General features: G+C 49.9%; 43 protein-coding genes and 3 tRNA genes. 31 read left to right on the top strand and 15 right to left on the bottom strand.

The annotated features are described in order from the left end of the window. Positions 1 to 233, top strand: a 233-nt coding sequence (locus BM159_RS09290; protein ID WP_177205971.1) for a transposase, incomplete at its 5' end; no start/stop codon positions are given. Positions 234 to 372: 139 nt separating this feature from the next. Here BM159_RS09290 and BM159_RS09285 read toward each other — a convergent pair. Further along, positions 373 to 1,395 carry a sirohydrochlorin cobaltochelatase gene (locus BM159_RS09285; RefSeq protein WP_093913968.1) on the bottom strand — a complete coding sequence of 341 codons (1,023 nt, stop codon included), beginning with the start codon at positions 1,393 to 1,395 and terminating at the stop codon, positions 373 to 375. Positions 1,396 to 1,668: 273 nt separating this feature from the next. After that, on the bottom strand, positions 1,669 to 2,061 hold the full coding sequence (locus BM159_RS09280; protein WP_093913967.1) for a metal-dependent transcriptional regulator: 393 nt from the start codon (positions 2,059 to 2,061) through the stop codon (positions 1,669 to 1,671). 191 nt (positions 2,062 to 2,252) lie between these two features. Here BM159_RS09280 and BM159_RS09275 point away from each other — a divergent pair, with 191 nt between their 5' ends. The 6 genes from BM159_RS09275 to BM159_RS09250 all read left to right on the top strand — a co-directional run bounded on the left by BM159_RS09275 (position 2,253) and on the right by BM159_RS09250 (position 9,853). Continuing rightward, entirely contained in the window at positions 2,253 to 3,353 is a 1,101-nt protein-coding gene (locus BM159_RS09275; RefSeq protein ID WP_093913966.1) for an FkbM family methyltransferase, read from the top strand. Positions 3,354 to 3,613: 260 nt separating this feature from the next. Further along, positions 3,614 to 4,666, top strand: coding sequence for an ABC transporter substrate-binding protein (locus tag BM159_RS09270; RefSeq protein WP_093913965.1), 1,053 nt, complete (start codon positions 3,614 to 3,616; stop codon positions 4,664 to 4,666). A 203-nt stretch (positions 4,667 to 4,869) separates the two neighbouring features. After that, on the top strand, positions 4,870 to 6,549 hold the full coding sequence (locus BM159_RS09265; protein WP_245763698.1) for an ABC transporter permease: 1,680 nt from the start codon (positions 4,870 to 4,872) through the stop codon (positions 6,547 to 6,549). 113 nt (positions 6,550 to 6,662) lie between these two features. After that, positions 6,663 to 7,715 (top strand): ABC transporter ATP-binding protein, encoded by a 1,053-nt coding sequence (locus BM159_RS09260; RefSeq protein ID WP_093913964.1) that lies wholly within the window; start codon positions 6,663 to 6,665, stop codon positions 7,713 to 7,715. 233 nt (positions 7,716 to 7,948) lie between these two features. Then, positions 7,949 to 8,944 carry an extracellular solute-binding protein gene (locus tag BM159_RS09255; RefSeq protein ID WP_093913963.1) on the top strand — a complete coding sequence of 332 codons (996 nt, stop codon included), beginning with the start codon at positions 7,949 to 7,951 and terminating at the stop codon, positions 8,942 to 8,944. Between the two features lie 123 nt (positions 8,945 to 9,067). Next, on the top strand, positions 9,068 to 9,853 hold the full coding sequence (locus BM159_RS09250; protein WP_177205992.1) for an HAD-IIA family hydrolase: 786 nt from the start codon (positions 9,068 to 9,070) through the stop codon (positions 9,851 to 9,853). Positions 9,854 to 10,066: 213 nt separating this feature from the next. Here the strand turns inward: BM159_RS09250 and BM159_RS09245 are convergent, their stop codons facing one another. Together BM159_RS09245 and murQ are read right to left on the bottom strand one after the other, a co-directional pair. Next, entirely contained in the window at positions 10,067 to 11,281 is a 1,215-nt protein-coding gene (locus BM159_RS09245) for a MupG family TIM beta-alpha barrel fold protein (RefSeq protein WP_093913961.1), read from the bottom strand. A 151-nt stretch (positions 11,282 to 11,432) separates the two neighbouring features. Then, a complete protein-coding gene (gene murQ / locus BM159_RS09240) occupies positions 11,433 to 12,326 on the bottom strand; it encodes an N-acetylmuramic acid 6-phosphate etherase (RefSeq protein ID WP_093913960.1) in 894 nt (297 codons plus the stop codon). Positions 12,327 to 12,625: 299 nt separating this feature from the next. Between murQ and BM159_RS09235 the strand changes: the two genes are divergently transcribed. Further along, complete coding sequence (locus BM159_RS09235) at positions 12,626 to 13,900, top strand: diaminopimelate decarboxylase (protein ID WP_093913959.1); 1,275 nt, start codon at positions 12,626 to 12,628, stop codon at positions 13,898 to 13,900. Between the two features lie 123 nt (positions 13,901 to 14,023). Here BM159_RS09235 and BM159_RS09230 read toward each other — a convergent pair whose 3' ends face one another. Continuing rightward, positions 14,024 to 15,646: a ClC family H(+)/Cl(-) exchange transporter gene (locus BM159_RS09230; protein WP_093913958.1), complete on the bottom strand. Its 1,623-nt coding sequence runs from the start codon at positions 15,644 to 15,646 to the stop codon at positions 14,024 to 14,026. A gap of 191 nt (positions 15,647 to 15,837) precedes the next feature. Between BM159_RS09230 and BM159_RS09225 the strand changes: the two genes are divergently transcribed. After that, on the top strand, positions 15,838 to 16,458 hold the full coding sequence (locus BM159_RS09225) for a YigZ family protein (protein WP_093913957.1): 621 nt from the start codon (positions 15,838 to 15,840) through the stop codon (positions 16,456 to 16,458). Between the two features lie 29 nt (positions 16,459 to 16,487). Continuing rightward, positions 16,488 to 17,306: a PHP domain-containing protein gene (locus BM159_RS09220; RefSeq protein WP_093913969.1), complete on the top strand. Its 819-nt coding sequence runs from the start codon at positions 16,488 to 16,490 to the stop codon at positions 17,304 to 17,306. A gap of 117 nt (positions 17,307 to 17,423) precedes the next feature. On the opposite strand, the gene BM159_RS09215 is transcribed toward BM159_RS09220, so the two are convergent. Continuing rightward, positions 17,424 to 17,720, bottom strand: a complete 297-nt coding sequence (locus BM159_RS09215) for a hypothetical protein (protein WP_093913956.1) — start codon at positions 17,718 to 17,720, stop codon at positions 17,424 to 17,426. 245 nt (positions 17,721 to 17,965) lie between these two features. Here BM159_RS09215 and BM159_RS09210 point away from each other — a divergent pair, with 245 nt between their 5' ends. The 11 genes from BM159_RS09210 to BM159_RS09160 all read left to right on the top strand — a co-directional run bounded on the left by BM159_RS09210 (position 17,966) and on the right by BM159_RS09160 (position 33,313). After that, complete coding sequence (locus BM159_RS09210) at positions 17,966 to 19,120, top strand: CaiB/BaiF CoA transferase family protein (RefSeq protein WP_093913955.1); 1,155 nt, start codon at positions 17,966 to 17,968, stop codon at positions 19,118 to 19,120. A 105-nt stretch (positions 19,121 to 19,225) separates the two neighbouring features. Further along, complete coding sequence (locus BM159_RS09205; RefSeq protein WP_177205991.1) at positions 19,226 to 20,311, top strand: M48 family metallopeptidase; 1,086 nt, start codon at positions 19,226 to 19,228, stop codon at positions 20,309 to 20,311. A gap of 98 nt (positions 20,312 to 20,409) precedes the next feature. Further along, entirely contained in the window at positions 20,410 to 21,522 is a 1,113-nt protein-coding gene (locus BM159_RS09200) for a M48 family metallopeptidase (protein ID WP_093913953.1), read from the top strand. Positions 21,523 to 21,557: 35 nt separating this feature from the next. Next, complete coding sequence (locus tag BM159_RS09195; protein ID WP_093913952.1) at positions 21,558 to 22,325, top strand: cyclase family protein; 768 nt, start codon at positions 21,558 to 21,560, stop codon at positions 22,323 to 22,325. A gap of 56 nt (positions 22,326 to 22,381) precedes the next feature. Next, a complete protein-coding gene (locus tag BM159_RS09190; protein ID WP_093913951.1) occupies positions 22,382 to 24,004 on the top strand; it encodes a bifunctional metallophosphatase/5'-nucleotidase in 1,623 nt (540 codons plus the stop codon). 242 nt (positions 24,005 to 24,246) lie between these two features. Continuing rightward, a complete protein-coding gene (locus tag BM159_RS09185; protein WP_093913950.1) occupies positions 24,247 to 25,716 on the top strand; it encodes an SPFH domain-containing protein in 1,470 nt (489 codons plus the stop codon). A gap of 397 nt (positions 25,717 to 26,113) precedes the next feature. Then, the gene (gene ppdK, locus BM159_RS09180; RefSeq protein WP_093913949.1) at positions 26,114 to 28,750 is read left to right on the top strand and encodes a pyruvate, phosphate dikinase; all 2,637 of its coding nucleotides are present in this window, start codon (positions 26,114 to 26,116) and stop codon (positions 28,748 to 28,750) included. 285 nt (positions 28,751 to 29,035) lie between these two features. Beyond that, on the top strand, positions 29,036 to 29,959 hold the full coding sequence (gene argC, locus BM159_RS09175; protein WP_093913948.1) for an N-acetyl-gamma-glutamyl-phosphate reductase: 924 nt from the start codon (positions 29,036 to 29,038) through the stop codon (positions 29,957 to 29,959). 91 nt (positions 29,960 to 30,050) lie between these two features. Continuing rightward, the gene (argJ, locus tag BM159_RS09170; RefSeq protein WP_093913947.1) at positions 30,051 to 31,268 is read left to right on the top strand and encodes a bifunctional ornithine acetyltransferase/N-acetylglutamate synthase; all 1,218 of its coding nucleotides are present in this window, start codon (positions 30,051 to 30,053) and stop codon (positions 31,266 to 31,268) included. 10 nt (positions 31,269 to 31,278) lie between these two features. Next, positions 31,279 to 32,142 (top strand): acetylglutamate kinase, encoded by an 864-nt coding sequence (gene argB, locus BM159_RS09165; RefSeq protein WP_093913946.1) that lies wholly within the window; start codon positions 31,279 to 31,281, stop codon positions 32,140 to 32,142. Between the two features lie 4 nt (positions 32,143 to 32,146). After that, entirely contained in the window at positions 32,147 to 33,313 is a 1,167-nt protein-coding gene (locus tag BM159_RS09160) for an acetylornithine/succinylornithine family transaminase (protein WP_093913945.1), read from the top strand. A gap of 73 nt (positions 33,314 to 33,386) precedes the next feature. Here BM159_RS09160 and BM159_RS09155 read toward each other — a convergent pair whose 3' ends face one another. After that, positions 33,387 to 33,755 carry a YegP family protein gene (locus tag BM159_RS09155; protein ID WP_093913944.1) on the bottom strand — a complete coding sequence of 123 codons (369 nt, stop codon included), beginning with the start codon at positions 33,753 to 33,755 and terminating at the stop codon, positions 33,387 to 33,389. Between the two features lie 83 nt (positions 33,756 to 33,838). Continuing rightward, a complete protein-coding gene (locus tag BM159_RS09150) occupies positions 33,839 to 34,819 on the bottom strand; it encodes a diaminopimelate dehydrogenase (RefSeq protein ID WP_093913943.1) in 981 nt (326 codons plus the stop codon). 264 nt (positions 34,820 to 35,083) lie between these two features. Here BM159_RS09150 and BM159_RS09145 point away from each other — a divergent pair, with 264 nt between their 5' ends. Further along, complete coding sequence (locus tag BM159_RS09145) at positions 35,084 to 36,094, top strand: DUF6765 family protein (RefSeq protein ID WP_093913942.1); 1,011 nt, start codon at positions 35,084 to 35,086, stop codon at positions 36,092 to 36,094. 57 nt (positions 36,095 to 36,151) lie between these two features. Here the strand turns inward: BM159_RS09145 and BM159_RS09140 are convergent, their stop codons facing one another. Next, the gene (locus BM159_RS09140; protein WP_177205990.1) at positions 36,152 to 37,030 is read right to left on the bottom strand and encodes a DMT family transporter; all 879 of its coding nucleotides are present in this window, start codon (positions 37,028 to 37,030) and stop codon (positions 36,152 to 36,154) included. A gap of 30 nt (positions 37,031 to 37,060) precedes the next feature. Continuing rightward, positions 37,061 to 37,966, bottom strand: coding sequence for a tRNA 2-thiocytidine biosynthesis TtcA family protein (locus BM159_RS09135; protein ID WP_093913940.1), 906 nt, complete (start codon positions 37,964 to 37,966; stop codon positions 37,061 to 37,063). Positions 37,967 to 38,283: 317 nt separating this feature from the next. On the opposite strand from BM159_RS09135, the gene alr reads away from it, so the two are divergent. After that, positions 38,284 to 39,405 carry an alanine racemase gene (gene alr / locus BM159_RS09130; protein WP_093913939.1) on the top strand — a complete coding sequence of 374 codons (1,122 nt, stop codon included), beginning with the start codon at positions 38,284 to 38,286 and terminating at the stop codon, positions 39,403 to 39,405. Between the two features lie 124 nt (positions 39,406 to 39,529). Here alr and BM159_RS09125 read toward each other — a convergent pair whose 3' ends face one another. Beyond that, on the bottom strand, positions 39,530 to 39,958 hold the full coding sequence (locus tag BM159_RS09125; protein ID WP_093913938.1) for a PaaI family thioesterase: 429 nt from the start codon (positions 39,956 to 39,958) through the stop codon (positions 39,530 to 39,532). A 300-nt stretch (positions 39,959 to 40,258) separates the two neighbouring features. After that, a tRNA-Arg gene (locus BM159_RS09120) sits at positions 40,259 to 40,335 on the bottom strand. 189 nt (positions 40,336 to 40,524) lie between these two features. Between BM159_RS09120 and BM159_RS09115 the strand changes: the two genes are divergently transcribed. Continuing rightward, positions 40,525 to 42,084, top strand: coding sequence for an ArnT family glycosyltransferase (locus tag BM159_RS09115; RefSeq protein WP_093913937.1), 1,560 nt, complete (start codon positions 40,525 to 40,527; stop codon positions 42,082 to 42,084). A gap of 96 nt (positions 42,085 to 42,180) precedes the next feature. Then, positions 42,181 to 43,152 (top strand): glycosyltransferase family 2 protein, encoded by a 972-nt coding sequence (locus BM159_RS09110; protein ID WP_093913936.1) that lies wholly within the window; start codon positions 42,181 to 42,183, stop codon positions 43,150 to 43,152. 70 nt (positions 43,153 to 43,222) lie between these two features. Here the strand turns inward: BM159_RS09110 and BM159_RS09105 are convergent. Next, positions 43,223 to 43,296, bottom strand: a tRNA-Gly gene (locus tag BM159_RS09105). 88 nt (positions 43,297 to 43,384) lie between these two features. On the opposite strand from BM159_RS09105, the gene BM159_RS09100 reads away from it, so the two are divergent. Then, positions 43,385 to 43,795, top strand: coding sequence for a C-GCAxxG-C-C family protein (locus BM159_RS09100; protein ID WP_218149563.1), 411 nt, complete (start codon positions 43,385 to 43,387; stop codon positions 43,793 to 43,795). Between the two features lie 138 nt (positions 43,796 to 43,933). On the opposite strand, the gene BM159_RS09095 is transcribed toward BM159_RS09100, so the two are convergent. Further along, a tRNA-Pro gene (locus tag BM159_RS09095) sits at positions 43,934 to 44,010 on the bottom strand. A 146-nt stretch (positions 44,011 to 44,156) separates the two neighbouring features. After that, complete coding sequence (locus tag BM159_RS09090) at positions 44,157 to 44,699, bottom strand: NADH peroxidase (protein ID WP_093913934.1); 543 nt, start codon at positions 44,697 to 44,699, stop codon at positions 44,157 to 44,159. 318 nt (positions 44,700 to 45,017) lie between these two features. Between BM159_RS09090 and BM159_RS09085 the strand changes: the two genes are divergently transcribed. The 5 genes from BM159_RS09085 to BM159_RS09065 all read left to right on the top strand — a co-directional run. Next, complete coding sequence (locus BM159_RS09085) at positions 45,018 to 46,616, top strand: putative polysaccharide biosynthesis protein (RefSeq protein ID WP_093913933.1); 1,599 nt, start codon at positions 45,018 to 45,020, stop codon at positions 46,614 to 46,616. Positions 46,617 to 46,663: 47 nt separating this feature from the next. After that, positions 46,664 to 47,683: a M23 family metallopeptidase gene (locus tag BM159_RS09080; protein WP_093913932.1), complete on the top strand. Its 1,020-nt coding sequence runs from the start codon at positions 46,664 to 46,666 to the stop codon at positions 47,681 to 47,683. A 119-nt stretch (positions 47,684 to 47,802) separates the two neighbouring features. Beyond that, positions 47,803 to 49,155 carry an N-acetylglucosamine-6-phosphate deacetylase gene (gene nagA / locus BM159_RS09075; protein WP_093913931.1) on the top strand — a complete coding sequence of 451 codons (1,353 nt, stop codon included), beginning with the start codon at positions 47,803 to 47,805 and terminating at the stop codon, positions 49,153 to 49,155. A gap of 126 nt (positions 49,156 to 49,281) precedes the next feature. Continuing rightward, complete coding sequence (locus tag BM159_RS09070; protein ID WP_093913930.1) at positions 49,282 to 50,763, top strand: class I adenylate-forming enzyme family protein; 1,482 nt, start codon at positions 49,282 to 49,284, stop codon at positions 50,761 to 50,763. Between the two features lie 205 nt (positions 50,764 to 50,968). Then, positions 50,969 to 51,110: transposase (locus tag BM159_RS09065; protein ID WP_177205989.1), on the top strand; the 142-nt coding region annotated here is incomplete at its 3' end.

The raw sequence follows: 51,110 nt of genomic DNA, 5'->3' as shown, positions 1-51,110 counted from the left end.
ATATCATGGGGTATCTAAAGGGAAAAAGTTCACTGATGATATTTGAACGACATGCGAATCTGAAATATAAATTTGGAAATCGAAAATTCTGGGCAACCGGATATTACGTTAGTACGGTAGGGCTGAATGCGCAAACCATACAGAAATATATCCGGGAACAGGATAAGATGGATCAAATGGAAGATTCGTTATTCAGTAAAGAATACGAAGACCCTTTTAAGGGTAGCAAGTAGTCATACCACTGCGGCTTGAACAAAGTGAAAGCCAGCGTCATTTAGGCGCTGGCCTGTGTTGGGCCCTTATAGGGCTAAGCGAACCACCCCTTGAAGGGGTGGAAGCGATTTTGTTTTGCGCGAAAGGGTAAATCCGGAATCAATGCTGCATGCCGGTGCTCTGTTCTTTGGCTTCGCCTTTTAATGCATTCCAGCTTTCCAGAGCATGGGCAACGAACATCTTCTGAACTGCGGCGTTTTCGCCCAGGCCATGGATGTACGGAGTTACCTTGAAGCCTTCTTTTTGCAGAATGGATTTATGGGAATCTTCTTCATCGCCAGCCATATCGTTGTTGGCATGGTCACCGGCAACCATCATCATGGGCATCAGGGTTACGTTTTTAACTTTTTCCGCTTTCAGTTTCGGAATTACGTCACCCAGGGAAGGCCAGCCTTCAACGCTGTAAACATGGATGTTGCCTTTGTTCAGGCTGTTGAAGCGGTCCTGTACTACGGAGTAGTAAGCGTTGGACGGATGGGGCGTGCCGTGGGCCATAACCAGAACAGCGTCTGCTTTGCCTAATTTCGGGAACTGGGTCGACATGGCTTCTGCGAAATCTTTTACATCGTCCGGCTGTTCTTCCTGACCCTGCCAGTACAGCAGCGGGGTGCCGAAAGTCATTTTCTTGAAGTTATCGCGATACAGACGGTAGATAGCAGTCTTGTATTCGTATTCCATACCGGGGATTACGTCCAGTGTGGCCAGGGCGATGCGGGTATAGCCTTCAGCCTTCAGCTGTTCCAGGGCTTTTTCCGGAGTGGGGATTTCCAGACCTTCATTGGCTTTTACACGGTCGATGATGATATGGGAGGTGTAGGCGGTAACCACTTTTACGCCGGGCAGCGCTGCCTTAATGGCATCGATGGTCGGGTTGATGGTTTTGTCGCGGGTTTCTTTCATGGTGGTGCCGAAAGACATAACTACCATAGCGTCTTTGTCAGGCAGATTCTGCAAGGCGGGGTTGCTGTAAGAGCGAACGCCGATTTCAGAAGCCTGCTTTAAGGCAGGGGTCGGAGCTTTTACTTCTTCGCTCAGGCTGTAAGCAGCGTAACCGGGGATGGAGATAGCCAGGCAGCTTGCTGCCAGCGCAGCGGCAGTTAACATTTTGCCAAACTTTTTCATTTTGCATTACCTCTCTCGTTTTAAAAATTTTAAATAAAGGTATTTTATTGCGGCCGGCAAATCTGCGAACCAGGAAAGTCACAGTTTTGCGGTCTAAGGTTAATGAAATTATAAATCTTTTTAAGTAAAAAAGCAATACTAATAGTAAATGATATTAATAAAATCAAAAATTTTTAAGGAACAACCTTATTACAGATAAAAAACAAAAACTGCAGGGAAACAGTATGAATCTGTTTCCCTGCAGTTCTGCAGGACAGTATGTTAAATAAAGTACTACTTTGCAGAAGAAGATTTCTTCTTTTGGTCCGCTACCATTTTTTTAATGCCGGCGAAGGTTACGGGGCTGATGATATGTTCAATCCGGCAGGCATCTTTTTCCGCAATGTCCTGGGGAACATTCAGGATTTCTGAAAGGAAGACAGTGAGCGTTTTATGTCTATCCAGAACCGAGGCCGCTTTTTTCAGGCCGTTTTCCGTCAGCACGATCCGCCCGTCGGGTTCCATAATGATATAACCGCTTTTTTTCAGGATACTCATGGCACGGGATACGCTGGGCTTGGAAAAATTCATTTCAGTGGCGATGTCGATGGAGCGGACGTTACCGTTACGCTGTTGCAGTATCAGTATCGTTTCCAGGTAGTTCTCACCGGATTCCAGAAGCACCATAATTATTTCCTCCTCATAATTCAGATGGATTATTATTAACAGGTTTTAATAAATTGTAACATTGAAACACGTTTAACGCAACCGGCACTGTGAGTTTGGAGATACGGCGGAACCATGTACGCTTCCCTGGTATGGTGGTATAATGGTAATATAATAGAAATAGCCGGAAACAACAAGGATGGTCAGATGTCATGTTGCCTTTTGTAAAGGAAGAGAATACTCTCTGGGATTATTTAAAAACAGTGGGGAAGCCGGTCGTTTTATATGGAACCGGTGACGGGGCAGATAAGGTGATAGCCCGTCTGGAGAAAAACGGGACTGCCGTTTCCGGAATTTTTGCCAGTGATGAGTTTGTGAGGGGACAGCAGTTCCATGGTTTTACGGTACGGAAATACAGCGAACTGCTGGCGCTCCGGGAAAACGTGATTGTGCTGATTGCGTTTGCCAGTGAATTGCCGGAAGTGCTGGACCGTTTTTATAAATTGGCAGAAGTCCATGAAACGTATGCGCCTCATGTGCCGGTTTTTTCCGGCGACCAGACGGTTACGCCGGAATGGATACATAAATATGAAGCAGAACTGCAGACAGTTTATGACCGGCTGGCGGACGTTGCTTCCCGGGAAACGTTTGCTGCAGTATTAAATTACAAACTAAGCGGAAAACTTTCTTACCTGCAGGAATGTACGACAAAGCGGGACGATGACCTGAAGGAACTCTTTTCTTTTGGGGAAGAGGAAACCTATGTTGACGCAGGGGCCTATGACGGTGATACGGTTAAAGAGTTTTTGAACCTGTCAGGGCATCGTTATAAAAAAATAGTTGCGTTGGAACCGGATCCGAAAAATTTCAGGAAACTGACGGAATTTATCCGGCAGAACGGACTGAATGCTGTAAGTAGCCTGCAGGCGGGCGTGTGGAGCGAATGCGGCTTACTGGAACTGAACGGAAACGGGGGCCGGCAGTCAACGTTCCGGAAGCCTTCCGGGCATAAAAAGATAAAAACACAACAGGTTGATGTCGTTTCTGTTGATTCCGTCTTAGGTAATGACCATGCGGATTATATGAAGTTTGACGTGGAAGGCGTGGAGAAAGAAGCTCTTACGGGGGCGGCGCAGCATCTTGTACCGGACTGTAACGGAGTTTTGCCGAAACTGCTGATTGCGGCATATCATCACGATGAGGATATCTTTGCCCTGCCCCTGCTTTTATGGGAACTGCAGCCGGATTATAAAATTTATTTGCGGAAACATCCCTATGTGCCCGCGTGGGAGATTAATATTTTCGCAAAATAAGCCGCATCCGCGTGGCCGGAGAAAGACAGGACCTGCTTAGAGGTGAAAAGTTGTAAAAAAGATGTAATTATTACGATTTTATGGTAAAATAAAAGAAAAAAGCATACCACTGTAAGCAGGAATAATTAACAAGATATCGAAAAAATACTCAAGTAGTGTTTGCTAAAGCGGGCCTTGCCGGAGTTCTTCTAGTATTTTTTATAAAGAGGGAGTCCGCACATTCATAGAAAAAATTTTTAAGGAAAGAAGGAGATTAAGCTATGAACAAAAAACTTTTGGGCGCTGCTGCATTAATGGCTATGGCCGCTGTGATGGCTGCAGGCTGCGGAGGCGGCGACAAAAAAGCGGCCGCGCCGGCTGCTGACGCGAAAAAAGGTCCGTCAGGAGAAGTAAGCGTTTACACTTCCATCTATCCTGATATCGTGGACAAGCTCTGCAAACCGAACGTTTCCAAAGCGTTCCCCAACCTGAAAGTAACCTGGTTCCAGAACGGCACGGAAAAACTGAAGACCAAGATTGCCGGCGAAATCAAAGCGAAAAAGATCGGCGCGGACGTGCTGATGGTTGCCGATCCGTCTTACTATCTGGCACTGAAGAAACAGGGCCTGCTGATGAACTACAAATCGCCGCAGCTTAAAGACGTTGTGCTGGCAAGCGATCCGGACGGCGCCTGGCTGCCGGTCCGTGTTAACAATATGATTATCGCCTATAATAAGGATAAACTGGCCAAAGAAGACATTCCGACCAGCTGGGAAGACCTGACAAAACCGAAATATAAAGGCAAAATCGCCATGCCGAACCCGATGCTGTCCGGTACGGCCTATGTAATGGTTGGCGCCATGGCCCTCGATTCCAGATTCGGCTGGGATTATTTCAAGAAGCTGAAAGCCAATGGCCTGCGGGTGGAAGAAGGCAACTCCGCTATCCAGAACAAACTGCTGACCGGCGAATACATGGCTGCCGTTATTTTGGAAGAAAACATCCTGAAACTGCAGGAAACCAAGAAAGAACCTTTGGCTGTATGCTATCCGAAAGAAGGCTGCATCATCATCAATTCGCCAATCGGTATCTTCAAGGATACCAAGAATCCGGAAGCGGCCAAAGCACTGGTTGACTGGTGGCTGAGCCCTGAAGGACAGAAGGCCGTTACCGCCGGCTGGATGCATTCTGTACGTGGCGACGTAAATCCGCCTAACGGCGCCGGCATTAAACTGGCTGACCTGAACAAGAATGCCATTAAGATCGACTGGGAAAAACTGGCATTTGAAGAAGGCAAAATCAAAGAAGCATTCCGTACCAATGTTATGGAATAACGGCTTAACAAAAGAATTACACGGGTACATTATAAAAATCTGAGTTGACAGGAAGCTGATCAGGGGCCGTTTTGGCGGTCCCTGATTTCCCATTCCTTAAGAAGCGCTGATTCAGGACGTATTTCTGTTTTTCGGAAAAGCTTCTGACGAACTGCTCAGTAGTTTCCCGACTCTCACCGGAAGAACCGGGGAAAGGAGCGAAAGTGAAAAAATCTTTGCCCCGCCTCGATAGTAAATTTATTGTAATTGCTATCTCTGTGCTGTTGCTGCTGTATTTTATTGTTATGCCCCTGCTGGTGCTGATTTACGACAGCCTGTTCATCAACGGTGTGTTTGATATCAGTAATTACAAAGATGTTTATGGTAAAAAGGTAAATTGGAAAGCCCTTACCAATACGATTCAGCTTTCGCTGATCGTCATGGTAGCCAGTGTTATTGTTACGTTCCCGCTGGCCTGGCTGGTGGGGCGTACGGATCTGCCGGGAAAGAAAACCTTCCGGACGGTCCTGGTTGCCAGTTATATGATTCCGCCATATGTGGGCGCCATCGCCTGGGTCCAGCTGCTGAATCCAAGCGTCGGGTACCTGAATGAGTTTCTTAAATTTATTTTCGGGTTGCAGAAGGCGCCTTTCGATATATATACCATGGGCGGACTGGCCTGGGTGCTTACGTTGTTCTATTCACCCTTCGCCTTCATTACCATCTCCCGCGCCATGGAAAAAATGGACCCCACCCTGGAAGAAGCGGCCCGGATTTCCGGGTCTTCGCCGCTGAAAACACTGTGGGATGTGACTCTGCCCCTGATGATGCCGTCCATCGTGGCCGGCGGCCTGCTGGTATTCATCGCGGCGGCTTCCTGTTTCGGTATTCCGGCGATCGTAGGCATGCCAGGCAATATCGAAGTGATGACGACCCGTATCGTTACGTTCCTGTATATGGGTGACGATAAAGGCATTCGTGACGCCACGGCCCTTGCGGTTTCCATGATGGTGGTAGCCAACGGCCTGCTGATGTTCATGAGCTGGATGCTGAGCCACAAAGATTATACTACCATCAGCGGAAAAAGTACCCGCCCCAACATGGTGGAGCTGGGAAAATGGAAATGGCCGGCCTTTGCCGTGGTGGCAGGCTATGCCTTCATCGCAGTGATCCTTCCGCTGTCCTCCATTGTTGTAACCTCGTTCCTGGTGAGTATGTCCAAGGGACTGGCGCTGGATAATTTCGGCATTGACGCCTGGATACCGGTAGTAACCAGTTCCCAGTATATGGAAAGCGTATGGCGTTCCATCGGTTACGGTATCGTGGCCGCCTGTATCGGTACTGTGCTGGCCCTGTTCGTTGCCTATCTTTCCGTTAAGACGAATATTACCGGCCGCAGCATACCGGACCTGCTGGTGGTGCTGGGGGGCGCTACCCCTTCCATCGTTATCGCCCTGGCCCTGATTGTCACATTCTCCGGGAATTATGGCCTTAACCTGTATTCCACAATGTGGATCCTGATCGTTTCCTATCTCGTTAAATATATGACCATGAGCGTCCGTACCATCGCCGCGTCCTTAAGTCAGGTGCACATCAGCCTGGAAGAAGCGGCCCTGAGTTCCGGCGCCAGCTGGATCCGTACCTGCAAGGATATCATCATGCCGCTGGTTGCTCCTTCCATTGTGGCGGGCTGGTTCCTGATATTCATGCCCAGCTTTTACGAATTGACCATGTCCAACCTGTTGTACGGCGCGGATACGAAATCGCTCGGCGTGCTGCTGTACGAACTGCAGACCTATGCGGATACCCAGAATGCTTCCGTTCTTTCGGTCATCATCCTGCTGATTGTTTTAATCGGTAACATTATTCTGAATAAAGTGACGAAAGGAAAGGTAAGCATTTAAAAAGTGCTGCCCGGAGAATTACGGGAGCAGATTCCGGAGGCGGCACGTTGTGCGCCACCGGTACTTACGGATGAGAGAATTATTTAAAGCTGTGAAACGGAGGGAAGAGTAACGTGGCAGAGTTAAAGCTTCATCATATATACAAGCGGTATGGCAATGTGACTGCGGTAGGGGATTTTAATATTGAAGTGGCGGACGGCGAGTTTATTTCGTTCCTGGGTCCGTCCGGCTGCGGCAAGACTACCACGCTGCGAATGATCGCCGGCTTTGAAAAGCCTACGGAAGGCGTAATCATGATCGGGGATCAGGAAATCTCCAATGCGGAAAAGGGCTATTTTATGGCACCTGAAAAACGCGGCATCGGCATGGTGTTCCAGAGTTACGCCGTGTGGCCCCATATGAATGTAATTGATAACGTAGGCTATCCGCTGAAGATCCAGAATGTGCCCAAAGAAGAACGGCTGAAGCAGGTCATGCAGATGCTGGAACTGGTTCATCTGAAAGAATACGGGGAGCGTCTGCCCAGCCAGCTGTCCGGCGGGCAGCAGCAGCGCGTGGCCCTGGCCCGCGCTCTGGTAGCCAAACCCAGTCTGCTGTTATTGGATGAACCTTTGTCCAACCTGGATGCAAAACTGCGGGAAAGCATGCGTTTTGAAATTTCCGCCATCCAGAAAGAACTGGGCATTACCGTCATTTACGTAACCCATGACCAGAGCGAGGCCATGACCATGTCTGACCGGATTGTGGTTATGAGCATGGGCAAGGTGCAGCAGATTGGCAGGCCTTATGACATTTATACAAAACCTGCCAACCAGATGGTAGCTGACTTTATCGGACTGGTAAACTTTATTCCGGCTACGGCGAAAGGCGATCGGATTTTTATGCAGGGGTATGAGGGCGTTTCCTTCCCGAACCCGAAAAAACTGGTCGGGGAAGCAGTACTGGCAGTTCGTCCGGAACAGATTACCCTCTCCAAGACCGGGGGCATGGTGGAAGGCGTCATGAATCATCGGTTCTATATGGGCGACAGCGTGGATTACCGGGTCAAGGTAAAAGACCACATCGTCCGTGTGATCCAGAAAGGCGCTGAATACGAAAAGTATAAGGACGGGGAAACCGTGTACCTGGATTTTGATAATGTGATGTCCTTTGCCAAAGATGAGTAAAGAAAGCGAATGATTTATTGAGTTCCAATCCCATAATAACAGCAGGGCAGTAACAAAAGAGACGTTACTGCCCTGTTTTTTATGGTATAATGCTGTTACGGGATAGTATTGCCGCTGTAAGGGAATGCGGAGTATTATCCGGCAGTGTAATCAAATTGTTAACTCATTGCGGTTTGAAATGTCAATTCATCTGTAATGTTGCACACTTATGTTAGGAAAGTTAAGAAATCGATATGAAAAGGTTTTATGTTTTACTTTTAGCGATGTTGTGCCTGCTGCTTCTGGCGGGCTGCGGTTCGCAAAAACAGGATCCGCCTGCGGAAGGAGTCGTCCGGGTCTGCAGCAGCATGAACCGGAATCTCTCGGAAGCCCTTATGGAGGATTTTGCCAACAAGACGGGGATTGTAGTGGAATTTGATCCCCTGGTTGCGACGTCCTTATCCCAACGCCTGGATTTGCTGGGTGCCAGCAAAGTGGACGTATGGCTGGGCGGTTCTGCCGAGGAATATTACATGGCGGCAGAACGCGATATGCTGGTTCCGTATCTGCCCCGGGGCGCTGCCAATATTCCGCCGCAGTACATGGACCGTGACGGAAGGTGGGTTCCCCTGTCCATCGACTACATTGCATTGCTGAGCAACCGGAACAATATGCGGAAGCTGGGAATCGAGCCGCCGTCATCCTGGGACGAACTGCTGCAGCCGGTACTGCACAATGAAATCGTTATGGCCGACCCGGCGACCGGGGGACCGCCCTACGGGCTGATTACTTCTTTATGGCAGCTGCGGGGCCGGGATGCCGCGCTGCAGTTTGCGGGCAGTCTGCGTACACAGCAGGTACTGTATCTGCCGACGGAGGCAAAGGCAGGATACGAAGTGTATCTTGGGAACAAGGCAGTGGCGGTCATGTCACTGCGTCATGCTCTGGCCCTGGAAAGGGAACATCCGTTTTTATATGCCGTTCCGGTGCGGGATGGGAATAAAAATATGATTACGGCGGTTGCGATCCTGAAAAACGGGGAAAAGCGTAAAGAGGCGGAGCGTCTCATGGAATATCTTTTGTCAAAGGAAGCGCTGCAGATTATGCGTGATTACCGGATGAACCCGCTGGCTGATGCGCTGAATGACAAAAACAAGTATGGCGATATCGGGACTGTTCCCAACGATGACCTTCGCTGGATGGCAGGGGAAAAGCAGGCGCTGATCCGGGAATGGATCAATGCAAAGTAACCGGACGGATAAGTTGTATGGTTACCGGCATTTAAGCCGGTTTAACAAATCATATGTTTACAGAAGAATGGGCGAATCTTTTGCGGAAAGGATCCATAGATGAAGACAGGTAATTTACAGCGGTTGAAACAGATAAAATGTTTTTTGTTTGATATGGACGGTACCATCAACCTGGGCATGGAACTGATTCCCGGCATGGAAGGCTTTTTTGACAGGCTGAAAGAAGCGGGGCGCTCATACTATCTGGTTACCAATAATTCCTCCAAAGATCACGGACATTATGTGAAGAAGATGAACTCCATGGGCGTGCCGGTGACAAAAAACAACATCCTGATTTCTTCGGATGCGCTGGTAAGTCATCTGAAACACAGTAAACCGGGGGCGCGACTCTTTGTACTGGGTACGCCGGAACTGAAAGCCACCATTAAAGAAGGCGGATTTACACTTTCTTCCCGTCTGGAGGATGAAACGGATTTAGTGGTGGTGGGGTTTGACCAGACCCTGACCTATGAGACACTGACGATTGCCTGTCGTCTCATTGACAGGGGCGTGCCTTACGTTGCGACCCATCCGGACGTGCGGTGCCCCATCGAAGGCGGGGAGTATATTCCCGACACGGGTGCTTTTCTGGCCTGCATCAAAACCGCTACGGGCAAAGACCCGGAATATATTACAGGCAAGCCCTACGGATATATGGTAGATACGGTGATGGAACGAACCGGTTTGAAAAAAGAAGAGATCGCCATGGTGGGCGACCGGCTGATGACGGATATCCGGTTCGGGACAGATAACGGCATTCTTTCGATTTTGGTGCTGACCGGGGAAGCAACGCTGGAAGATGTGGAGCGGGGTCCGGTGAAGCCGGATATTATCCTGCCCCATGCGAAAGAGATATTGAAGTATTTGTAAAAGTTTGCACAGAAGATACAGCAAGGGAAAAGTTCTAAGCAAAACATCGTGAGCGTTTGCGAAATCTAATGAGATGAAATTTGCCGTCGTGGCGAGACTGTCTGAGGGGCGAAGCCCCGAGTTTCGAAGCCACAGGCAAATGAGTCCATGAAATAGCAAACGGGAACGGTTTTGCGAGAACTTTTCCCTTGTAATTTTTTATGGGCAAAACTTTTATTCTATTACAAAACAGAATGGAATCTCCGCACTGATCAACGACAGCAACGGCACGTCTTCTTTTTTCACCTGGGCAATCACATTGCTGCGGGGATCCATTGGCTGGGGCACGGTTAAAATCTGGAGTTCGCCTTTATAGCGTCCGTACGTATTATTATCGAGCAGGACAGTTCCCACCGGCAGCAGGGAAGATTTTTTCCCGTTAGCCAGATGTTGGGGACCTGCGAATACGGCGGCGTATTCTTTCGGCATTTCGATGATGAGTTTGTTTTCGTTCCGTTCCGGTACGATGGTAACGTCTTTTGCGGTGTCCCGGCTTTCCGTGGCACGGATGACATCTGCCGCCGGGTCGGGGCGGTTGGTATAGGACCGGGACAAAAGGCTTCTGATAAAGGGAGCCTCTGATAAAACATGAATATGTAATGGCAGCGGCGCGTCCGGCTGCCATTCTTTTTTGGGCGGCAGGGCCTTGCGGGAATAACGGGCATCGGCTTTGGCCAGGGTCTCCGGATCGGCCAGTGCTTCCAGTTCCGCCAGCGTAGGATTACTGTCCCCGATAATCAGGCTGTCGCAGCCGATGGCAGTCAAAATGGGGGCGGCGTCACAGGGGGCAATACCCCGGAGGCTTTCCATGGTGGGCAGGCCGGCATACAGCGGTCCCCGTCTGCCGGTCTGGCTGGCCGCGAAAACCCCTGCCGGAATATCGTGCCGGTGCAGCAACGCATTCTGCCGCTGAACCGTTTCAGAACTGAGGCCGGTATGGGGGCGGGGATAAAAATTATGCTGGCCGTCGATGCGGGAAAAATCCGCCTCCGCCTTTAATAACGCATGTAACTCCACGGAACGGGCGGTGGACGCGTTTAGCTGGACATTCATTTCGCGGCTGAAGGCTGCGATGGTTTCCGTTCCGATTCCGTAATCAAAGCGGGCCGTGGTAATGTGAAGTTGTTTCAGCCGGGCCGGTGTCAGCTCGGGTATGTCCAGAATCTTCAAGGTGTGTGGCGAAATATCGGCAATCACATCCAATCCCAGACTCTCCGCAAAGGCAAAAAGATAAAGGGCGTCTTCACGCAGGGAAGTGGCATTGCTTTCCGGAATGTGCAGGGAAGAAAAGACGCGGCTGTAACCTAAGGCCGCTGCCTTTTGCAACAGCAGCAGGCTTTTTTCCCTGTCCGCGTCAAGTCCCGGATATATGGAAATTCCAAGTTTCATAGTATTGTACTCCTATTACGGTTGACCAAACCTTTTTCAGTTTTTCAATCTTTTAAAATAGGTGATGCGTTTTCCGTTTTGGCTTTTGCTGTTGAATCAAATGCAACCCAATATGAGTGCAATGTTGTTACTATCGAAGCTTTTCGAAGCTTTATTTCAGGGCCTGCTTTAGGCGCCCCTGGTTTTCTTTCAGTTTCTGCACAGCTGTTTCGTAATCAATACCGGCCAGATGCATCAGAATCGCAGGCTTTACTTCTCCGCGGGACTGTTCCAGCAGTTTGTCCGCCGTTTCGCCGTCGCAGCCGGAAGCTTCCATTACTATACGCCTTGCCCGTGCCTTCAGCTTGCTGTTGGTACATTGCAAATCGACCATCAAATTGCCGTACACTTTTCCCATCAGGATCATGCTGCCGGTGGAAAGCATGTTCAAAATCAGCTTTTGCGCTGTGCCGGCTTTCATACGGGTTGAACCGGTAATGACTTCCGGACCGGTTACGGCGGTGAGGGAAAGGTTTGCGTGTGCTTCGGTTTCCGGATTTTCCGTACAGGTTACGGCGATGGCATAGGCGCCGGTCTGTTGTGCATATTTCAGCGCACCGATTACATAGGGTGTCCTGCCTGATGCGGAAAGGCCGACGACAACGTCCAGGTTCGTCAGTTTTTGGTTTTGCAGGTCTTCTGCGCCGGCGGATTCGGAATCTTCCGCGCCTTCCTGCGCACGAAAGACAGCAGGCGTACCACCGGCGATGATACCCTGTACCAGTTCCGGCGGCGTGTTGTAGGTGGGCGGACATTCGGACGCATCCAAAATGCCCAGCCGCCCGGAGGTGCCGGAGCCGATATAAAACAAGCGTCCCCCGTGGGAAAGACGGTTGGCAATGACAATTATTGCCCGGGAAATATCCGGGAGGATTTTTTTGACTGCTTTCGGTACAGTCTGGTCTTCCGCATTGATCAGTTTTACAATTTCCAGCGCTGATGCTTCGTCGATGGCTTTGGTTTTGGGATTCTGTTGTTCTGTGGTCAGTTTTGTCAAGTCGATCATGATAATACCTTTCGCAAAAGAAAACTTTCAGGTGGTTTTCATATAATTATATCCTAAATGAGATGACGTGGCAAAAATAAATCGGGGATTGCCGAAAAGAAAAGCAGGTTACAAAATATAAAGGAGTTTCCTTACGGATTTCTTTGCTGTTTCATAATTTTCACATTGACCCTGCGGGCAGTTTATAATATGATAAGTAGGAACTGTCAATTCTTTTATGACGGTTCGGGATGTTTCGAAAGCACTTTGAGGGGAGCGCGGCCAGATTTAAGCTGCGCTGCAGAAGGAGACATATAATTATGAGCAGGAAGATTCCGTACATTTCAAAAGAAAAAGCAGAACAGATTGCGAAAAAATACCCGACGCCTTTTTACCTGTATGATGAGGCGGGGATTCGTAACAGAGCCCGTCTGGTGAACAAGGCATTTGCCTGGAATAAAGGCTTTAAAGAATATTTTGCGGTAAAGGCTACGCCGAACCCGTATATTTTGCAGATTTTAAAAGAAGAAGGCTGCGGTGCGGACTGCTCGTCCCTGACCGAGCTGCAGATGAGCCATGCCGCGGGGCTGACTGGCCATGACGTGATGTTCAGTTCCAATGAAACCCCGGCGGAAGATATGCAGCTGGCCAAAAAAATGGGCGCGATCATCAATCTGGACGACCTGACCCATGTGGAATTTCTGGAACAGGTGGCGGGCATACCCGAAACCATCTGCTGCCGTTTTAATCCCGGCGGCCATTTTGCTATTGCCAACAGCATTATGGATAACCCCGGCGATTCCAAATACGGTATGACCCGGGAGCAGATGGTGCAGGCATACAAAATGCTGATGCAGAAGGGCGCAAAGCATTTTGGCATTCATGCGTTCCTTGCATCCAATACCGTGACCAATGCGTATTATCCGGAACTGGCCCGGCAGCTGTTCACGCTGGCTGTGGAACTGAAAGAAGAAACCGGAGCGGATATCACGTTCATTAATCTGTCCGGCGGCGTGGGCATCTCCTATCATCCGGAACAGGCGGAAAATGACATTCTGGCGATTGGCGAAGGGGTACGCAAGGTTTTTGAAGAGGTGCTTGTGCCTGCCGGTATGGGCAACGTAAGCCTGTTCACGGAAATGGGCCGTTTCATGCTGGCCCCGTTCGGTGCGCTGGTGACCCGCGCTATCCACGAGAAGCATATTTATAAAGAATATATCGGTGTGGACGCCTGCGCAGCAAACCTGATGCGGCCGGCCATGTACGGTTCTTACCATCATATCACCGTGCTGGGAAAAGAAAATGCGGAACTGTCCCATGTTTACGACGTGGTGGGCGGGCTGTGCGAGAACAATGATAAGTTTGCCATTGACCGGAAACTTCCGGAAATTGTAAAAGGCGATATACTGTTTATCCACGATGCCGGCGCCCACGGTTTTTCCATGGGATACAATTACAACGGCAAGCTGCGCAGCGCGGAACTGCTACTGCAGGAAAACGGTGAAGTGAAACTGATCCGCCGGGCAGAGGAACCGAAGGATTATTTCGCAACCTTTGATTTCAGCGAAGAGTTTCCGGAACTGAAAACGTATTGAGAAGTTTCAGCTGAAAACAGACATGACATCTGAAACGATAGCATCATTCGATGTGCCGCAAAGGTAAAAAGGAACGCGGCAGCCGGTAAGACGTAAGCAAAACCGGTTGCCGCGTTTTTCTTTTTAATCTTTCAAATCAGAACCTAACGCCTGTACATCTTCGGCGTGTTCTGTTTCCGTCAGTACATACAGGAAGTCGCCGGCCATGATTACAGTATTTGCGTCGGGTATCAGCTGTTCCGACCCGCGCTTTACGTCTACCAGCAACGTGTGACCGGGCCAGGGGATATCCTGCACTCTTTTATTTTCAATCAGGCTGCCGCTGCTCACCGGAACTTCCACAATATTCCGTTCTTTCCTGACGGTATTGGGTTCAGGCGTGCTGTGACTGTTCAGGGATTTCAGCAGCAGCGCTTCATAAATGGGCTGGCTGCCGCAAAGCTGTGCCACAATGTAGGCGATGGCTGATGCCATACCCAGGATCATCAGGTGGTAAAAACTGCCGGTCATTTCACTGATCAGTACCGTACCGGTAATAGGTGCCCGCACGGAAGCGGAAAAGAACGCTGCCATGGCGATGATGATGATGTTGGCACCGTGACTGGGAAGAATCAGCTGGAAGGCCGTCAGAAAATAGGCGCATATGCTTCCCACAAGCGCTCCCAGTACCAGCATAGGCAGGAAAAAACCGCCCGGGACGCCTGTCCCGTAGCTGATCAGGGTGAAGATAAACTTTCCGGCCAGCAGGGCAAACAGCAGCTGCAACGGAAACGACTTTGTTGCCAGCTCGTCTACCAGACGGTTGCCACCGCCCAGCACCTGGGGCAGCACAAAGCCTAAAACACCGGCGCATAACAGGGCAAACGTGATTTTCATGTACAGGTTTTTAAAGACCGGCAGGCTGTAAAACCGGTGTATATTCAACAGGCCTGCATTGAAAATGACACCGCAGAGACCGGCAATCACGGCGATGAGGATTGCGTACACGATATGGAGATCCAGCGGGAAACGCGGGATACTGCGGAAACTGAAAGTCAGGCCTCCGCCGAAGAACAACCGGGAAACAAAAGTGGAAGTCATGGCTGCCGTCATGGCAGGCAGCAACACAACGGCGGAAAAGTTGCGGTGCAGCTCTTCCAGGGAAAACATGACCCCGGCCAGGGGCGCGTTAAAGGCCGCGGCCAGGCCGGCACTGGCGCCGCTGGTAATCAGATAGCGTTCTTCCATGCGGGTACGCCCCAGGAAACGGCTGACACCCTGGGCCGTTACGGCGCCTAACTGGATGGAAGGACCTTCCCGTCCAAGGGACAGGCCCGCGCCCAGACCGATAACGCCGGCAGTAAGCTTCACCCATAAAATCCGGAACCAGTTCATGCGCATCAGGCCCAGGATAACACCCTTGACCTGAGGGATGCCGGAACCGCCCGCCATGGGTTCGTGCCGGGTGAGCCAGTAAAGGACGCCCCCTACGGCCAGCAGCGCCGCGAACCAGCCTGCCGTATATACAGCAGGCAACTGGCTCAGGTATCCATACAGTCCGATGCGGAATTCTTCCGCTCTGGAAAGTAAAAAACGGAACAGGCTGACCACCAGGCCGGAAAAAATACCCACGACAATTCCTTCCCAGAACAATTTGAACTGGAAACCGTTCCAGTGGTTCAGGGAACGGTAGGTGTTTACCAGTTGTGACCGGGAGGCAGCTTCTGTATTAATCTTTTTATGCGGGTGAAAGAAATTTGCCTTCATACAAAAAGTCCTTATAAATGAATGTCATCTTATTATACCACTAATGCGATACAGGGCAATAAAAAACCCGCAGCAGTAATGATACTGAGCAAAAATAAATTTCAAAACCAAACGGGATTTGATTTATGGTATAATTAAACGGTAATGTATCATGTGAAATGTTGCGTCGGGAAAGGCGGAAGCGTCAAATCATGAATCTCACGATCGCAAAGGATATACGGACGGAGCAGGTAATATCCAAAAGCCGCTTTATCTGTTCCCTTAAAAAAGTTAAAACGGAAGAGGAAGCGCAGGAATTCATAAAAGCGGTGAAAAAAGAGTTTTGGGACGCTACCCATAACTGCAGCGCTTATGTAATTGATGAGCAGCACCAGAGGTCCAGTGATGACGGGGAACCTTCCGGTACAGCCGGCATGCCCATGCTGGGGGTGTTGCGCAAACAGGGACTGCAGCAGGTGGCTGCCGTAGTGACCCGCTATTTCGGAGGGATCAAACTGGGGGCCGGAGGCCTTGTAAGGGCCTATTCGGGCGCCGTTGCTAATGCTGCGGATGTAGCAGGCCTTGCGCAAAAAGTGAAGATGGGGCTCTATGTCTTTTCCTGCGCACCGGGCGAGGCGGGCAGGATAACTAATCTTCTCTATCAGCAGCAGTTGTTTAACCTGGCAGACACGGAATATGGCAATGCAGTGATCTTTACCCTGCGTATGCCGGAGGAAAGAAAACCTGCGGCGGAAAAATGGCTGACGGACACATTGCAGAAGCCCATCGAACTGACGGAAGCCGGATTTGAATATGAAGAAGTACCTGTTTGAAAAAGAATATAATTATTGGAGACGTTTTTATGCGGGCTGATTTACATATCCACACCACGGCCTCCGATGGGACCTGGGACCCGGGTCAGGTTGTGAAAGCGGTTTGCGCCGCGGGAATTGAATTCTTTGCTGTTACGGACCACGACAGCGTGGCCAACGTGGCAGAAACGAAAAAACTGGCGGCTGATACGGGTCTGGGTTTTATAACCGGCGTGGAACTGAATTCTACCAAGGATGGGCATAATTACCATATCCTCGGTTACGGAATCGATATTGAAAACAAAAGACTGCGGGAACTCTGCCGTCATAACCAGAGACTGCTGGAACTGAAAGATGACGACAGCGTCCGCAACCTGATTGACAGGGGCTGGCCCCTTTCCATGGAGGAGTTTAAGAAATACACCTATGATCCCCACCGGGGCGGCTGGAAAGCGCTGGCGTACCTGCAGGACAAAGGGTTGTGCGGTGATGTGAACGATTTTTTCCGGCGGATATTTACAGCGGAAAATGATCTGGGCTTTCCGGATTTTCCGGCCATTTCAGAAGTGGTACAGGTAATCCGGCAGGCCGGTGGGGTTGCCCTTTGCGCCCATCTGGCCAGTGATTTTCATGGCGCCGGCATGCAGGAATACCTGCCCCGGCTTGTCGACGAAAAACTGGACGGCTTCGAATGCTATCACTCAGGGCACAGGTTGGAGGACAGCAGGCTTCTGGCCCATTTCTGCCACCGTCACAAGCTATACATTTCCGGCGGCAGCGACTGTCATGGAAACTTTGTGAAAACCCGCCATTTAGGAGTTCCGTTTATTGACACGGACATGTTGTGTCTTCCGCAATTACAACACTGAAGAAATCCATATACAATCAGCATTTTAGCATACTGTAAAAAGAAAAATACGGATACTTTTCCGGCACCTGTTTAGGAAGACCGGGAAAGTATCCGTAAGTTTTTAATACCGGAAGGGTTATTTAGGAGAGTTTTTCCATCCTTTTGAAAAATAGAAGAGCAGAACCGCGTAATAGGCAATGGCCCCGATGGTTGTGCGGGAGGCCATCCAGGAAGGGAATACAAGAAAGGCCAGTACGATAAAAAGAATGCTGAAAGCCAGCCGGAACAGGGAAGCTGGGGAAAAATCTTTTTCCGCCAGGGTCCTGCGTATATTCATGACAGAAAAGATGCTGTGCCTTGAGGCAAAGATACCAAAAAAGAAACCGCTGATAATATATAAGAGCGAATTGACAATCTGGCTGAAGCTGCTCATGATGTTGCCTCCGGTTTTTTTACTGTTAAATTTATTATAACTGCATTGAAAGATATGGACAAGAGGGCGGGGGGCGCTGTTTAAATGGGATTGTTCACCGGAAAGCAGACAGACGCATCAAGCTGCTTTTTTAAGACAGGTTCTTATGCCGGAGGTTTGCAAAAACAAAAACAAAGTGCCACATTTATGATAAAATTATCTTAATAAAATACATAGTCAGAATTAAGAAAGCAGGTGAGCGGCATATGAACAGCGCGTTACAGGGTATAAAAGTAATTGATTTCTCCCAGTGGCTGCCCGGGCAGTATTGCGGAATGGTACTGGCGGATTTCGGAGCGGACGTGATCAAGGTGGAAGGCGTGAAAGGTGATCCCAACCGTAATTTTGCGCCACAACTTGCGCCAGGCATGAGCAGCTGGAACCTGGCGCTGAACCGGAACAAAAAGGGGATTACAGTTAATATTAAGACGGAAGAAGGGCAGGAAATACTGAAAAAGCTATTGCGGCAGGCTGATGTGTTTCTGGAAGGTTTCCGTCCCGGTTATCTGCAGTCAAAGGGGTTGGGCTATGAAGAAATTGTAAAAATGAATCCCGGGCTGATTTACTGTTCCATTACCGGTTTCGGGCAGGAAAGCAAATACAAACAGCAACCTGCCCATGATTTAAACATTATCGGGCTTTCCGGAATGAATTTCCTGAATGATACGGGCGATGTAGCCATCAGCGAAGTGCAGGTCTCTGCCATCGGCAGCAGTCTGAATGCGGTAGCGGCCATTTCCATGGCACTGCTGGCGCGAGAGAAAACGGGGAAAGGGCAGTACATTGACGTGAGTCTTTACAATACTGCCTTAAGTATGCAAATTGTCTCGTTTGCCAGTATTTTAGGCTGTAGGGTAACGGGAGACACACCTTTTGGCCGGCGTGCCCATTATTATGATGTTTATAAAACAAAAGACGGAAAATACATCAGCGTGGGTACCATTGAGCCGAAGTTCTGGCAAACGTTTTGCGAAATGATTGAATTACCGGAGTTAAAAGACAGGCAGTACGATTTCGCCCATGAAGAAGAAATAACACAACGGATCCGTAACAAGCTGCTGACGAAAACCCGGGACGAATGGGTCGCGCTGGCGCAAAACGGGGAGTTCTGTGTAACACCTGTAAACAATCCGGAGGAAGTGTTGGAAAATGATATGACGAAAGAGTCCGGCATGCTGGAAACCCGGCGGGAAGATTTTGGGGAAGTGGCGTATCTGAAACCGGCGGTGAAGCTTTCCGGTACTCCCTGCAGCATTCGCTTCCGGGGGCCTTATGCAGGTGAACATAACCGGGAAGTGTTAGGCGCTTTGGGGTATACAGACGAAGAAATTGTAAGTTTTAAGGAAAAAGGGATTATATGATTTGCGTCAGGACAGAAGCATTGCCTTGATTGATGCCAATGGATGATTAAATATGCAGGGACAACCGTTTTAACTGCCAAAAAGGAGTTTCACGTGAAACATTTTTTGAGAATTATTTTTTCAATACTCTGCCTGCTGGGAATTACCTGTTCTTTCCTGCCGGCTGCCGAAGCCGGCCTGATCAGCGAAAAACAGGAGTTAGAGATGGGCAAGGCTGCCGCTGAACAGATAGAAGCCCGTTATGGGGTCATCAACGATATGGAAATCGCTGAACGGGTCGAACGTATCGGGCAAAGCCTGGTGGACGTGTGCGGCCGTAAAAACATAAAATATTCGTTTAAGGTGTTGAATACCGATGATGTGAATGCGCTGGCCTGCCCTGGCGGTTATATATATGTTTTTAAAGGACTGCTGGACTACATGCCGTCCGACGCGGAACTGGCAGGCGTACTGGGGCATGAAATCGGACACGTGGTGAAGCGCCATACGGTGCACCAGCTTGAAAAAAACATGTGGACCCAGCTGGCGGCTATCCTTGCAGGGGCGGCTACTGGAAATGGCGATGTGCTGGCCATGGGAATGGTGGTCGGTGATGCCTTGGCTGCAGGTTACAGCAGGGCGGATGAAAGCGCTGCGGACAGGGAAGGATTTGCTTATACGGTGAAAGCGGGCTACAGCCCCTATGCCATGCTGGTAACCATGCATAAGCTGCAGGAACTGGCTGTGGAATATGGTAACCCGGGCTGGGGGATTTTTGACAGCCATCCCGATCCGGAACAGCGCATACGGAATATGTATAAGCTGATGGATCCGCTGAAGATGACCCCGGCACCGGTTTCAAATACTGATGGCACCGCAAGCGTGAAAGAATCTTTTGGGAATACCAGTAAAGATATCTGGGAATTCCGGATCGCAGCGGTTGCAGGCGGCAACAAACCGCTGTACCGGGCAGAACTGTTGGCAGGGGCCCTTTACCAGGTGAGACAAAAAGAAAAAATCGAGCCGACACATTTCATCGTCTTTGAAAGCAACGATAAAGCTGAGATTTTTTATGAAGATATACAGATTCATACTGTCTGGCGGCAAGATGTTGTGGGATTTGCAGAAATCGGAGGCTATGCGGCTTTCTGCGTGGAACGTTTCAGGGAATGGGCGGACAAAGTAAATATGACGAAAACAGTTGCAAAATAGTCAGGATTTGTATAAAATTTATATTATAGAAGATTAATATGACGGAGTATTTCGGAATATTATGTGAGTATTCGGTTCAGTAAAAGCGAGGTGCAGTGATGAAAACAAATTCCTGGAAAAAGAAGTTGGGTTCAGTAATTCTGTGCGGTATGATTGGTGTGAGTTTGCAGGCTGCAGTCCAGCCGTTGCCATCGGCACAGGCTGGAGCTATTGGTGGTATCCTTGGTACCGTTGTCCAGGGCGTGGCAGCCAAGCAGCAGGTGGAGGCATTGATCAAACATTATGATCAGACGGAAGAAGGGCGTCAGGAGCTTTTTGCCGGTTATCAGGAAAAATACGGCGTGTCTGAAAATTATTACCGCAAGCAGCAACTGGATGAGATGATGCCCCGCCTTACGAAAGGTATCGCGGCGGTGGATCCTACCATACTTCAAAAACCGTATTTGTATTTTATCAATAAACAGGAATCGTTTAATGCGTTTTGCAGCATGGGGCACGTAATGAGCGTCAACGAAGGGCTGTACAGCCTTACGGATAATCCGGATGAAGTTGCTGTTGTTTTAGCGCATGAAATGGGTCATGGCCAGAAGAACCATGTAGCTTCCTCTATGCGGAAGAAACTGAATGTTGCTATTGGCGCTGCGATGGTAGGTTCTGCAGTGGGAAGCTCCGCCCTGACCAATATCGCCCTTAATGTGCTGGTAAACCAGATTGATTCGGTTTCCATTACCAAAAAGGACGAGTGGGAAGCAGATAACCTTGCCCTTGACTATGTAATTAACGCCGGCTATAACCCGGGCGCTGCCGCCGCAATCTGGCAGCGGGTGGAAGAAAAATACGGAAAATCCAAGAAAAACTTTGCAGGCGAGATTTTCTCTCCCAGTGATCATCCTACCCACCAACAGCGCAGGGAAAACTATGTTAAGAGATTGTTTGAATACAGCGGTAAACACGTTACCGCGGAAAAAGGTGTTGTAAAAGTGAACGGCAAGGCCCTGGTCCAGCCTGTTGCTGCCAATGATATGAGCGGAGCGGAGCGTTCCTATTTTGTGCTGGGCAATCTGGCGGCAGCCTATCATAACGGACATAATAAATCCGATGCCTATGCTTCCGGTAACACGCTTATGCTGGGGCAGCAACCAATTATGACCTGTTATGGCGGAGACACTTCTGCTTACGAACTGGCCGCTCTGTTGAATAAAATTAAGTAAATATTTAATACAATATTAATTTTGGAGGGGTAGTTATGGAAAATAAATTATGGAATGCTTTAAAGGAACTGAAATCTGAAGGGTATGAGTGGGTGGAACTTTCCCATTCTCTCAACAACGACAGTCCGTTCTGGAGCGGCATACCGGAAGGTTCGGTGGAACTGAGCAAGGTGGTGTTTGACTGGGGCAATCCCATGCTGGAATGCCTGATTCATACATTTAAATTCCCCGGTCAGTTCGGCACCCATGTTGATTTCCCAGGTCATTTTGTGAAAGATGCTCCTTTGTCTGAACAATACGGTGTCAAGGACTTTGTGTTCCCACTGGCAGTCATCGACATCAGTGAAAAGGTAAAAGGTAACGTTGATTATGCCGTGACTGTGGAAGATATCAAAGCCTATGAAGAAAAATACGGTCCCATTCCGGAAGGCGCCTTTGTGGCTCTGCGGACTGACTGGTACAAGCGCTGGCCCGATATGGACAAACTGTCTAACGTTGGTGCAGACGGGAATGAACATTGCCCGGGCTGGTCAATTGATGCTCTGAAATATATTTTTGAAGTACGCAAAGCAGCGGCTAACGGACACGAGACGTTGGATACGGATGCCAGTTATCTGGCTGTTGAAGCCGGTGATCTGGCCTGCGAGCGTTTTGTACTGGCATCCGGAAAACTTCAGATTGAAGTGCTTTGCAATCTGGACAAAGTGGCTCCTGCCGGGGCGGTATTGTTTGCGTCCTGGCCGCGTATCGAGGGCGCAACCGGTCTGCCGGCGCGAGTGTACGCGCTTACGCCTAAACAATAAACAGTTATTTTCGTCTTCAATTTTTCTTTCCTGAATAATCAGAAAGGACGCAAAAAATGACCAGAAACCTGAAGAAATTCTACAGCGCAGCATTGGCGATGCTGGTAACGCTTTTGCTTCCGGTAGCGGTATTGGCAGCCGGCAAGGAAATTATTATATTGCATACCAACGACATCCACTGCGGCATCACGGATAACCTTGGCATTGATAAGGTGTCCCAATACAAAAAAGATTTGAAAAAACAGGGACATCCCGTAGCTCTGGCAGATGCCGGCGATGCCATCCAGGGCGCACCCATCGGGAAACTTTCCACCGGCGAGTCCATTATCAAGATTATGAATGCAGTGGGCTATGACTTTGTCATCCCCGGCAACCATGAATTTGATTACGGTATGGAGCGTTTCCTGCAGCTGGCTCCCCGGATGAAATGCGGTTATTACTCCTGTAACTTTGTGGATGTAAAGACCCGTAAACCGATTCTGAAACCTTCCAAGATTATTGTTCTGGGCGGAAAAAAGATTGGCTTTGTGGGTGTAACTACTCCGGAAACCCTGGTGACTTCCACACCTAAATACTTCCAGGATAAGAACGGCAAATTTATCTACAGTTTCTGTGAAGACCAGACCGGTGAAAAAGTTTATGAAGCTGTGCAGCGGGCCGTTAACAATGTACGCAAAGAAGGCGCGGAATACGTGTTCCTGGTAGGGCACCTGGGCACCGATGGTTCTATTCCTTACTGGTCCAGCGGCGCGATAGCGGCCAATACCTATAACATTGACGCCATCATTGACGGACACTCCCATGAACAGTATATCCCCCCTCACAAAATCATCAACAAAGCAGGCAAGGAAGTGCTGGTGGCCCAGACGGGAACCAAGCTCAAAAGCCTGGGAAAAATGACGATCAAAGAAGATGGGACCATTACTTCCGAGCTAGTGAAAGACTTGAAAACCGCGGATCCGAAAGTTACCAAACTGGTTGCCAAAGAAAACAAAAAGTTTGAGCCCATCCTGAAACAGCCCGTAGGTGAGGCGCTGACGGACCTGACCGGCGACGACCCCAAGACCGGGGAACGCCGGGTGCGTAACGGGGAAACCAATCTGGGCGATTTTGTGGCAGATGCTTACCGCTTCGTGCTGGATACAGACATTTCCATGGTCAATGGAGGTTCTATCCGCAATACTATCAAAAAAGGCGTGTTCACATATAATGATTTGCTGGAGGCTTTCCCCTTCGGTAACATGTGCACGGTGATTGAAGCTACGGGCCAGCAGATTGTTGACGCCCTGGAAGTCGGCGCATCCGCATATCCGGGTGAGCACGGGGCTTTCATGCAGGTTTCCGGTATGAGCTATACGGTCGACTCATCCATTCCTTCCGGCCTGGTTGTAGATGCCAAAGGCAATTTTGTGGAAGTGAAAGGCGAACGCCGCGTGAAAGACGTGATGATCAACGGCAAGCCCATCGACTTGAACGGCAAGTATACTATCGGCGGCAGCACCTATGTGCTGAAGGACGGCGGTAACGGCCTGGTGATGTTCAAACAGAGCAGGCTGCTGAAGGACGGCATCATGACAGATGTGGACGCTATTATGGAATATGTGCAGAACCATCTGAACGCAAAAATCAAAGAAGGTTATGAAAATCCGTACGGTGCCGGACGCATCACGATAAAATAACACAGGACGAACAGGAAACTGCGACCCAAAGAAACATGAAAAAAACATAATTGCGGATTATAGTATGTTTGTCCTAAATTTACAGTGTAAGAAAATGCATTTTGTGGTAAAATAGTAATACAGCATAAGGATTATGTATCAAAAAGATTAAATCATCACCGGAACCGATGGGCAATCAGCAAAACCAATCAGACAGGAAATCAGTAATTTGAAATATTATTAATTTAAGGAGGGAACAACACATGGGATTAATTAAAGCAGGCATGGGCGCCATTGGCGGCGTATTGGCTGACCAGTGGAAAGAGTATTTTTACTGCGACAGCATGACCCCGGACGTACTGATGTGCAAAGGCCAGAAACGGATCAGCAACCAGGGCCGCAGCTCCAACACCAGCGCGGAAGACAACATCATCTCCAACGGCTCCGTGATTGCGGTTAACGTAGGCCAGTGTATGATGATCGTGGAACAGGGCAAAGTCGTTGACCTTTGTGCTGAACCCGGCGAATACACCTACGACAAATCCACAGAACCTTCTGTTTTCACAGGCGACCTGAAAGAAAGCGTGATTCAGGTATTCCAGCGCATGGGTAAACGTTTTACTTTCGGCGGCGATACCGGTAAGGATCAGCGTGTCTATTACTTCAACACGAAAGAAATTATCGGCAACAAATACGGTACCCCGGCGGAAATTCCCTTTAAAGTAATTGAAGAAAATACCGGTCGCAGCTTGCTGGTTCGCATCCGCTGCTTCGGCGAATACAGCTACAAAATCGTGGACCCGATCCTGTTCTATTCCACGATTGCCGGTAATGCTCCCGACCAATACCTGCGGAGCCAGTGGGACAGCCAGCTGAAATCCGAATTGCTGACTGCGTTGCAGCCTGCATTCGGTAAAATTTCCGCACAGCGTATCGACTATACCGAACTGCCGATGCGTACCATGGAACTGGCCGACGCCCTGAATGACGTGCTGTCTTCCAAGTGGCGTGACCTGCGCGGCATTGAAATCGTTTCCTTCGGTGTGAACAGTGTTAAAGCCAACGAAGAAGACGAAGCGAAACTCCAGAAAGTACAGATGGGCGCTATGATGAGCAATCCGGATATGCGTATGGGCGTCCTGACCGACGCGACCGCTGACGGAATTCGTAACGCATCCGCTAATGAAGGCGGCGGTATGGGTCCCATGGGCGCGTTTATCGGCATGGGTATGGCGAACATGGCCGGCGGCATGGCCATGGGGAATGCGTATGGTCCGGCCGGTCAGTATCCGCCTCAGTACGGACAGCCGCAACAGCCGTACCCGCAGCAGCAGCCACCGCAGCCGGCGGCAGCTCCCGCAGCGGCAGCAGGCTGGGCATGTGCCTGCGGACATGCCGGAAACACTGGTAAATTCTGCGCCAATTGCGGACAACCGAAGCCGGAACCCAAACCGGCAGGCGGCTGGGATTGTGCCTGCGGCGCCAAAGGCAACACCGGCAAGTTCTGCGCCAACTGCGGCAAACCGCAACCGGCAGCCCCGGCTGGCTGGACCTGCAGCTGCGGCAGCGTGAACCAGGGTCAGTTCTGCCCGAACTGCGGTTCCCGGAAACCGGCAGACGCACCGTTGTATAAATGCGATAAGTGTGGCTGGCAGCCGGAAGATCCGCATAATCCGCCTAAATTCTGCCCGCAGTGCGGCGACCCGTTCAATGAAGGGGATATCGTAAAATAATTCAGTAGCTGACAGTGTTCCGGTTGTATGCTAATTTGTTGTAATACAGACTGAAGCAATTTAATAAAGGCTGATGAATCGACCTGCCGACTGCTGATGCATGCGGCAGGTCTTTTTCAGAAACAGACCGGAAACCGGCAAGAACTTTTATCATGACATTGCGGAAGGCAGTGTCATTGCAATACAATTGCAGCAAATGTAAGGAAACGCTGATTAATTCGTCTGCACGCTGACCGGTGCTTTTTGTGACTGACTGCGTCAATGCCCCTCAACGCAGCTATGGCTGCGCCTTCGGACCATTTTCTTGTCAGTCGCAAAAAGTCCTCGGTCATCGCACAAACTCATTTAATCAGCGTCTCCTTAAAAGAAATAAAAAAAGGAAAGAGGCTTAGTTTTTATGGTAACTGAAAAAAAATGGGTGTATAAGTTTAACGAAGGTAATGCACAGATGCGCGAGCTGCTGGGCGGCAAAGGGGCCAATCTGGCGGAAATGACGAATTTGGGACTGCCGATTCCCATGGGCTTTACGATTACAACGGAAGCCTGCACGGATTATTACAAATCCGGCCGCAAAATTTCCAACGAGATCAAGCAGCAGATTTTCGAAGCGCTGCGCTGGCTGGAAAAAGAAAACGGGAAAAAGTTCGGCGACAACAACGACCCGTTGCTGGTTTCCGTCCGCAGCGGCGCACGGGTCTCCATGCCGGGCATGATGGACACGATTTTAAATCTGGGCATGAACGATATTTCCGTGAAAGGCTTTGCGCAGAAAACAAATAATCCCCGTTTTGCCTATGACTCCTACCGTCGTTTCATCCAGATGTTTTCCGACGTAGTCATGGAAGTTCCCAAGTCGAAATTTGAAAAAATTATTGACGAGATCAAAGAGCAGAAAGGCGTTAAGTTTGATATCGACCTGGATGTCAACGACATGAAAAAACTGATCAAACGCTTCAAAGCATTGTATAAAGAAGCAATCGGACAGGACTTCCCGCAGGATCCGGACGTCCAGCTGATGGAAGCCGTGAAGGCCGTATTCCGTTCCTGGGATAACCCCCGGGCCAACGTATACCGCCGCATGAACGACATCCCCGGTGACTGGGGCACGGCGGTTAATATTCAGACCATGGTATTCGGCAATATGGGCAACACATCCGGAACCGGCGTGGCCTTTACCCGGAACCCGGCTACCGGCGCCAAGGGAATTTACGGCGAGTACCTGATCGACGCCCAGGGCGAAGACGTGGTGGCCGGCGTACGGACACCGCAGCCTATCAGCAAGCTGGAAGAAGATATGCCGGGCTGCTACAGCGAATTTATCAACCTGGCCCACAAACTGGAAAGCCACTACCGCGACATGCAGGATATGGAATTTACCATTCAGGAAGGCAAACTGTTTTTCCTGCAGACCCGTAACGGCAAGCGCACGGCGGAAGCGGCCATCAATATCGCCTGCGACCTGGTAGAAGAAGGCATGATCACGCCGGAAGAAGCGTTGCTGCGCATCGAAGCGAAATCCCTGGATCAGCTTCTGCATCCCACCTTTGACGCCAAAGCACTGAAAGAAGGAAAGGTAATCGGGCATGCGCTGCCGGCCTCTCCGGGCAGTGCGGCGGGCAAAGTCTACTTTACGGCAGAAGATGCCAAAAACGCAGCGGCCAAAGGCGAACGGGTCATCCTCGTACGTCTGGAGACCTCGCCGGAAGATATTGAAGGCATGCACGCGGCGGAAGGCATCCTGACCGCCCGGGGCGGCATGACCAGCCACGCGGCAGTAGTAGCCAGAGGCATGGGTACCTGTTGCGTATCTGGCTGCAATGATTTGAAAGTTAACGAAGAAGGAAAAGAATTTGAACTGAACGGTACGGTTTACCATGAGGGGGATTATATTTCCCTGGACGGTTCCACCGGTACCATTTACGAAGGGGATATCCCCACGGTGGAAGCGCAGATTAGCGGCAACTTCGGCTGCATTATGCGCTGGGCCGACCAGTTCCGCAAGATGAAAGTGCGGACCAACGCGGATACGCCGGCCGACGCGGAAAACGCGGTGCGGTTAGGCGCAGAAGGCATCGGCCTGTGCCGTACGGAGCATATGTTCTTCGAAGCGGAACGCATTCCCAAATTCCGCCGCATGATCCTGTCGGATACCGTGGAACAGCGGGAAGCGGCTCTGGCCGAACTGCTTCCGTACCAGCGCGAAGACTTTATCGGCATGTACAAAGCGCTGCGGGGCCGTCCCATGACGGTTCGTTTCCTGGATCCGCCGCTGCATGAGTTCCTGCCCAAGACGGAAGCGGAAATGCGGGAACTGGGGGACAGCATGGGCCTGACCTTCGAAGAAGTGAAAGCCCGCTGCGACGCCATGCACGAGTTCAACCCCATGATGGGCCTGCGCGGCTGCCGCCTCAGCGTCATTTATCCGGAAATTTCCCGCATGCAGACCCGCGCCGTTATCGAAGCGGCCATTGCGGTCAAGAAAGAAATGAATTACGATATCGTTCCCGAAATCATGGTACCGCTGACCGGGGAACGCAAAGAATTGCTGTTCGTAAAGAATATCATCGTGGAAACCGCGGAACAGGTTATGAAGGAACAGGGCTACTTCCTGAATTACCAGGTCGGCACCATGATCGAAATCCCGAGAGCCGCGCTGACAGCGGACGATGTGGCGAAGGAAGCCGACTTCTTCAGCTTTGGCACCAACGACCTGACCCAGATGACCTTTGGCTTCTCCCGGGACGACGCGGGTAAATTCCTGGAAAGCTATTACGATCAGAAAATTTATGAGTTTGATCCCTTCAGCAAACTGGACCAGACCGGTGTCGGCCAGCTGATGCAGATGGCCGTAAAGAAAGGCCGTCAGGAAAACCCGATGCTGCACTGCGGCATCTGCGGCGAACACGGCGGCGATCCTTCTTCGGTAGCGTTCTGCCAGGAACTAGGTCTGGACTATGTGTCCTGCTCGCCCTTCCGCGTACCGATTGCCCGGCTGGCGGCAGCCCAGGCAGCCATTAACCTGAAGAAAAAATAAGGCGGCGCAGTTTGTAAGTTGCCAAAAGAAAAATGCTGAATGAATAAACCTTTCAGCATCCGGTGCAGTGAAAAATTAAACAAATAACGGGCCGGTGCAGACGCCGGCCCGGTGACGTATCATTACAGGCGGCTTTGCGGAAAACCGAACCGCCTGTTTTGTTTTATTAAAATGCATAAAGATTTAATAATTATGCAAAAAACAACTTGACAGGAAACGCAATTTCATCTATTATATGCTTAATCATACGTGTCGTATTATATTATGTAAAAACCGAGGTCCATCATGACAAAAGTATTTATCGACGGAAGTTCCGGGACCACCGGATTACGAATTCGTGAAAGATTATGCACTCGTAAGGATATAGAACTGATTGCGCTGGATGAAGCGCACCGCAAGGATGCGGGAGCGCGGCGGGACGCGTTCCAAAAAGCGGATGTGGCGTTTCTCTGCCTGCCTGACGTGGCTGCTGTCGAAGCGGTGGAACTGGCATCGGACAGCGGGGCCGTCATCATCGATACGTCCACGGCCCACCGGACAGCGGCAGGCTGGACTTACGGCATGCCGGAACTGACGGGATGCAAAGAAAAAATAGCGAAAGCAAAACGGATCGCCAATCCCGGCTGCCATGCCAGCGGATTTATCGCCCTGGTGGCGCCGCTGGTGGAAAAGGGCCTGCTGGCCAGGGATGCGCTGCTGACCTGCTTCTCCCTCACCGGGTATTCCGGCGGCGGGAAAAATATGATCGCCGAGTACGAAGATCCGCAGCGAAGCCCGCTGCTGAATGCTCCCAGGCAATATGCGCTGGGCCAGATGCATAAACACCTGAAAGAGATGAACGCAATCTGCGGATTGAAAAACGCCCCGGTGTTCTGTCCTATCGTGGCGGATTTTTACAGCGGCATGGAAGTGACGGTGTCCCTGTTCAAAAAAGACCTGCAGGGTTCCCTGGCAGATGTCCGACGAACGTACGCATCCTATTACACGGGTCCCCTGATTCATTTTAAAGAAACGGCGGACGAAAACGGTTTCCTGTCCGCAGCGGCCTTTACCGGACGGGACGATATGGAGATCACCGTGACAGGAAACGAAGACCGGATCCTGCTGGTGTCCCGTTTCGACAATCTGGGAAAAGGGGCGTCCGGCGCGGCCATCCAGAATATGAACATTGTGCTGGGACTGCCGGAAACGACAGGACTGGAAGTTTAAGGAAACGCTGATTCATTCGCCGACACGCGTGCCGGCGCACAAATAAATTTAAACAGTGTTTCCACAAGGAAAAGCAATATCGGAGGAACAAATGATAAAACAGATAGAAGGCGGCGTCTGCGCTGCAAAAGGATTTACTGCCAGCGGCATTTACTGCGGTATTCGGAAGAAGAACAATAAAAACGATCTGGCATTGATCTTCAGTAAGGTTCCGGCTCATGCGGCCGCCGTTTACACAACAAACCTGGTAAAAGGCGCGCCCTTAACCGTAACCAAAAACCATATTGCCGACGGCATCGCCCAGGCAGTGCTCTGCAACAGCGGCAATGCCAATACCTGCAACAGCGACGGCATCGAAATCGCGGAGAAGATGAGCAGCCTGGCTGCGGAAAAGCTGGGCATCAGCAAAGACGATATGGTGATCGCCTCTACCGGCGTTATCGGCCAGAAGCTGAACATTACGCCCATCGCCAACGGCATGGACAAGCTGGTAAGCCTCTTATCGGAAACCGGGGAAGACGAAGCGGCCAAAGCCATCATGACCACGGACACGGTCATGAAAAAAGTGGCGGTGGAATTTGAAATTGACGGCAAGACCTGCCGTATGGGCGGCATTGCCAAAGGCAGCGGCATGATCCATCCCAACATGGCTACCATGCTGGTGTTCCTCACCACGGACGCGGCCATTTCCGCAGCCATGCTGCAAAAAGCCCTTAGCCACGACGTGCAGAAGACCTTCAACATGCTCAGTGTAGATGGGGACACATCCACCAACGACATGGTGACGATTCTGGCCAACGGGCTGGCGGGCAATGGGGAAATTACGGAAGAAGGACCCGCCTTTGATACCTTTATGAAAGCGCTGAATACCATTACCATTGCGCTGTGCCGTTCCATTGCCGGAGACGGGGAAGGGGCCACCAAACTGCTGGAATGCGACGTGACCGGCGCCGCCGATGAAAAAACGGCGGCCGTGGTAGCCAAAAGCGTAATCACCAGCAGCCTGCTGAAAGCCGCCATGTTCGGCGCCGACGCCAACTGGGGCCGTGTGCTCTGCGCCATCGGATACAGCGGTGCGGATTTGGACGTGAACAAAGTGGACGTGGCGTTTAAATCGGCAAAAGGAATTCTTCCCGTCTGCAAAAACGGAGCCGGGGTAGATTTTTCCGAAGAATTTGCCAAGGAAGTCCTGCTGGAAAAAGAAATCACGATTCTGGTGGAACTGAACAGCGGCAGTGCCGGCGCTACGGCCTGGGGCTGCGACCTGACCTATGATTATGTGAAGATTAACGGCGATTACCGTTCGTAAGGAGAAAAACATGTCATATTCCTATTCCAATGCAGAACGCGCCCAGATTCTGGTGGAAGCGCTGCCATACATAAAAAAGCACAGCGGTAAGATCGTGGTCATCAAATACGGCGGCAACGCCATGATCAACGAAACCCTGAAACAGCAGGTCATGGAAGACATTGTGCTGTTGTGGCACGTAGGCGTAAAAATCGTGCTGGTGCACGGGGGCGGGCCTGAAATCAACGACCTGATGAAACGCCTTGGCAAGAAGGCGGAATTTGTGGACGGCCTCCGGGTCACCGATAAAGAGACCATCGACATTGTGCAGATGGTGCTGGCAGGGAAAGTTAACAACACACTGGTAAACCTGCTGCAGATGCAGGGCGGCAACGCCCTGGGACTTTCCGGCGCGGACGGGCACCTGATCAAGTGCAAGATCAAAGACCCACGCCTGGGTTTTGTAGGGGAAGTGACCGAAGTCAACGAAAAACCCGTTCTGGATTTGCTGGAAAAAGGTTATATTCCGGTAGTTTCCACCGTAGGCTGCGACGATCAGGGAAATGCCTACAACATCAACGGCGATACGGCGGCGGCCTGCATCGCGGGTGCCCTGAAAGCCGAAACCTTTATTCTCATGACGGACGTGCCGGGCATTCTGCGGGACAAGGACGATGACAAAACGCTGATTCCGGCGGTCACCGTTGCGGAAACGAAACGGCTGAAAGAAGAAGGCGTTATTGCCGGCGGCATGCTGCCCAAGGTGAAATGCTGCGAAGACGCCATTGAAAAAGGCGTAAAAAATGTAATTATTATGGACGGGCGCGTGCCCCATTCCATCCTGATGGAACTGCTGACGGATGAAGGCGCAGGCACCATGGTGACAGGGGAGTGAGAACATGAGCAAGCTGCAGGAACTGGACAACAAATACGTAGCCAATACTTACGCGCGGTTTCCGGTGGAAATCGTCAGCGGTAAGGGAAGCATTGCCAAAGATACAGACGGTAAAGAATACATCGACATGGGTTCCGGCATCGGGGTTACCAGCTTCGGCATCGCCGACGACATCTGGAAACAGGCGGTCCTCGACCAGCTGGACAAGGTGCAGCACATGTCCAACCTGTATTACACGGAGCCCTGCGTGAAACTGGCAGAGCTGCTCTGCGAGAAGACGGGCATGAAGAAAGTGTTCTTCAGCAATTCCGGCGGGGAAGCCAACGAATGCGCCATCAAGGTGGCACGGAAATACGCGGCGGAGAAAAAAGGGCCGGAGTATTACACCATCCTCACCCTGTGGAACAGTTTCCACGGGCGTACCCTCACCACCCTGGCCGCAACCGGGCAGGACCATTACCACGAACTGTTCCAGCCTTTGACTCCCGGTTTTGTTCATGCCACGGCCAACGATCTGGTCAGCGTGCAAAAACTGGTGGAAGCACATAAAGTGGCGGGCATTCTGATCGAGTGCATCCAGGGCGAAGGCGGCGTGAACCCGCTGACGGCTGAATTCATTCAGGGTGTGGACGCCATCTGCCACGAAAAGGATATCGTGTTCATGGTGGACGAAGTGCAGACCGGCAACGGCCGCACGGGCAAACTGTATTCGTATATGAACTTCGGCGTGAACCCGGACGTGGTAACAACAGCCAAAGGCATCGGCGGCGGCCTGCCCCTGGGCGCCTGCCTGATGGGCGAAAAAGTGGAACACGTGCTGGGACACGGAGACCACGGCTCTACCTTTGGGGGCAACCCGGTGGCCTGCGCAGGGGCGGTGAGCATTATCAACCGGCTTGACGATGCGTTTTTGGCGGAGGTACAACGGAAAGGGAAGATTCTTTTCGGAGCGTTGGAAGAGGCACCCGGTATCGAGACGGTTACCGGTATGGGCATGATGTGCGGTGTGAAACCGGTAAAGCCTGCCACAGATGTGGTGAAAAAGTGTATTGAAAAAGGTGTGCTCTGCCTGACGGCCAAAGACAAGGTCCGCCTGCTGCCGGCGCTGAATATGCCGGAAGAAGTTCTGGTGAAGGCAGTGAATATTATTAAAGAGGCGTGCGCGGAATAACGTGCATAATAAAAAACGGTCTGCAGAAAATCTGCAGGCCGTTTTTAGTGATTCGTTTTCAAATATAATATGCTTATTCTTTTACAATCTTTGCGTCAGCAGCATTCTTTTTTACAGAAGCAATGCCGTTCAGGCAGCTCTTCATCGCTTTATAGCCTTCACTTACGGCAATAATCTGACCGTTGGTTGCTTTCAGACGGAAACGGAATTCGCCGGCTTTGTCTGCGTATACTTCAAATTTCGGATGTTTTTCAACTTTGAAGCCTTCTGCGGTCTGGTCTTCGATTGCGGCAATGGGCGCATTTTTTGCTACACTTGCAATACCATTTTTGCAGCCGGAAGCGGATTTGTAAACCTGAGAGGCTGCAATGATTTCGCCATTGTTGGCTACGAGGTTAAAGCGCATACCTGCTTTGGACTCTTTTACCACAAATTTTCCCATTTGAATTGCCTCCTTACATATTATATGGTTCCCTATGCTCAAGATACCACGATTTACGCTAAAATTCAAGGAAAATCTGCGAATTACAGCATAAATTTACGCAAATCAGCCGGTGCTTTAGGGGAAAGCAACGCAAAGGGGATATCCAATACGGTAAAGGCACCGCTTTTGCCCTGCTCGAAGTGAAGTCGGTACATGGCTCTGGCAAAGGCTGTCAGCACGCTGGAGGTGAATTGCGGGTTGCTGTCCAGCTTCAGGGAGAATTCCATAACATGGCTGGTGGTATCATCTGTCTTCCCGTTGCGGAATACAAAACCGCCGTGAGGAATGCCACTGTGGTTTTTCGCGAATTCGTCTTCGGAAATAAAATGAACGGTGGTTTCGTAGCCGACGAAGTAGTTGGGCATGGTCTTGATGGCCGTTTCGATAGCCTGCAGATCGGCGCCTTCTTCCGGCACCACAAAGCATTCCCGCAGATGCATCTCATTGCCGGGGGCATCCGTGCCTTTACCACTGCGGACGGCTTCCAGATACTCTTCCTTGGGAATGGTGTATTGTTTGCCGTTCTTTACGCCGGGGATCCTGCGGATGGCATCGGAGTGGCCCTGGCTTACGCCCTTGCCCCAGAAGGTATAACTCTTTCCTTCCGGCAGCACGCTGTCGCCCAGTACCCGCATAAGGGAGAACAGGCCCGGATCCCAGCCTACGGAGATGATGGCGGCAGTGTTATTTGCTTTCGTTATCGCATCCATGTTTGCGAAATGCTCCGGAATACGGGGATGGGTATCGAAACTGTCGACCGTGACAAAGTGCTGCGCCAGTTCCGGTCCCTGGTCGATCAGGTCCGTGGCAGAGCCGCCGCACAGGATCATCACGTCGATTTTGTCCTTATATTCCAGCACATGTTTCAGGTTGATGGCGGGAACACCGCTTGCTGTGCCGGGAAGATCGCGGCGGGAGAATATGCCCACCAGTTCCATGTCTTCTGCCCGGTTGACTGCCAATTCCACGCCGTGGCCCAGATTACCGTAACCACAGATACCGATTCGGATTTTTTTTGTCATAATAAGAATAGCTCCCCTCTGTATATGTATTCAAAGCCATTGTCTCCTGCCCGCAGTTTTCACAAGGGTCTCCGTTTGGAAATAAGCACTCAGAGCATTTGTGCTATTGCGGGCAGGCAACCGTTTGGTTCTAATAATAATGTATCAAATTTAGGCGATTTTGTGAACATTTTTATAAAAATTTTACCAAAAAAGTGTGTCTGTGATATAATTACTAATTAGAATACAATTGGCAAGTATTTTCTTGAGAAAGGGGTGTGAGTTATGGATCTGGATTATCATTTTGGGACAGTGTATGTACTATCACGCTGGGCAGATTTTGGCAGCTTTAATGCCCGGACCATTGCAGCCAGTTCCCAACTCGTGGATGACAATTTCGACACGACGCCCTTTTCTGATGCAGAAGAGAAAAAAAATATTGCCCGCGGCATACAGGTTCGTTATTCCTGCCAGAACGTATGGGGCAATATTTCCGGAAAGGGTAACGAAGATATCTGGATTCCTTTCCATTTTCTGCCGGGATTACAGGGGGAGACTGAAGCTGAGAAGCTGGTCTGCAAAAAGCACAGTGTAATGGCCAAACGGTTGAAATACAGATTATACGATACCAAACTGGATAATTCCAATTATGTGTTCCGTTTGGGCGTGGGGATGCATGTACTGGCAGATACTTGGGCCCATCAGGAGTTTGCGGGTATCAACAATGCGGTGAACCAGGTGAAGGACCTTCTGTTTTCCACACAGGGAAGTATGGTGGAAAAGATGTTGGACGAAATGCTGGACTCTACCTTCCTCAGTAAAGTGCTGGACCTTGTGATGCCTCTGGGACATGCGGCGGCAGTGCACTGTCCGGATATGCCGTACCTGTGGTGGAAGAGCGGGGAACGCTTTACCGGCGGACGCAAAAACTGGGATGAGTTTCTGGACGCTTCGGAAGAGTTGTACGCGATACTGCAGCACGTCAGCGGTGTGCCGGAAACGGGGCTGACCATGGAACAGCGGGATAAACTGTCAGAATGTTTCAAGGGTTTCCAGTCGGAAAATATTGACCGTCGTTACGGGTTCTGGATCGACCGAATTCGGGAAAACTACTTTGGTTTTAAGGATTTCGATGACGGAGACCGGAATGTGGAGTACAGTATTGGCCTGATCTTAAATGATATGAACTGGCGGAAGCAGTTCTATGATGAGGTTAACGACCATTTCTTCTGGGTAAAACAGCAATTGGAAGGTAGCGGGATTGACCGGTTGGGGAAAAAGTACAAAGGGTATTGAAATTAGAAACAATTAAAAAGAAAGCGTGTAAGGTTTTGCTAAACCCTGCACGCTTTGTTATTTTTGTTTTCCTGCTTCCCGGTTCAGTATAGGTACTGCTGAAAGAATTAAAATAATGCCGAGTACTTTTTGCCACGTAAAGGATTCTCCTAAAAAGAGATAGCTGACGATGGCGGCCACTACCGGTTCAATGGTTGCCAGGATGGCGGCGTGGCCGGCTTCCAGTTGCTGCAGGCCCCACATATATAATATGTTGGGAAATACACAGCTGACCAGTCCGATACCCAGGATACCACCCCATACCACCGCATCGCTGAACAAAGGGGTTTTAGCGGCCAGGCCGGAAAGGGGCAGGGTAAAGGCAGTGGCAAAGATAAAACACCAGAGGCTGACCGTGAGGGCAGAATATTTTTTTGTGGCGGGCTTGCCAAAAATGCTGTACAACGCATAGCCGAAACCACTGGCCAAACCGTACAGAAAGGTTTCCCTGCTGACAGAAAGGTTGCCTGCAAAGGCACCGGTGATACAGCCGCAGCCGATAAAGGTGATAATCAGGGCAACAATTTTTTCTTTTGTCAGTTTTTCGTGGAACAGGAACACGGACATCAGCATCACAAATACCGGCGCCGTATACAGCAGCAAAGCGGCGATAGCCAGGCTGCCGCCGGCGATGGCGTTGAAGTAGCACCAGTTGAAAAAGACCAGGCCGATCACACCGTTGCCAAAAAACATCCACCAGTCTTTGGGGCGGATAAAAAACTGGCGTATGTCCGTACGCCAGATGATCAGGGCGGTAAGCAGCATGGCGGTGGTCACGCGTAGGGTAGCGATTTGTAACGGGGCAAAGCCTTTGGCAGCCAAAATGTTGACAAAGAGGCCAATCAGGCCCCAAAGGGTTCCGGCGCCTGCTATGGAAAGAGCCGCAGAGTTTTTCATGTCAGGGAACATCCTTTAATGATAGAATGGTTAATCTTGTTTTGCATTATCATACGTATCTAAAACGTTGTGAAGAGTTCCATTCAATTTATACTTTAATACAACGGAAAGATTTACATTCTCCATGGCATGGAAGATGTTGTCGGGAACCTGCGGGTTCTCTGCCGACAGCCTGGCAATCAGATGTTTGATCTCCTGCCGTTTGGAGGGGGCGGGATCGTCAGGGTTGGCATCGGCAATCTGTTCGGTGAAACGGCAGGCACATTGTAAAAACTCCAGATGGTTTTCGTCACGCCAGTTTTTGATATCGTCTTCCCGCACGTAGTACATGGGGCGGATCAGTTCCATCCCGGTCCAGTTGGCGCTTTTCACCTTGGGCATCATGGTGCGTATCTCGCCGCCGTAGATCATGCTCATGAGACTTGTTTCGATGATATCGTTGAAGTGATGGCCCAACGCAATTTTATTGCATCCCGCCTCTTGGGCGTACCGGTACAGAAAGCCACGGCGCATTTTGGCACATAGATAGCAAGGGTTCTGTTCCACGTGAGAAACCGCATCAAATACTTTTGTATTAAAAAAAAAGATAGGAATGTTAAGCAATGCGGCATTATGTTCGATTTGCTGCCGGTTTCGTTCTGTATAGCCCGGATTCATGCTAAGGAACTTCACTTCAAAGGGAATTTTGTTTCTCCGCTTCAGTTCCTGGAACAGCTTTGCCATGAGCATGGAATCTTTGCCGCCGGAAATGCAGACGGCGATTTTATCATCGGGGCGCACTAAATCAAAGTCGCAGATCGCCTGGACGAATTTATTAAAAATTTTATGTTTGTATTTTGTCCGCAGGGAAGCTTCGATGTGTTTCAAGCGGTTGCGGTCTGCGTAAGCCGGATCTGCGTTTTCCTGACGCTGCTCTTTTTTACTTGTGTCGCACATGTTGTTGTCCTTTTCGTTGTTCTGTGTTATATATTCATGATACCTGGTAAGTCGAAAGCTTAATATATAATTTATTATATCACATATCCGTCTGTAACGGAAAAGAAGCAAAGAATAATTAATTTTTTTTGTTTTTCCAAAAAAATGTTACATGCAACGGTAAAAAGTATGCTATAATACTACTGTTGTTTGTTATTTGCCCTTTGGGGAGAAGATTTGGAAAATAATACAGAAAAGAATGGCTGTCCGGCCGATGTTTTGCGAAAATGCAAACGTTCGTAACGTTACAGATTTTTTCAATACAGGAGGAAAAACTCATGCAACCTGACCGGGGAACAAGGGCGGTAGTGAATTTGGACGCTATCGTGAATAATATTAAAGTGGCCAAGAAAAATCTGAACATGGGTACAAAACTATGTGCGGTGGTGAAGGCCAACGCATACGGCCACGGCGCGATTCCGGTGGCCATAGCCTGTATCGAGGCCGGCGTGGATTATTTTGCGGTGGCTCTGGTACAGGAAGCTGTGGAACTGCGGGAAGCGGGGATTACCAAACCGATCCTCGTGCTGGGGGCTATGCCTGTCCGTCCGTCTATGGCGGATCTTTGCGTGCGGTTTAACATCGCCCACGCAGTGTTTGATGAAGAACGTCTGGCCCTTTTGAATGAAGCCGGGCTGCGGCGCGGCAAAAAAGCTAAAGTCCATATTGCTCTGGAAACGGGCATGCACCGGATTGGCATACGGGTTGATGAAGCGGCCGCGTTTGCAGAAAAAGTGAAAACAATGCAGGGGATTGAAGTGGTCGGCGCCTTTTCCCATTTTTCCGCGGCGGATGTGGAAGATAAAAGCTATGCGGATTTTCAGTACCAGCAGTTTATGAAAGGCATTGAGGCTCTGGAAGCCGCAGGGCTGAAGATTCCTGTCAAGCATATTGCCAACAGCGCAGCCATAGCGGAACTGCCACAATACCAGCTGGATATGGTTCGCCTGGGTATCACGCTGTATGGTTCGCGGCCGGCGGACATCAAAGAACCTTACAGGGACTACCGTCCGGTTATGACCTTAAAGACTCAGGTAGCCTTTGTGAAAACGCTGCCTGCCGGGCGGGATATCGGTTACGGCCGAACCTTTACCACACAAAAAGAAAGCCGCATTGCTACGGTTCCCATAGGCTATGCGGACGGTGTCAGCCGGCATCTGTCAAATAAAGGCTGCATGGTGATCCGGGGCAAACGGGCGCCCATTGTGGGCCGTGTCTGCATGGATCAGATCATGCTGGACGTTACGGATATTCCGGACGTGGCTGTGGGTGATGACGTAATCGTTTATGGGGGGCCGGAACTGCCTGCCGAAGAAGTGGCGGCGACTGCCGGCACGATTTCCTATGAAATGTTCTGTGTGCTGCATCCCCGCATTCCCCGAATCTACGTGCGGGACTAACGGGTTCAGGCTGACGCGCTGTGGGCCGATTACTCCATAAAAAATCCAACACGACATCGTTTACCTTCGGGCAGGCAATGCCGTGTTTTTGTATCTTAAGTTTAACTGTTGATAACGTTTTCCTTTACCATTGAGGTGGTATTTTATCATACATGCCGACTATGTACATGGTGGCGTTTCCTTTTGCCAGCATATCTCCCTCATCGCTGTAAACTTTTACTTCCGTAAATATTACATGGTCGGTTTTACGGACCACGCCGGCTTCTGCAAATACCGTATGCCCCACTTTTACGTTGCTCATAAATGAGGTTGACAGGCTTAGGGTGCAGACCTTGCAGCCCACGGTCCAGCAGACGATACCGCCTGCCGAATCGATCAGCGTGTCCAGCGCGCCGCCATGAATAAAGCCAAAGGGGTTCGTAATTTCTTTTTTCACCGGCATACTGGCCTTCACCCAGCCGCAGTCCGCGTCTTCCAGTTTTACCCCGCAATAGTTAATAAAGGTGCTTCCTTCAAACTTTTTCAGTAACTGCAGACATTCTTCTTTGTTCATGCTGAAGCCTCCCTTTCCCGGAACAACGCAGTGTTGCTTATATCTGACTTCATTATACCACAAAATCAAGCGTACATCTTCGTTTGCCAGGTCAGGATTTGATTGCAGACGGCGATTCCTGGTACGAAGTAAAATATTACAATAAGCAGTATGGCTGGATCCAGGGCTAGGTCAATGGCAATTACAGCAAAGAGGGGTAAAGAGACTACTAACGTAAGAACGGCATATTTTTCAGAAATTTCCGCTATGAAATAAGAAATCAAAAAGCTCCGGAAGTCGCTTCCGGAGCTTGATTTGGTGTGGTGATCCAGGAGGGATTCGAACCCCCGACCCACGGCTTAGAAGGCCGTTGCTCTATCCAACTGAGCTACTGAACCATGTAGATTTGCAGAAATTATTATATCACATTTTTTGCTAAATGCAAGGTAACAAACAAAAATGTTAAGAAAAGTTATTACGGGAAGTCTGCCTGATTCTTTTTATTCATTGTTTCATGTGTTATAATAAATCAAATATGCTAACGTATTATAATGAAATAATGTCTGGAAATATTTGGAGATATTACAATGAAGCAGTTACCCGGTAAGGCAATCATTATTTTATTGGTAATCATCGGTTTTAATATTTTGTTTGGCATCGACGGGGTAGCGTTGCTTGACCCTGATGAGCCGGTCTATGCGGAAACTGCCAAAGAGATGATCCGCTTTAATGAATATCTTTCTCCCCGTATTTATAATGAATACTGGTATGATAAGCCGCCCATCTTTTACTGGCTGCTGGTAGGTTCATTGAAGCTGTTCGGCGGTTTTTCCGAATTGGCGGCCCGCCTGCCTGCATCTCTGATGGCCATCGGTGCGGTTCTGATGACAACGTTTTCTGCAGCCCGGCAGTTTAATGCCAGGGCAGGCTTCTGGTCCGGGCTGGTTATGGGGACCACCGTCATGATTATGTACATGGGCAAGGCTTCGGTGACGGATACGACACTGTTGTTTTTCATGACAGGCGCGCTTCTTTGCTTCATGCATGACAAATACTGGCTGATGTATCTGTTCTGCGGGCTTGCGGTGATGACAAAGGGGCCTATCGGGGTGGTGTTCCCTGGCGCGATTGTCTTTTTGTACCTGCTGATTACCCGCGATCTGGGGCGCCTGTTCCGTATGCATGTAATCCCGGGCTTGCTACTGGTAGCGGCGGTGGGAATGCCCTGGTATGTATTTATGTATCAGAATCACGGCATGGACTTTATTTTTGAGTTTATCGGTTTCCATAACATCAGCAGGTTTGCCGCGCCGCTTCATCCGAACCGGGTGCACTGGTGGTTTTACCTGCCGGTCATTATCCTGGGGTTGTTCCCTTGGACCGGCATGTTGCTGAAATCGGTTAAAGATGCTTTTACCAGAAGCATAGGAAAGGATAGTGCCAGGCTGCTGTTCCTACAAGTCTGGTGGATTTTTGTGTTCGTATTCTTTTCCATCGCCAAAACAAAACAGGTTTCCTATATGTTGGTGCTGCTGCCAGCGCTGTCTATGATTATCGGCTGGAATATTGAACGGATGACCTGCGACAATGGGAAATTACAGTCCGGATGGGTAGCCGGGACCTTCATTATGTACCTGCTCATGGGAATCGGATGGATCCTGGGCGGACGTCAGCTGCCTGAGGTGGCAACATATGGTATGATCTTGGGAGTCGTTACTCTTCTGCTGGGTGCGCTGATTTTGCTGGCACTGAAGAAATACTGCAATGTGGAAACGGCAGCCTGGCTTCATGTGGTTACGGGGCTGGTAACCATGGTAATGGCTTTTGGTGTCATGATGCCACAACTTCAGGACCGGTTTAGCGTGAAAACAGTTGCACAGACTTATGTGGCAGCAGAAAAAGATGCGTCGAGGGTGCTTTATATCGATAAGTTCCTGCGCCCGGGCTTCATGCTGTACACGGATATTCCGGGTATTGAGGCGGATACTAACAGTGAAAAGTCTCTGGACGCAGTGAAGCAGGACAACCGTTCCAAATATATTGTTATGCGTGAATCTATGTACACTAAGATGAAAGAGAAAATGGGCGGCGAAGATTGGGAACTGCTGGAAAATAAAGCAGGAATCTGCATTTATAAGAGCCGCTAACGGCTGGCTTCGTAAAAATTTGTAACAACTTTTGACGTTTTAGCCTGCAAATCAATACAGAAATAGTATTAACTGAAACACGAGGTTGAACCAATAATGGCTTCAGAAACCGTGCTGTATATGGTGATTCCCTGTTATAATGAGCAGGAGGTTTTGCCAGACTCAGCGGAAAAACTTAAAAATAAAATTTCGGATTTAATTGCGCGGAAGAAGATCAGCAAACAAAGCAAAATCTGTTTTGTGAATGACGGAAGCAGGGACCGCACCTGGGCGATTATCCGGGAATTCTGTCAACGGGACCCGGTTTATTCCGGCATCTGTCTGGCTCACAATGAAGGGCATCAGAATGCTGTGCTGGCCGGTCTTATGACGGTACAGCCCTACTGTGACGCAGCCATCAGCATGGATGCGGACCTGCAGGACGATATTGATGCCATAGACGCTATGATAGATAAATACGACGAAGGCTATAATATCGTGTACGGCGTCAGGGATAACAGGGAGACAGATACTTTCTTCAAACGGTTTACGGCAGAAGGCTTCTATCACTTCATGAAGATGATGGGAGCAGACGTGATTTTTAACCATGCTGATTTCCGCCTTATGGACAAAGATGCGCTGGCTGCGTTTGGGGAGTATCAGGAAGTGAACCTGTTCCTGCGCGGCATTGTGCCTATGATCGGGTTAAAACATGATTGCGTGTATTATAAGCGGAAAGAACGGCTGGCAGGGGAGAGCAAGTATCCGCTGAAAAAGATGTTTGCCTTTGCCTGGCAGGGAATTACTTCCCTGTCGTCCAAACCTATCAAATTTATTGTGGATTTGGGACTTGGCATCTCGGTAATCAGCGGGCTGGTATTGATCTGGTCGCTGTTCCGGCATTTTACCGGCCAGACCATCGCGGGCTGGACCAGTCTGATTATTTCTCTGTGGTTGCTGGGCGGGCTGATCCTGCTCGCTATCGGTATCATCGGTGAGTACGTGGGGAAGATTTATCTGGAAGTGAAGCGCCGTCCCCGGTATCTGGTGCAGGAGTTTATAGACGCCAACATGAATAAGGAAAAATAAAAAAGACTTTCTGCGTCGGAACCGCCAGATTTTCATCCTGCGTTACAGAAAGTCTTTTCAGACAAAAAAATGGAGCGGGCGATGGGAATCGAACCCACAACATCAGCTTGGAAGGCTGGAGTTTTACCACTAAACTACACCCGCATATTAATTTTGGATAACCAAAATCTACAAAATATAATACATGAAACGTTTTGGTTTGTCAAGTTTAATTAAAAGAGGAGGGGTTATCTTGACGAGGGTAAAAGAGACGATTGAACGCCATGACAAAGGTTACAACTGTGCGCAGTCCGTGGCCTGTACCTATGCTGATCTGGTAGGGCTGGATGAAGCAACCATGTTTAAGGCGACGGAAGGTCTGGGCAAGGGCATGGGCGGAACCCTGGCGACCTGTGGCGCGTTAAGCGGCGCCTGTGTGCTGGCAGGCATGAAACGCAGCACGGGAAATCTGGAAACGCCGGACAGTAAACTGGAAACCTATAAGCTTGCTGAAGAAATCGTAAACAAATTTCAGGAACAGTGCCATTCTTTAGTATGCCGGGAACTGAAAGGGCTGGATACAGGAAAAGTTCTGACTCCCTGCCCGGACTGCATTATGAACGCGGCCCGTATCGCCGAAGAAGTGCTGGACTTAAAGGCGTAAGTGTTCTGCGCTGAAAAAGAAATTCTGGCTGAAACGCCGGTCCTGTTGTGGATAGTTATGCAACAAAACAGATATTCCATAAAAAAACAGCCGATTGCAATTCACATATGCAACCGGCTGTTTCCTTTTAAATTAAGGTGGTCGGAGCGGCAGGATTTGAACCTGCGACCCTCTGCTCCCAAGGCAGATGCGCTACCAAACTGCGCTACGCCCCGACGTATTTCGGAACCGGCCTGCGTATTGCCGGACAGTTCTTCATTGCTTCACAGTAAAGCTATTATATATGAGCGCAACACGGTTGTCAAGAAAAAACGAAGACCGGCTTCCCGAACAGGAAAACCGGTCTTGCGAAAGGACAATATTATTTGAAGTAACGTTCCAGTAAGCCTTTGAAAGCTTTGCCATGACGGGCTTCGTCCCGGGCCATTTCATGAACGGTGTCATGGATTGCGTCCAGGTTCAGTGCTTTGGCGCGTTTTGCCAGATCAGTCTTGCCGGCGGTTGCACCGTTTTCGGCTTCTACGCGCATTTCCAGATTCTTTTTGGTGCTGTCGGTAATAACTTCGCCCAGCAGTTCCGCAAATTTAGCGGCATGTTCCGCTTCTTCATAAGCAGCTTTTTCCCAGTACAGACCGATTTCCGGATAGCCTTCCCGGAATGCTACGCGGGCCATGGCCAGGTACATGCCTACTTCGGAGCATTCGCCGTTGAAGTTGGCGCGCAGGTCGGCTTTAATATCTTCGGGAACGTCAGCGGCTACGCCTACAACGTGTTCAGCAGCCCAGGTCATATCGCCGGCCTGCTCTACAAATTTGGAAGCAGGAGCGCCGCACTGGGGGCATTTTGCCGGGGGTTCGGCCCCTTCATACACATAGCCGCAAACAGAACAAACAAATTTTTTCATGATGATTACCTCCGTATCTTTTTAATACATTAAATATCTCTATGGTACGGATACTACCGTTCCTCATAAAAAAAGTATAGCATTGCGGAGGAATCCCTGTCAACGAAACAATTTGTGAATTAATCTGTACCAAAGGAGTATTTTGCAGAGTGGTTACGCCGAAGAAAGAGGGGTATTGTTCCCAATACATCGAAAGCAGTACATGACCAAAGCAAATTTATTAACGATTTTTGAAAAACGCAATGAAACGCTTGTCAAATACGGTCAAAAACGATAATATTATCATGTATCTTTGTTTGCATTTTTAAGGAGAAGCTGATGAAAAGCGATAACAGTTTTCTGAAAGGCACGCTGATCCTCACCGTATCCAGTATCGTGGTGAAGGTCATCGGCGCACTGAACTGGATATTGTTGAGCCGTGTGCTGGGTGGGGAGGGCATCGGTCTGTACCAGATGGGCTTTCCTATTTACCTGATGGCAATCACGGTTTCCTCGGCAGGCATACCGGTGGCGATTTCCATCGTGACGGCGGAAAAGGTTGCCCAAAATGATTTCAAAGGCGCAGAACGGGTTTTCCGTGTTACGCTGCGCCTGCTGTTTGTAACCGGACTGGTTTTTTCCCTGGCGCTGTTCTTCGGCGCGCAGAAACTGATTGACTGGCAGTTTATCCGGGACGCCCGGGCCTATTACTCTATCATTGCCCTGGCGCCGGCGGTATTTTTCGTAACATTTCTGGCCAGCTTCCGCGGGTACCTGCAGGGCTGGCAGATTATGACGCCCACCGCCTGTTCCGAAATTACGGAACAGCTGGTGCGGGTTGTAACCATGCTGTTTTTTGCATCCTATTTCCTGCCCCGGGGCCTGGCTGCGGCGGCAGGGGGCGCCAGTATGGGGGCGGGCGCCGGCGCGTTCTGCGCGTTACTGGTGCTGATGTTTTTCTATCAGCGGCTGAAAAAAGGCCTGAAAGCAAAGCAGAGCCTGCAAAACACGGATGCGGTTCAGGAATCGTCTTCGTCTATTATTTCGCGCCTACTGAAGTTGGCGCTGCCGGTTTCGCTTACCAGCCTGATGCTTCCCATCGTGGCTAACCTGGATCTGCTCATTGTGCCCCAGCGGCTGGAAGCGGCCGGGTTTGACGTGCGCCACGCTACAGAGTTGTTCGGTTACCTGACCGGTATGGCTGTACCGCTGGTGAATTTGTCTACGATTTTTACGGCGGCGCTGGCCATCAGTCTTGTGCCTGCCATTTCGGAAGCCCGCGCCCTGGGCTGGCAGGAAAGCATCCGCCACAAGACTGGTGTGGCGTTCCGGGTTGCCATGATCGTGACCTTTCCCTGCTTTATGGGGCTGTTTTGTCTGGCGGAAAAGGTGGCAGGGCTGATTTACAATGCTCCCGGCGCTGCGCCGGCTATCCAGGCCATGAGTATTGGCATCGTGCTGCTGGGTATGCACCAGGTCAGCACGGCGGTGCTGCAGGGCATGGGGCGTACCAGCATCCCTGTTCTCAATATGATTGCTGCCTGCGTGGTAAAAGTCTGCCTGAACTGGACGCTGACCGCCGTCCCCTGGCTGGGGATTCGCGGTTCTGCCATAGCTACCGTGGCGGATTTCGGTGTAGCGGCGCTGATCAATATGTACTTTATTTATAAACTGACCGGATATAAAATATCTTTGCCTGTTTTCCTGAAGCCGCTGGTTTCGGCCGGCGTCATGGGCGTTGCGATTCTCGGCGTCCTGTATGTGGCATCCGGGCTTGGCGGCTGGGTTCTCCTGCTGTGTATTCCCGTTGCTGCCATAGTATATGGCGTAGTATTGACAGCTATCGGAGGCCTTACGAAAGAAGACCTGGAAAGCCTGCCCTATCTGGGGGGCCGTATTCTGCGCATCGGGCAGAGGCTGGGTGCGTTTAAAGAGTAATCGTCTGACATACAATTGTCAAAAGTTTTGCGTACACTGTTTTGCAAATGTTGGATGTAAAAGTTGCAAAACTGAAAAATACTGGTGAGATTATGGAAGCGAATAACAAATTAGAAGAAGTGAATACGGAACCGGTAATTCAGCTGATTATTCCCAGGGGCAGCGGGCAGGAAAAAGTTGTTTCCGTAACCCGTAAGAAAGCGATGACGCTGGCGGGAATCTTTGCAGTTGTATTTGTCTGTATGGCCGGCGCGGCAGGGTTTTATGGCTGGCAGTATCATCATTCAAAAATTGATAGGGCGGCGTATCAGGAATATCTTGATCATAAGTCGGAGCAGGAAGCAAAAATCCAGTCGCTGCTGGATGATAATGAAAAGATGCTGCGGGATATGAGCGAGATCCATACGCTGGAAACCAAACTGCGTCGCGCGGTGATTCAGAACAGCGGTGACAGGGAATTTTCCAGCAGCCTTGATTCCATCGGCGCGACACCGGGAGCCAAATCAACAGATCCTTCTTATAACGGAAAGGGTGGGCCGGGCGCTGACATAAGCATGATGGACGTGGCAGCGGCCCAGAATAAGAACCTGACGTCCCAGATTGACCGGCAGAAGAAAAACATGCATGAGCTTCTGACCATTATTGAAGGGCGAAACAATCGCCTTTCCATTTTGCCGGATCTGTGGCCGACGGACGGCGGCGTTATCAGCTCCCTCTACGGAGGAAGGACGGGACCCATCAACGGCGGTTTCGACTGGCATCCGGGTCTGGACATCGCTGTAGATATCGGCACACCGGTATATGCTGCGGCTATGGGGACTGTGGAGATGGCCGGCTGGAACGGCGGTTACGGGCAGTATGTGAAAATCCGCCATGGCAATGGTTATGAAAGCGCGTACGGACACATGAGCGGCATTGCCGTAACGGCAGGGCAGCAGGTACGTAAAGGTGAAATCATCGGTTTTGTTGGCAGTACCGGTTACAGCACCGGCCCCCACCTGCATTTCGAAGTGTTTGTGGACGGGGAAAATATCGATCCGTTATATATGCTGAAGAAAGCTAGATAGACGTTTTACCGGCTTCGGTCATAGCGAAACCGTACGAAGGCAATCCCAAAAGGGTTGCCTTTTGTGTTATAATAAAATACACGTTTTTCTACTATTACGACATTCAGGAGCGTATCGTTATGCATGCAATTGTTAATGGGCGTATTGTATTATCTGACAAAATTTTAGACGGCTGTGCTCTTTTGTTTGATAAAAATATTATTGGAATTGTCTCCCGTGAAACGCTGGACACTGCGTGGGCAGACGGACAAAGCTGGAAGGGGAAACCGCTGGACATAACAGATGCAGGCGGCAATTATGTTGCGCCGGGTTTTATCAACCTGCATATCCACGGCTGCGGCGGTGCGGATACAATGGACGCAACGGAAGATTCGCTGGCGGTCATGAGCCGGTTCCTGGTACAGACCGGGGTGACGTCGTTCCTGCCCACAACCATGACTTGTGATATGCAGACAATCTATAAGGCGCTGGAACGTGTCCGGGAAAACATGACACTGATTACCCGGCGTCGTGAGGAAAAACGCGGGTCTCTACAGTCTGGGCAGCACACGAGCGAAGAAATGAAGGGAGACATGAGTGCTTCCGGAAATAATCCAAAGGATTGTTCTTGTGCAGGGGAATCTGAGCCGTTTGATAATAAAACGGAAAAAATGCAGCAGTACCGGCTGCCTGGCGCGAAAGTATTGGGCGCGTACCTGGAAGGTCCCTTCATCAGCAGTAAATATAAAGGGGCTCAACATGAAGACAGCATTATGCCGGCGGATTTTATGCAAATAAAAGATTATGCCGATGTAATCAAAGTCGTCGTGCTGGCTCCGGAAACACTGGGAAATCCGGAGCAGGTTAAGGAGTTTATCGCGCAATGTAAGGCCCATAATATTATTGTATCCCTGGGTCACAGCGGAGCGGATTATGATACGGCGCTGCAGGCGGTCATGGAAGGGGCATCCCATGTCACACACCTGTGCAATGCAATGACCGGACTGCATCACAGAACCCCCGGCCTGCTGGGCGCTGCCCTTGATTCAGCTGTTACCTGTGAACTGATAGCGGATAATCTGCACGTGCATCCGGCGGTGCAGAGGCTCATATATCGTACGAAAGGTGTGGCAGGGCTTGAACTGATTACCGATTCCATGCGCGCCTGTGGATTGTCTGACGGTATTTCTGAACTGGGCGGACAGACTGTTATTGTGAAAAACGGAGAAGCGCGGCTGGCAGACGGGACGCTGGCAGGCAGTATAGTTACCCTGAACCGTGCCATGGCAAATTTCCGGAAGAATACTGGCGCGACGGTTCCGGAAGTTGTCCGCATGGTTACGGAGAATCAGGCCCAGGAACTGGGGCTGTTTGAAAAAATCGGAAGCCTGAGTCCCGGCGCGGCGGCTGACGTAACCATATGTAACGAAGATTTTGCGGTTTTACATACTTTTGTAGATGGCCGGGAGGTTTACAAGAACCCGGATATTTAGTAAAATTAAAAAAATAGGAAGCGTGTTTTTCGCTTTGCCCTGCGTAACGCAAGACACGGATGAAATATATGTTGCAACGTGAATACAGTAAGGGAGGGCAAATAAATTGGCAAGTGAGGTACGTTTATGTTATTAAATGAAATTTTTCAAAAGCATCCGGATGAAAAAACAGCTTTTATTTTTAAAGACGAATTTATGACCTATGGCGATTTTCGCAAAAAGGTTAAGGACTGGGCGATGTTTTTACAGGCTCAGGGTGTTAAGCAGGGAGACCGTGTCGGGCTTTTCAGTAAAAATTCTCCGGACTTTGTGGCTGCTTATTTTGCTGTGGTAAAAGCGGGAGGCATCGTGGTGCCTTTTAACTTCCAGCTTATTGCGCCGGAGATTGCTTATATTGTGAAAGATACGGGGATGAAAATCCTGCTCACAAAAAACCGTCTGGATGTGAATCAGGCGTTGTTGGATCTGGGCTGGGAGCAGGAACTGAAACAGTTTACCTTTGATGAACTGGCGGCACCGGAAGGCGCTGAACTGGTTGAATATGAAATGAATGAAATGAGCCCCGCGGCTATTATCTACACGTCCGGAACAACGGGCCGTCCCAAGGGCGCTATGCTGAGCCAGGGGAATATCGTTCACAACACGCAGGACTTTATGTCCCTCACACCCATGAAGGAGGATGACGTAGCCTTATGTGTGCTGCCGATGTATCATTGCTTCGGCTGGATATGCTCGGTTTGCTGCAACCTTTATATTGGCGCCACGCTGGTGGTTCAGGAAACGTATCAGTTTGGCGATGCCATGAGCCTGATTAAAAAATACCGTGTGAACACCATGTGCGGTGTACCTACCATGTATCAGTTGTTCGTTAAAGGAGCGGAACCGGAAAATCTGGCGAACTTTACACTGTTCGTCAGCGGTGGCGCAGCACTGCCGTTAGTGTTGTATGATGCTTTCGCAAAGAAGTTTGGTCGGCATGTTATGGAGGGTTACGGTTTATCGGAAGCTTCGCCGGTTGTGACTTTTAACCGCATAAATAAGAACAAGCAGGGATCTATCGGAGCATCGATTCCCAATGTGGAAGTAAAAATAGTGGATGAAAACTTCAACGAAGTGCCGGTTGGGGCGGTAGGTGAACTGTGTGTGAAAGGCCCCAACGTGATGTTGGGTTATTGGAACCGTCCGAAGGAAACCGCCTGGACGATGCGGAACGGTTGGCTTCATACGGAAGACCTTTGTTACAAGGATGAAGACGGTTGGATATTTATTGTAGACCGGTTGAAGGATATGATTATCAGCAGTGGTGAAAATGTGTATCCCCGTGAGGTGGAGGAAGTTTTGGCGGCTCATCCCGATATCAGGGAGGCGGCAGTCGTGGGCATTCCAGACAAACTGCGTGGTCAGGCTATCTGTGCCTACATTGTGCCGGAAGACGGTTGTGCCAGGGATAAGCGTATGATTCGTAAATATTTGCTTTCCAAGGTAGCAGCTTATAAGGTTCCTAAAGAATTTATCTTCTGTGACCACCTGCCCAGGAACAATACGGGTAAAGTGCTGAAGCAGGTGTTGCGGGAACAGGCACTGAACAACCTGATCAACCGGAAGTAAAGATAAAAAAACAGGGATGTAGCAGATTTTGCCACATCCCTGTTTTTTATTATGGCTTTAGCTTGGGAGCCGAATCCCTCAAGGGGATTTGGCTCAAAAACCACCTGCTACGCAGGTGGGATTAATGCTTAAGCAAAAGGGCAACATCCTTCTTGTATAATGATAGTGTTCAAGCCGTCACTAAAACAAGAAAGGATGTTGCCCTATGGCAAATAGTTTAGCACATACCAAGTGGGTATGCAAATATCACATTGTATTTACACCAAAATACAGAAGAAAAATCATTTATAACCAATTGCGTTTGGATATCAGAACGATTCTTAAAGATTTGTGCAAATGGAAAGGTG

This window comes from Succiniclasticum ruminis DSM 9236, assembly GCF_900112895.1.
Lineage (GTDB): Bacteria > Bacillota > Negativicutes > Acidaminococcales > Acidaminococcaceae > Succiniclasticum > Succiniclasticum ruminis.
This window is presented reverse-complemented; position numbering and strand designations above follow the sequence as displayed.

What these genes read in the sequence shown, in the direction of transcription:
- BM159_RS09070 (WP_093913930.1), top strand. Translation starts at nt 49,282, where the DNA reads ATGTTATTAAATGAAATTTTTCAAAAGCATCCGGATGAAAAAACAGCT.
- BM159_RS09185 (WP_093913950.1), top strand. Translation starts at nt 24,247, where the DNA reads ATGGGATTAATTAAAGCAGGCATGGGCGCCATTGGCGGCGTATTGGCT.
- BM159_RS09110 (WP_093913936.1), top strand. Translation starts at nt 42,181, where the DNA reads ATGGCTTCAGAAACCGTGCTGTATATGGTGATTCCCTGTTATAATGAG.
- BM159_RS09280 (WP_093913967.1), bottom strand. Translation starts at nt 2,061, where the DNA reads ATGGTGCTTCTGGAATCCGGTGAGAACTACCTGGAAACGATACTGATA.
- BM159_RS09230 (WP_093913958.1), bottom strand. Translation starts at nt 15,646, where the DNA reads ATGAAGGCAAATTTCTTTCACCCGCATAAAAAGATTAATACAGAAGCT.
- BM159_RS09090 (WP_093913934.1), bottom strand. Translation starts at nt 44,699, where the DNA reads ATGAAAAAATTTGTTTGTTCTGTTTGCGGCTATGTGTATGAAGGGGCC.
- BM159_RS09085 (WP_093913933.1), top strand. Translation starts at nt 45,018, where the DNA reads ATGAAAAGCGATAACAGTTTTCTGAAAGGCACGCTGATCCTCACCGTA.
- ppdK (WP_093913949.1), top strand. Translation starts at nt 26,114, where the DNA reads ATGGTAACTGAAAAAAAATGGGTGTATAAGTTTAACGAAGGTAATGCA.
- BM159_RS09115 (WP_093913937.1), top strand. Translation starts at nt 40,525, where the DNA reads ATGAAGCAGTTACCCGGTAAGGCAATCATTATTTTATTGGTAATCATC.
- BM159_RS09155 (WP_093913944.1), bottom strand. Translation starts at nt 33,755, where the DNA reads ATGGGAAAATTTGTGGTAAAAGAGTCCAAAGCAGGTATGCGCTTTAAC.
- BM159_RS09245 (WP_093913961.1), bottom strand. Translation starts at nt 11,281, where the DNA reads ATGAAACTTGGAATTTCCATATATCCGGGACTTGACGCGGACAGGGAA.
- BM159_RS09160 (WP_093913945.1), top strand. Translation starts at nt 32,147, where the DNA reads ATGAGCAAGCTGCAGGAACTGGACAACAAATACGTAGCCAATACTTAC.
- BM159_RS09200 (WP_093913953.1), top strand. Translation starts at nt 20,410, where the DNA reads ATGAAAACAAATTCCTGGAAAAAGAAGTTGGGTTCAGTAATTCTGTGC.
- BM159_RS09150 (WP_093913943.1), bottom strand. Translation starts at nt 34,819, where the DNA reads ATGACAAAAAAAATCCGAATCGGTATCTGTGGTTACGGTAATCTGGGC.
- BM159_RS09215 (WP_093913956.1), bottom strand. Translation starts at nt 17,720, where the DNA reads ATGAGCAGCTTCAGCCAGATTGTCAATTCGCTCTTATATATTATCAGC.
- BM159_RS09195 (WP_093913952.1), top strand. Translation starts at nt 21,558, where the DNA reads ATGGAAAATAAATTATGGAATGCTTTAAAGGAACTGAAATCTGAAGGG.
- argJ (WP_093913947.1), top strand. Translation starts at nt 30,051, where the DNA reads ATGATAAAACAGATAGAAGGCGGCGTCTGCGCTGCAAAAGGATTTACT.
- BM159_RS09270 (WP_093913965.1), top strand. Translation starts at nt 3,614, where the DNA reads ATGAACAAAAAACTTTTGGGCGCTGCTGCATTAATGGCTATGGCCGCT.
- BM159_RS09135 (WP_093913940.1), bottom strand. Translation starts at nt 37,966, where the DNA reads ATGTGCGACACAAGTAAAAAAGAGCAGCGTCAGGAAAACGCAGATCCG.
- argB (WP_093913946.1), top strand. Translation starts at nt 31,279, where the DNA reads ATGTCATATTCCTATTCCAATGCAGAACGCGCCCAGATTCTGGTGGAA.
- nagA (WP_093913931.1), top strand. Translation starts at nt 47,803, where the DNA reads ATGCATGCAATTGTTAATGGGCGTATTGTATTATCTGACAAAATTTTA.
- BM159_RS09285 (WP_093913968.1), bottom strand. Translation starts at nt 1,395, where the DNA reads ATGAAAAAGTTTGGCAAAATGTTAACTGCCGCTGCGCTGGCAGCAAGC.
- BM159_RS09210 (WP_093913955.1), top strand. Translation starts at nt 17,966, where the DNA reads ATGAACAGCGCGTTACAGGGTATAAAAGTAATTGATTTCTCCCAGTGG.
- BM159_RS09235 (WP_093913959.1), top strand. Translation starts at nt 12,626, where the DNA reads ATGAGCAGGAAGATTCCGTACATTTCAAAAGAAAAAGCAGAACAGATT.
- BM159_RS09220 (WP_093913969.1), top strand. Translation starts at nt 16,488, where the DNA reads ATGCGGGCTGATTTACATATCCACACCACGGCCTCCGATGGGACCTGG.
- BM159_RS09125 (WP_093913938.1), bottom strand. Translation starts at nt 39,958, where the DNA reads ATGAACAAAGAAGAATGTCTGCAGTTACTGAAAAAGTTTGAAGGAAGC.
- BM159_RS09080 (WP_093913932.1), top strand. Translation starts at nt 46,664, where the DNA reads ATGTTGGATGTAAAAGTTGCAAAACTGAAAAATACTGGTGAGATTATG.
- alr (WP_093913939.1), top strand. Translation starts at nt 38,284, where the DNA reads ATGCAACCTGACCGGGGAACAAGGGCGGTAGTGAATTTGGACGCTATC.
- murQ (WP_093913960.1), bottom strand. Translation starts at nt 12,326, where the DNA reads ATGATCGACTTGACAAAACTGACCACAGAACAACAGAATCCCAAAACC.
- BM159_RS09225 (WP_093913957.1), top strand. Translation starts at nt 15,838, where the DNA reads ATGAATCTCACGATCGCAAAGGATATACGGACGGAGCAGGTAATATCC.
- BM159_RS09275 (WP_093913966.1), top strand. Translation starts at nt 2,253, where the DNA reads ATGTTGCCTTTTGTAAAGGAAGAGAATACTCTCTGGGATTATTTAAAA.
- BM159_RS09255 (WP_093913963.1), top strand. Translation starts at nt 7,949, where the DNA reads ATGAAAAGGTTTTATGTTTTACTTTTAGCGATGTTGTGCCTGCTGCTT.
- argC (WP_093913948.1), top strand. Translation starts at nt 29,036, where the DNA reads ATGACAAAAGTATTTATCGACGGAAGTTCCGGGACCACCGGATTACGA.
- BM159_RS09140 (WP_177205990.1), bottom strand. Translation starts at nt 37,030, where the DNA reads ATGAAAAACTCTGCGGCTCTTTCCATAGCAGGCGCCGGAACCCTTTGG.
- BM159_RS09145 (WP_093913942.1), top strand. Translation starts at nt 35,084, where the DNA reads ATGGATCTGGATTATCATTTTGGGACAGTGTATGTACTATCACGCTGG.
- BM159_RS09190 (WP_093913951.1), top strand. Translation starts at nt 22,382, where the DNA reads ATGACCAGAAACCTGAAGAAATTCTACAGCGCAGCATTGGCGATGCTG.